This is a genomic window from Thiorhodococcus minor (assembly GCF_010820565.1).
GTDB classification, from domain to species: Bacteria; Pseudomonadota; Gammaproteobacteria; order Chromatiales; family Chromatiaceae; genus Thiorhodococcus; species Thiorhodococcus minor.
Window position 1 is genome coordinate 57,672 of the sequence record NZ_JAAIJQ010000004.1, and the last position, 57,671, is coordinate 115,342.

General features: G+C 65.4%; 44 protein-coding genes. 27 read left to right on the top strand and 17 right to left on the bottom strand.

The window, feature by feature from the left end; all coding sequences use genetic code 11:
- Positions 1 to 383: 383 nt before the first annotated feature.
- The 4 genes from G3446_RS02200 to G3446_RS02215 form a co-directional block, all read right to left on the bottom strand.
- A complete protein-coding gene (locus G3446_RS02200) occupies positions 384 to 1,121 on the bottom strand; it encodes an alpha/beta fold hydrolase (RefSeq protein WP_342450016.1) in 738 nt (245 codons plus the stop codon).
- The gene (folE2, locus tag G3446_RS02205; RefSeq protein WP_164450761.1) at positions 1,112 to 1,966 is read right to left on the bottom strand and encodes a GTP cyclohydrolase FolE2; all 855 of its coding nucleotides are present in this window, start codon (positions 1,964 to 1,966) and stop codon (positions 1,112 to 1,114) included. Before folE2 ends, G3446_RS02200 begins: the two co-directional genes overlap by 10 nt.
- A gap of 244 nt (positions 1,967 to 2,210) precedes the next feature.
- On the bottom strand, positions 2,211 to 3,104 hold the full coding sequence (gene ispA, locus G3446_RS02210) for a (2E,6E)-farnesyl diphosphate synthase (protein WP_164450762.1): 894 nt from the start codon (positions 3,102 to 3,104) through the stop codon (positions 2,211 to 2,213).
- The gene (locus G3446_RS02215; RefSeq protein WP_164450763.1) at positions 3,101 to 3,340 is read right to left on the bottom strand and encodes an exodeoxyribonuclease VII small subunit; all 240 of its coding nucleotides are present in this window, start codon (positions 3,338 to 3,340) and stop codon (positions 3,101 to 3,103) included. Before G3446_RS02215 ends, ispA begins: the two co-directional genes overlap by 4 nt.
- Before the next feature lie 122 nt (positions 3,341 to 3,462).
- On the opposite strand from G3446_RS02215, the gene parE reads away from it, so the two are divergent.
- Together parE and G3446_RS02225 are read left to right on the top strand one after the other, a co-directional pair.
- Complete coding sequence (gene parE, locus G3446_RS02220; RefSeq protein WP_164450764.1) at positions 3,463 to 5,349, top strand: DNA topoisomerase IV subunit B; 1,887 nt, start codon at positions 3,463 to 3,465, stop codon at positions 5,347 to 5,349.
- A gap of 68 nt (positions 5,350 to 5,417) precedes the next feature.
- Positions 5,418 to 6,536, top strand: a complete 1,119-nt coding sequence (locus G3446_RS02225) for an FIST signal transduction protein (protein WP_164450765.1) — start codon at positions 5,418 to 5,420, stop codon at positions 6,534 to 6,536.
- A 101-nt stretch (positions 6,537 to 6,637) separates the two neighbouring features.
- On the opposite strand, the gene G3446_RS02230 is transcribed toward G3446_RS02225, so the two are convergent.
- From G3446_RS02230 to G3446_RS02250, 5 genes are all read right to left on the bottom strand, one after another.
- A complete protein-coding gene (locus G3446_RS02230) occupies positions 6,638 to 10,255 on the bottom strand; it encodes an EAL domain-containing protein (RefSeq protein WP_164450766.1) in 3,618 nt (1,205 codons plus the stop codon).
- 197 nt (positions 10,256 to 10,452) lie between these two features.
- A complete protein-coding gene (locus G3446_RS02235) occupies positions 10,453 to 11,130 on the bottom strand; it encodes a YceH family protein (RefSeq protein WP_164450767.1) in 678 nt (225 codons plus the stop codon).
- 75 nt (positions 11,131 to 11,205) lie between these two features.
- The gene (locus G3446_RS02240; RefSeq protein ID WP_342450011.1) at positions 11,206 to 13,488 is read right to left on the bottom strand and encodes a tRNA(Met) cytidine acetyltransferase TmcA; all 2,283 of its coding nucleotides are present in this window, start codon (positions 13,486 to 13,488) and stop codon (positions 11,206 to 11,208) included.
- Positions 13,485 to 14,246 (bottom strand): protein-L-isoaspartate(D-aspartate) O-methyltransferase, encoded by a 762-nt coding sequence (locus G3446_RS02245; RefSeq protein WP_209262223.1) that lies wholly within the window; start codon positions 14,244 to 14,246, stop codon positions 13,485 to 13,487. The genes G3446_RS02240 and G3446_RS02245 overlap by 4 nt, the downstream gene beginning before the upstream one ends.
- Before the next feature lie 63 nt (positions 14,247 to 14,309).
- Positions 14,310 to 14,609 (bottom strand): hypothetical protein, encoded by a 300-nt coding sequence (locus G3446_RS02250; RefSeq protein WP_164450768.1) that lies wholly within the window; start codon positions 14,607 to 14,609, stop codon positions 14,310 to 14,312.
- 1,170 nt (positions 14,610 to 15,779) lie between these two features.
- Between G3446_RS02250 and G3446_RS02255 the strand changes: the two genes are divergently transcribed.
- Positions 15,780 to 15,962, top strand: a complete 183-nt coding sequence (locus G3446_RS02255) for a hypothetical protein (RefSeq protein ID WP_164450769.1) — start codon at positions 15,780 to 15,782, stop codon at positions 15,960 to 15,962.
- Between the two features lie 75 nt (positions 15,963 to 16,037).
- On the opposite strand, the gene nadA is transcribed toward G3446_RS02255, so the two are convergent.
- Positions 16,038 to 17,117: a quinolinate synthase NadA gene (gene nadA, locus G3446_RS02260; protein WP_164450770.1), complete on the bottom strand. Its 1,080-nt coding sequence runs from the start codon at positions 17,115 to 17,117 to the stop codon at positions 16,038 to 16,040.
- Positions 17,118 to 17,294: 177 nt separating this feature from the next.
- A complete protein-coding gene (locus G3446_RS02265; RefSeq protein WP_164450771.1) occupies positions 17,295 to 18,818 on the bottom strand; it encodes a dynamin family protein in 1,524 nt (507 codons plus the stop codon).
- Between the two features lie 523 nt (positions 18,819 to 19,341).
- On the opposite strand from G3446_RS02265, the gene G3446_RS02270 reads away from it, so the two are divergent.
- The 8 genes from G3446_RS02270 to G3446_RS02305 all read left to right on the top strand — a co-directional run bounded on the left by G3446_RS02270 (position 19,342) and on the right by G3446_RS02305 (position 30,962).
- Positions 19,342 to 20,484, top strand: a complete 1,143-nt coding sequence (locus G3446_RS02270; protein WP_164450772.1) for an efflux RND transporter periplasmic adaptor subunit — start codon at positions 19,342 to 19,344, stop codon at positions 20,482 to 20,484.
- A 69-nt stretch (positions 20,485 to 20,553) separates the two neighbouring features.
- Positions 20,554 to 24,486, top strand: a complete 3,933-nt coding sequence (locus tag G3446_RS02275; protein ID WP_164450773.1) for an efflux RND transporter permease subunit — start codon at positions 20,554 to 20,556, stop codon at positions 24,484 to 24,486.
- A 970-nt stretch (positions 24,487 to 25,456) separates the two neighbouring features.
- Positions 25,457 to 26,224 (top strand): hypothetical protein, encoded by a 768-nt coding sequence (locus G3446_RS02280; RefSeq protein ID WP_164450774.1) that lies wholly within the window; start codon positions 25,457 to 25,459, stop codon positions 26,222 to 26,224.
- A 149-nt stretch (positions 26,225 to 26,373) separates the two neighbouring features.
- Positions 26,374 to 27,006: a nucleotide-binding protein gene (locus tag G3446_RS02285; protein ID WP_164450775.1), complete on the top strand. Its 633-nt coding sequence runs from the start codon at positions 26,374 to 26,376 to the stop codon at positions 27,004 to 27,006.
- Positions 27,007 to 27,192: 186 nt separating this feature from the next.
- Complete coding sequence (locus G3446_RS02290) at positions 27,193 to 27,723, top strand: hypothetical protein (protein ID WP_164450776.1); 531 nt, start codon at positions 27,193 to 27,195, stop codon at positions 27,721 to 27,723.
- A 60-nt stretch (positions 27,724 to 27,783) separates the two neighbouring features.
- On the top strand, positions 27,784 to 28,707 hold the full coding sequence (locus tag G3446_RS02295) for a 5'-nucleotidase (RefSeq protein WP_164450777.1): 924 nt from the start codon (positions 27,784 to 27,786) through the stop codon (positions 28,705 to 28,707).
- Between the two features lie 252 nt (positions 28,708 to 28,959).
- Positions 28,960 to 29,580, top strand: coding sequence for a polysaccharide biosynthesis/export family protein (locus G3446_RS02300; RefSeq protein WP_245232249.1), 621 nt, complete (start codon positions 28,960 to 28,962; stop codon positions 29,578 to 29,580).
- 215 nt (positions 29,581 to 29,795) lie between these two features.
- Positions 29,796 to 30,962: a porin family protein gene (locus G3446_RS02305; RefSeq protein ID WP_164450778.1), complete on the top strand. Its 1,167-nt coding sequence runs from the start codon at positions 29,796 to 29,798 to the stop codon at positions 30,960 to 30,962.
- Positions 30,963 to 31,175: 213 nt separating this feature from the next.
- Here the strand turns inward: G3446_RS02305 and G3446_RS02310 are convergent, their stop codons facing one another.
- From G3446_RS02310 to epmB, 3 genes are all read right to left on the bottom strand, one after another.
- Positions 31,176 to 33,344, bottom strand: a complete 2,169-nt coding sequence (locus tag G3446_RS02310) for an AAA family ATPase (RefSeq protein ID WP_164450779.1) — start codon at positions 33,342 to 33,344, stop codon at positions 31,176 to 31,178.
- Positions 33,345 to 34,875: 1,531 nt separating this feature from the next.
- Positions 34,876 to 36,963, bottom strand: coding sequence for an EAL domain-containing protein (locus tag G3446_RS02315; RefSeq protein WP_164450780.1), 2,088 nt, complete (start codon positions 36,961 to 36,963; stop codon positions 34,876 to 34,878).
- Positions 36,964 to 37,059: 96 nt separating this feature from the next.
- Complete coding sequence (epmB, locus tag G3446_RS02320; protein ID WP_164450781.1) at positions 37,060 to 38,067, bottom strand: EF-P beta-lysylation protein EpmB; 1,008 nt, start codon at positions 38,065 to 38,067, stop codon at positions 37,060 to 37,062.
- 34 nt (positions 38,068 to 38,101) lie between these two features.
- On the opposite strand from epmB, the gene efp reads away from it, so the two are divergent.
- Both efp and epmA read left to right on the top strand, forming a co-directional pair.
- Positions 38,102 to 38,674: an elongation factor P gene (gene efp, locus G3446_RS02325; protein ID WP_164450782.1), complete on the top strand. Its 573-nt coding sequence runs from the start codon at positions 38,102 to 38,104 to the stop codon at positions 38,672 to 38,674.
- A complete protein-coding gene (epmA, locus tag G3446_RS02330; protein WP_342450012.1) occupies positions 38,671 to 39,726 on the top strand; it encodes an EF-P lysine aminoacylase EpmA in 1,056 nt (351 codons plus the stop codon). The genes efp and epmA overlap by 4 nt, the downstream gene beginning before the upstream one ends.
- 22 nt (positions 39,727 to 39,748) lie before the next feature.
- Here epmA and G3446_RS02335 read toward each other — a convergent pair whose 3' ends face one another.
- Positions 39,749 to 41,113: a DUF4139 domain-containing protein gene (locus G3446_RS02335; RefSeq protein ID WP_245232251.1), complete on the bottom strand. Its 1,365-nt coding sequence runs from the start codon at positions 41,111 to 41,113 to the stop codon at positions 39,749 to 39,751.
- A gap of 717 nt (positions 41,114 to 41,830) precedes the next feature.
- Positions 41,831 to 42,610, bottom strand: coding sequence for a DUF2189 domain-containing protein (locus G3446_RS02340; protein WP_164450785.1), 780 nt, complete (start codon positions 42,608 to 42,610; stop codon positions 41,831 to 41,833).
- A 315-nt stretch (positions 42,611 to 42,925) separates the two neighbouring features.
- Between G3446_RS02340 and G3446_RS02345 the strand changes: the two genes are divergently transcribed.
- The 10 genes from G3446_RS02345 (at position 42,926) to G3446_RS02390 (ending at position 54,089) form a co-directional block, all read left to right on the top strand.
- The gene (locus tag G3446_RS02345; RefSeq protein ID WP_164450786.1) at positions 42,926 to 43,576 is read left to right on the top strand and encodes a CDGSH iron-sulfur domain-containing protein; all 651 of its coding nucleotides are present in this window, start codon (positions 42,926 to 42,928) and stop codon (positions 43,574 to 43,576) included.
- A 346-nt stretch (positions 43,577 to 43,922) separates the two neighbouring features.
- Positions 43,923 to 44,909: an SPFH domain-containing protein gene (locus tag G3446_RS02350; protein WP_164450787.1), complete on the top strand. Its 987-nt coding sequence runs from the start codon at positions 43,923 to 43,925 to the stop codon at positions 44,907 to 44,909.
- An 18-nt stretch (positions 44,910 to 44,927) separates the two neighbouring features.
- Complete coding sequence (locus G3446_RS02355) at positions 44,928 to 45,824, top strand: SPFH domain-containing protein (RefSeq protein ID WP_164450788.1); 897 nt, start codon at positions 44,928 to 44,930, stop codon at positions 45,822 to 45,824.
- Positions 45,825 to 45,991: 167 nt separating this feature from the next.
- Positions 45,992 to 46,627 (top strand): HAD-IA family hydrolase, encoded by a 636-nt coding sequence (locus tag G3446_RS02360; protein ID WP_342450013.1) that lies wholly within the window; start codon positions 45,992 to 45,994, stop codon positions 46,625 to 46,627.
- Between the two features lie 135 nt (positions 46,628 to 46,762).
- Complete coding sequence (locus tag G3446_RS02365; protein ID WP_164450789.1) at positions 46,763 to 47,737, top strand: AAA family ATPase; 975 nt, start codon at positions 46,763 to 46,765, stop codon at positions 47,735 to 47,737.
- A 143-nt stretch (positions 47,738 to 47,880) separates the two neighbouring features.
- Complete coding sequence (locus G3446_RS02370) at positions 47,881 to 48,828, top strand: DUF58 domain-containing protein (protein WP_164450790.1); 948 nt, start codon at positions 47,881 to 47,883, stop codon at positions 48,826 to 48,828.
- Positions 48,825 to 49,316, top strand: coding sequence for a DUF4381 domain-containing protein (locus G3446_RS02375; protein ID WP_164450791.1), 492 nt, complete (start codon positions 48,825 to 48,827; stop codon positions 49,314 to 49,316). Before G3446_RS02370 ends, G3446_RS02375 begins: the two co-directional genes overlap by 4 nt.
- The gene (locus tag G3446_RS02380; protein ID WP_164450792.1) at positions 49,313 to 50,308 is read left to right on the top strand and encodes a VWA domain-containing protein; all 996 of its coding nucleotides are present in this window, start codon (positions 49,313 to 49,315) and stop codon (positions 50,306 to 50,308) included. The genes G3446_RS02375 and G3446_RS02380 overlap by 4 nt, the downstream gene beginning before the upstream one ends.
- 5 nt (positions 50,309 to 50,313) lie before the next feature.
- On the top strand, positions 50,314 to 52,257 hold the full coding sequence (locus G3446_RS02385; RefSeq protein ID WP_164450793.1) for a VWA domain-containing protein: 1,944 nt from the start codon (positions 50,314 to 50,316) through the stop codon (positions 52,255 to 52,257).
- A 35-nt stretch (positions 52,258 to 52,292) separates the two neighbouring features.
- A complete protein-coding gene (locus G3446_RS02390) occupies positions 52,293 to 54,089 on the top strand; it encodes a BatD family protein (RefSeq protein WP_245232252.1) in 1,797 nt (598 codons plus the stop codon).
- Positions 54,090 to 54,113: 24 nt separating this feature from the next.
- Here the strand turns inward: G3446_RS02390 and folK are convergent, their stop codons facing one another.
- The gene (folK, locus tag G3446_RS02395; RefSeq protein WP_164450794.1) at positions 54,114 to 54,623 is read right to left on the bottom strand and encodes a 2-amino-4-hydroxy-6-hydroxymethyldihydropteridine diphosphokinase; all 510 of its coding nucleotides are present in this window, start codon (positions 54,621 to 54,623) and stop codon (positions 54,114 to 54,116) included.
- A gap of 411 nt (positions 54,624 to 55,034) precedes the next feature.
- On the opposite strand from folK, the gene G3446_RS02400 reads away from it, so the two are divergent.
- The 4 genes from G3446_RS02400 to rpmF all read left to right on the top strand — a co-directional run bounded on the left by G3446_RS02400 (position 55,035) and on the right by rpmF (position 57,655).
- Positions 55,035 to 55,658, top strand: a complete 624-nt coding sequence (locus G3446_RS02400; protein WP_164450795.1) for a response regulator transcription factor — start codon at positions 55,035 to 55,037, stop codon at positions 55,656 to 55,658.
- A gap of 566 nt (positions 55,659 to 56,224) precedes the next feature.
- Positions 56,225 to 56,422 (top strand): hypothetical protein, encoded by a 198-nt coding sequence (locus G3446_RS02405; protein ID WP_164450796.1) that lies wholly within the window; start codon positions 56,225 to 56,227, stop codon positions 56,420 to 56,422.
- A gap of 381 nt (positions 56,423 to 56,803) precedes the next feature.
- Positions 56,804 to 57,340, top strand: a complete 537-nt coding sequence (locus G3446_RS02410; RefSeq protein ID WP_164450797.1) for a YceD family protein — start codon at positions 56,804 to 56,806, stop codon at positions 57,338 to 57,340.
- A 138-nt stretch (positions 57,341 to 57,478) separates the two neighbouring features.
- A complete protein-coding gene (rpmF, locus tag G3446_RS02415) occupies positions 57,479 to 57,655 on the top strand; it encodes a 50S ribosomal protein L32 (RefSeq protein ID WP_164450798.1) in 177 nt (58 codons plus the stop codon).
- The last annotated feature ends 16 nt before the right edge of the window (positions 57,656 to 57,671 follow it).

Sequence of the window (57,671 nt, forward strand, 5' to 3'; positions counted from 1 at the left end):
GCGCGCTGCGAGATCGTCTTCCAAGGGGCGGAGTCCGGACGCTGTCGGGTCCGAGTCGGACCAAGGGGGATAGGCCTCCAGTATAACCGGCATGTCCCCTGATCTGGTGACGCTACCAGGTCTGCCGCATCCCTGCCTTGGGCAGGTGCTCACATGGTCGACGTTGGCGTGAGATCCCGACCGTTCCTAAGATATTCTCGGCAAAATCAGAAATCTAGCCCGAGACGGGTCATCCTTTGTGCATGTCGAGCGATTGTGCATGTCACATGATTCTGCATGTCCCGCAATTCTGCATGTCGAGCAATGGCTTGGGAAGGCGCGGTGATGGGTGCGCCCGATCCGGGCGAAGCGGAAAGCCCGGCGTCAGGCGCAAGGGCGTCGCGCTAGCCGGCCAGGATCTGGGCCAGCTGCGCGGGACACTCGAGGAGCGGGTTGTGTCCGACCTCGGGGAGAACATGAAGCTCGGTCTCCGGCCGCAGCTCTACAACCTGGTGCGCGATCCCAAGAAACCTGGCGTCCGCGCCGCCAACCACCCAGCGCAGCTGCCCTGGGTAGGCGCGCAGCGCCGACCAGGTGCTCGGCATGGCGCCCAAACCAGTCGCTCTCAGGCTGGCGGCCAAGCCGGGCGCCCGTTGACTCAGCCGGCGCTGGCGTTGACGCAGCAGAGTCTCGGCCGGCAGCCGGGACTGGCTGGCGAAGAGCGGCTGGGCCTCCCAGGCCGCGACGAAGGCGGCGATTCCTTGTGCTTCCAGGAGGTGGATCCAGCGCGCGTCCTGCCGCAGCCGTGCAGCCCGCTCGGCCGGATCGCTCAGTCCTGGGTGTGCGGAAACGATGGTCGCGCGCCGGAAGCGCAGAGGCGCCCGGGCAAGCATGCCGAGCGCGATACGTCCCCCGAGCGAGTAGCCGGCAATCTCGGTGATGCTCTGCGGCAAAGCGGCCAGCAGGGAGTGGACGACGCACTCGAAATCGCCTTCCGGGGCGGCCGCATCGCCGTGTCCGGGCAGATCCATGGCGAGCCAGCCACCCGACGTCGGGCCGGGGAGACTGGAGCGCCAATCCTCCTTGTCGCCGGTGAAGCCATGCAGAAGCAGGCAGCCGGTCCGGCCTCGGCTCAGAGCGATGCCTCCGCGGTCTGCGCCTCCTGCTCCTTGTCACGCTCGATCAGGGCATAGGCCGAATGGTTGTGGATGGACTCGAAGTTCTCGGCCTCGACCACGTAGGCCAGGATGCGGTCGTCGGCGTTCAATCGTCTGGCGACATCCCGCACCATGTCCTCGACGAACTTGGGGTTGTCGTAGGCGCGCTCGGTGACGAACTTCTCGTCCGGCCGCTTGAGGAGTCCGAAGAGCTCGGACGAGGCCTCTTGCTCGACCATCTCGATGATCTCTTCGAGCCAGATGAACGCCTGCGCCCGCACCTGAACCGTGACGTGCGAGCGCTGATTGTGCGCTCCGTAGGAGGAGATCTCCTTGGAGCAGGGGCAGAGACTGGTGACCGGGATGACCACCTTGATCTCCAGCTTGGGCTCGCCGTGACGGATCTCGCCGACGAAGGTCACGTCGTAGTCGAGCAGGCTCCGGACACCGGACACGGGGGCCTTCTTGTTGATGAAGAAGGGAAAGCGCATCTCGATGTGGCCAGCCTCGGACTCCAGCCGCTCGGACATCTCCGCGAGCATCTCCTTGAACGAGGGGACGCTGATCTCACGCTCGTGATTGTTCAGGATCTGCACGAACCTGGACATATGCGTGCCCTTGAAGTCGTGCGGGAGATAGACGTACATGTTGAAGGCCGCGACCGTGTGCTGCTCCATGCCGCTGCGCTCGCGCACGCGCACGGGGTGGCGGATGTTCTTGATGCCCACCTTGTCGATAGCGATGCGGCGCGTGTCGGTGCTCCCTTGCACGTCGGCGATCTCGCCCTCCGCGGTCGGGACACTGCACCTGGTCTTGAGCGATTGCTCCATAAACGAATTCCTCAACGGATCTTTACTGCCTGCTTTCGCCAAAGAGGTTGGGTCTGGGGCCTACCAGGAAAAGCGGCGATGAGTGCGATGGAAGCATCTTTGGACGCGGGCTGGGCACTCGAGCTGGAGAATCGGCGGACCGCGAGGCGCCCACAGGGCGCCTCGCGGTCTCGATGTGCGCTCTGTGAGGCGACGTCCGTCCGAAGCGGGGCCTCAGGTCGGCGACCTTGCCGCCGACTGCCGGCTAATGCTTGCGCTCGAGCAAGGCGTTGGCGACCCAGCGCAGCGGGTCTGCGGCGCCGCCGAAGACTTCCAGGGCGGCATGGGCCTCGTCGGTCAGGCGCTTCGCCATCTCCTTGGCCTCGGTCAGCCCGACGATGGCGGGGTAGGTCGCCTTGTTGAGCTCCAGGTCGCGGCCGGCGGTCTTGCCGATCTCGCTGGTGTCGCCCTCGACGTCCAGGATGTCGTCCTTGATCTGGAAGGCTAGGCCGAGACACTTGGCGAAGTGATCGAGCCGCTCCGCGTGGTCCGGAACCACGTCACCCCGGGCCCTGATGCCCATCTGGACAGAGGCGCGGATGAGTGCGCCTGTCTTGTGGATGTGGATGTTCTCCAGCATGGCGACGTCTAGCGGCGTGCCCTCGGCCTCCAGGTCCATGGCCTGGCCGCCCACCATGCCGCGCGATCCGCTTGCGCGAGATAGGGTCTCCACCATGCGGATGCGCGACTCGGCCCTGAGCCCGGGCGCCTCGGCGAGGATCTGGAAGGCCAGCGTCTGCAGGGCGTCGCCGGCGAGAATGGCGGTGGCCTCGTCGAAGGCGCGGTGGCAGGTCGGGCGGCCGCGCCTGAGATCGTCGTCGTCCATGGCTGGCAGGTCGTCATGGATGAGTGAGTAGGCATGGATCAGCTCGACGGAGGCCGCCGGACGGTCGAGCGCGTCGTTCTCGACCCCCATGGCCTCGCCTGCGGCGTAGGCGAGCAGGGGGCGGATGCGCTTGCCGGAGGCGAGCACGGTGTAGCGCATGGCCTCGTGCAGGCGCGACGGCTGCACGCTGACGGGTGGCAAGATCTCGTCGAGCGTTGACTCGGTGCGCGCGAGACAACGCGTCCGAAAGGCGTCGAAATTGTTTTGGGTCATTGAGGGTCGAAGGGCTCAGGCTCGGCGTCTGGCCGGGCGTCGGTGAGGATGCGGACCCGCTGCTCCGCGCTGTCGAGCGCTTGCTGGCAGACGCGCGTCAGCCCAACGCCACGCTCGAAGGCCGCGAGCGAGGCTTCCAGGGGCATGTCGCCCTTCTCCAAGGCGTCGACGATGGCTTCCAGGTCGCCGAGGGCTTGCTCGAAGGATGGCTGTGGGGAATCGGCGGGCTCGTTCATAGGGTTTGAATCAGACTTTCCAAGTACGGTACCGTAGGTCGTTTGAGTGGTCAAACCGGCTCAGCGGCCGCGGCCACCCGCGCCTTTCGATCCTCCCGCAGCAAGGAAAACCCCCGACGGCAATGACCGGCAATTACGATGCTTCAGCGATCGAGGTCCTCATGGGTCTCGACCCTGTGCGCAAGCGCCCAGGGATGTATACGGACACCTCGCGTCCGAACCATCTGGCCCAAGAGGTCATCGACAACAGCGTCGACGAGGCCCTGGCGGGCCACGCCAGGCGCATCTCGGTGTCGCTGCTGCAGGACGGCTCGCTGGAAGTGACAGATGACGGCCGCGGTATGCCGGTCGACGTCCATCCGCAGGAGGGGCTTCCCGGGGTCGAGGTGATCCTGACCAAGCTTCACGCGGGCGGCAAGTTCAACTCGGACAATTACCGTTTTTCCGGCGGTCTGCACGGGGTCGGCGTCTCTGTGGTCAACGCGCTCTCCAAGCGTCTGGAAGTCTGGGTCAAGCGCGGCGGAGCCGAGTACGGCATGGCCTTCGAGGATGGGGCGAAGGTCTCCGATCTGGCCGAAGTCGGCAAGGTCGGTCGGGCCAGCAGAGGCACCCGGCTGCGCTTCTGGCCAGATCCCAAGTATTTCGACACGCCCAAGTTTGCCGTGCGGCCCTTGATGCACCTGCTCCGCGCCAAGGCGGTGCTGTGCCCGGGGCTCGAGGTCCGTTTCCGCGACGAGACCACGGGCGACGAGACCACCTGGTGCTATGAAGAAGGCCTCCGGGACTATCTGACGCAGTCGCTCAAGGGCGCCGAGATCCTGCCCGCCGAGCCCTTTGTCGGCGATATGGAGGGCAACAACGAGACCGCGAGCTGGGCGCTCGCCTGGCTGCCCGAGGGCGGCGAGCCCATCGCCGAGAGCTACGTCAATCTGATCCCGACCGTTCAGGGCGGTACCCATGTCAACGGTCTGCGCACCGGGCTGACCGAGGCGGTGCGCGAGTTCTGCGAGTTCCGCAATCTGCTGCCACGCGGTGTCAAGCTGGCGCCCGAGGACATCTGGGGGCGGTTGAGCTATATCCTCTCGGTCAAGATGCTCGATCCGCAGTTTTCGGGTCAGACCAAGGAGCGGCTGTCCTCGCGCGAGTGCGCGGCCTTCGTCTCCGGCGTGGTCAAAGACTCCTTCAGTCTCTGGCTCAATCAGCACGTCGAGGCGGGCGAGCGCATCGCCGAGCTGGCCATCGGCGCCGCTCAGGCGCGGCTGCGCGCGGGCCGCACGGTCACCCGCAAGAAGGTCTCCCAGGGGCCGGCACTGCCGGGCAAGCTGGCGGACTGCACGGCGACCGACCCCGAGCGCAGCGAGCTCTTCCTGGTCGAGGGCGATTCCGCCGGCGGCTCCGCCAAGCAGGCACGCGACCGTGAGTTCCAGGCGATCCTGCCCTTGCGCGGCAAGATCCTGAACACCTGGGAGGTCGATCCGGCCGAGGTGCTCGGCTCCCAGGAGGTGCACGACATCGCCGTCGCGATCGGGGTCGATCCGGGGGGCGAGGATCTCAGCCGGCTGCGCTTCGGCAAGGTCTGCATCCTGGCCGACGCCGACTCCGATGGCGCCCACATCGCGACGCTGCTGTGCGCGCTCTTCCTCAGGCATTTCCGCACCCTGGTCGCCCAGGGACACGTCTATGTCGCCATGCCGCCGCTTTATCGCATCGACGTCGGCAAACAGGTCTACTATGCGCTGGACGACGACGAGAAGCGCGGCATCCTGGACCGCATCGAGGCCGAGCGGATCAAGGGCAAGGTCAACGTCCAGCGCTTCAAGGGACTCGGCGAGATGAATCCCGCCCAGCTGCGTGAGACGACCATTCATCCGGATACGCGACGTCTGGTACAGCTCACGGTTGAACCTGACGATCAGAGCGATACCTTGTTGGATATGCTCTTGGCCAAACGGCGCGCTGCGGATCGCCGCAGCTGGCTGCAAGCGAAGGGCGATCTCGCCGAAGTCTAGCGCGCCGCGCCAGCCGAGCGGCCCGCCCCGCGCGCGGGCCGCCGCACCAGTCTCCGGAGTGAATCCCGATGCCCCAGTTCCGCTATGGTCATGCCGCTGGCGCCGATTGGCGCCAGGCGGCGATCGACTGTCTGACTCAGATCGGTCAGGTGCCGGAGCAGGCGAATCTCGGGATCCTCTACGCCACGGATGCCGTTGCTGACGATCTGGAGGACCTCTTGGGCCTGGTGCGTGCCTCGACCGGGATCGAGCACTGGGTCGGCGCCCAGGGCGGGGGCATCTGCGCGACAGGGGCCGAGTACTATGAGCAGCCCGCCGTTGCCCTGATGCTCGCGGAGCTCACGCCGGACGCCTTTCGCGTCTTCAGCGTCCCAGGTGGAGACATGGCCGAATTCGATGCGCTCAACGGCGCCTGGATCGCCGACCGGCAGCCCTTCATCGGGCTGGTGCATGGCGATCCGGCCCATGGGACGATCGAGGAGCTGGTGCGCGAGCTTGCGCGGAGCACGACGACGGGGTTTCTCGTCGGTGGCCTCGGAAGCCCTCAGGGGGGAGGCAAGAGCATCGCCGACCGCTGCAGCGCGGACCCGCTCTCGGGTGTTCTGCTCACCGACAGTGTCGCGGTCACGACCGCGCTGACGCAAGGCTGCTCGCCAATGGGGCCGACCCACGCCATCACGGATTGTCAGCGCAATATCCTGATCGAGATCGATGGCCACCCGGCGCTGGACGTCATGCGCGGAGACATCGGCGAGGAGCTGGCCTCGGACTTGTCTGAGCTAGGCGACAATGTCTTCGTGGGGCTGCCGATTCGCGGCTCGGACACGGGGGACTACATCGTGCGCAACCTCGTCGGCGTGGACCCGAATCACAGTCTCCTCGCCGTTGCCGAGCTGGTCGAGGCGGGGCAGCAGATCGTCTTCTGCCGTCGCGACGCCGGGACCGCGAAGGAGGATCTCGACCGCATGCTGACGGCGATCAAGCGGCGGCTCTCGGGTAGGCCGCGCGGCGGCATCTATGTGTCATGCCTGGGCCGAGGCGCCAACCTGTTCGGGCCGGGCTCGGCCGAGCTCAAGCAGATCCAAAGAAGGCTCGGTGACTTCCCGCTGATCGGCTTCTACGCGAACGGTGAGATCTCGCAAGACCGCATCTACGGCTACACGGGCGTGCTGACGCTCTTTCTCTGAGCGGCGCGGTCGAGGGCGCTCTGGCCCCACCGCAAAGCGCGGCAGGCTGCCACGGCGCCATTGTGCCTGCGCGCCCTGTCCGGGGGCTGAGTCGCGCTGGGCTAGCGGGCGAGCGCCGTGATCAGGTTGTAGCAGACCTCCGGATCCTCCGACATTTCGACGAAGCTCAGGGTGCGCACCTGCCAGGCCTTGAAGTCGAAGCCCTGATCCATGTGGCTCATGTTGCGGAACCCCATGCTCCAGTCGGCGAAGGCGCGTCGCGCGATGGGCCCTTCGTAGAGGGTGCGTATCGAGTGATGGCGCGGGTCTTTGGCGATGGTTTCGACGAGCGTCTGAACCTGCTGGCGGCTGCCTTCGAGCACTTGCAGAAATGAGCCGTTGAGATAGAGCAAGAAGCCAGTGATGCCCTGACTGCGGTTCTTGGCGCGCGAGCCTTGCAGCAAATCGCTGAGCGCCCGGTCGCTCATCGGCTCGCTGGCAACGCTGACATAGAGCAGGGTATAGAGCGCGTCGGCTGGCTCCGCGGCTTGGCTCGCGCTCTGCGTCGCGAGCAGTTGCTCGAGCTCGGCCGGAGGCATGGGGCGATAGAAGTGATAGCCCTGGACGTAGTTGCAGCCGAGGTCGCGCAAGTAGCGCAGCTGGCCCTCGGTCTCCACGCCTTCGGCGACGACCTTGAGCTGCATGGCGCGCGCCATGCTGGTGACGGCCGAGACGATGGCCTTGCTGTCTTGCTCGCGCTCGATGCCGTCGACAAACTCACGGTCGATCTTAAGCGTGCTGACCGGCATCCGCAGCAGCTGGGAAAGGGACGAATAGCCGGTGCCGAAGTCGTCGACGGCGACATGCATCCCGAGGTCCGCGAGCTGCTTCAGGATGTCAAGATTCCGGCTCACGTCGGTCATCAAAGAGGTTTCGGTCAGCTCGAGCAGGACGCGGCTGGGATCGGCGCCCGTCTCTTCGAGGATAGCGGCCACGCTCTGGACCAAGGTGTCGTCGTTGAGCTGTCGCGCGGACAGATTGACGCTGACATAGGGCGCGCGCTCGGCGAAGCGTGCGCGCCAGGCCGCCTCTGCGGCGCAGGCCTGCGCGAAGACCCATTTCCCGATCGGGACGATGGAGCCCGTCATCTCGGCGATGGGAATGAAGCGGGCCGGCGGGATCTCGCCCTCCGCGGGCAGCCAGCGCAGCAGCAGCTCCGCGCCCCGGACGATCTCGCTTTCGGTGCCGAGGATGGGCTGGAAACGCACCTGCAGCTCGCCGCGCTCGATGGCCTGTCTCAGCCCGTTGGTGATGTCCAGGCGCTCGCGTACCTGCTGGTGGATCTCTTCGCTGAAGAAGCGCCAGCCGTCCCGGCCGTGCTCCTTGGCCTTGTACATGGCCGCATCCGCGTTGCGCAGCAGGTCGTCCGCGCTGTGCGTGGTGCCATGGCCCATGGCCAGGCCGATGCTCGCCGTGGCGAAGAGCTGGTGCCCCTGCACCTCCAGGGGCGTGCGCAGCATCTCGTTGATGCGCTCGGCCAGTGCGGTGAGGGCGTTGGGCGACTCCACCCGATCGCAGAGGATGACGAGCTCGTCGCCGCCCAGGCGTCCGACGGTGTCACCGGGACGCACCTGGTCCAAGAGCTTCCAGGCGATCATCTTCAGCAGGTCGTCTCCCGTGGCATGGCCGTGCGCGTCGTTGACGAGCTTGAAGCCGTCCAGGTCGATGAAGAGCAGGGCGACGCCGTGACTCTGGCGCTTCGAGCGCAGCAGGGCACGGGTCAGCTGATCATGGATCAGCGTGCGGTTCGGCAGTCCGGTGAGCGAATCATGCGATGCGTGCCAGACCAGCTCGTGCTCGGCGAGCTTGCGATCCGTGATGTCGTTCAGCGTCGCGACCAGTAGCCACCTGCCATCGACCCGGATCTTGGAGATGGAAACCTCCGCGGGAAAGACGCTGCCGTCCTTGCGCAGCCCCGTGACCTCGCTGCGCAGGCCCATGGGGCGCTCCGTCATGGCGCCGCGGACGAAGCCAGCGACCTGGTGGGCGTGCTGCTCGCGGTACTGAGGCGGTACCAGCACGTGGACGCTGAGGCCGATCAGCTCCTCGCCGCCGTAGCCGAACAGCTCGCCGACGCGCCGGTTCGCCTTGATGACGATGCCCTCGGCGTCGGCCGCCAGGATGGCCACGTCCGCCATGTCCAAGACATGGCCGCATGCCTCGCCCTGTGGCACGAGACGGGCGCGGGTGTCCATGCAGGCCAGGGTGTATCCAGCGATCTCCCTGTCGCGATGCCGCAATGGCTCGGCCACGACGGCCAGGCGCTTCAGCGTCCCGTCGGCGCGGCGCGCGGTCAGGGTGCCCCGCCATTCCGGGGCGCGCGTCAGCGTCGGCGAAATCTCAGCGAGCCGGGCCTCGTCGTCCCACAGGGCAGTGACTGGGAGACCAATCAGCTCCTCGTCCTCCGGCAGCCCCCAAAGGGTGCGCAGGGTCGGATTGAAGAGCGCGATCTTGCCTTCGCTGTCGACACCCGCGATCGCGACGGAGAGACCTGGCTCGGTCGTGGGCTCTCCCCCGCTCGGGCCAATCTCCGCGCGCTCGAGCGGGGGCAGGCAATAGCGGTAGCGCTCCGGGATCACCGGCTGGCGCGCGCCGAAGTGCTTGAGCGTCTCGAAGCTGCCGTCGAAGCTGCAGCGGGCCAGATAGTCGTTCACCTGGGCGTGATGCGTCAGGGCGTCCATGCGCACCTTGCCCTGGGGACCCTCGACCTGGACCTGCTCCAGGCAGCGCACCAAGGCCGCTGGGTCCAGCGACTCGGCCGTGCCCGCCGCTTGTGCGAGGGCGTGGATCGCGAGGTAGGCGGCCTCGCCGTGGCTCGTGACCACGGTCTTGCCGGCGCCCGGGGCGGCTTGCGCCTCATTCAGCGCCGCGATCGCCCTCAGAAAGCGCGCGTTGGCGGCTGTCTCGACGCTCATGAAGTAGGCGCCGCTCGCGTAGAGACCCTCGCGGACCTCGGGCGGCAGCATGGCGGCAATGGCCTCGTCGAAGTTGCACATGACGACGGCGAAGTGCTGTTTGAGGCCGAGCTGGCAGAGCCGTTTGAGAAAGCGGATTTGGGTCTCGCCCTCGAAGAAGGGCATGACAATGTCCGCCCCCGAGCATTTCACACGCTCCAGGATCGGGTCCGTTCGCTCGATCTCGGTCCCGACGAGCTCCATACCAAGGACGTCGCCGCCTTGCTCGCGGAGCAGTCCCGCCGCCGTTTCCATGGTGGTGCGCTCCCACTCCTGGCCGCTGCCGACGAAGAACATCTTGGCCCCGACGACCTTCGCCAGGTGGCCGATCATGCGCTCGGTCTGCTGGTTGGGCAGGGCGCCGAAGGAGAAGAAGTAGCGCCCGTAAAGGCTACCCTCGTAGAAACTGCAGTTCAGATAGGGGCTCTCGCGCGGCTCGGCGACCTGTGTCGCCACGGCGGAGCGGGTGTTGGCGGGAAGGTTTGCGACCAGGGCCACGCAGCCGAGGTCGAGGAGGCGCCGGGCGGTCTGGATCGCCGTCTCCGGAAGTCCGCCGTCATCCGCGATGATGAGCTCGACAGGCTTGCCGAGGATGCCGCCCGCGGCATTGAGCTCGTCGCAAGCGATCTGGGTCGCCAAGGACATTTCCGGCCCATAGAGCCCTCCGAGCCCGGAGAGCGGAGGCATGACGCCGATGCGGATGGAGGTGCTGAAAGGCTGTGACATGGCAGGTCTATCCAAGGCAGGCGAGGGGAGAAGTCATGGCCCGTCGATCTCGCATTGGCGGTCTGGCGACGCCGCTAGGCGGTGGGCGTATCCGGCGAGCGGAAGCGCGCTCGGAGCGCGATCGCCGCGTTGGTAGCATCTGGGCTCGCCGACCGCAAGAGACCTCGGCGAAGTCTGGCCGCGTCACTTGATCGGGCTCAATCCTCGCGACGATCGGCGAGGCCGGTCAGCTCCCAGAGGCGGTCCAGCTCTTTCCTCAGCGCGGCGATCTCCGCTTCCAAGGTCTGGATACGCGCACTCGCATGGGGGCCGGACCTGGCGGCGTCGTCCGCGTGCGCTTCCAGCTCGCTCGGGTCGGGCGCGCCGCATAGGAGGTGCGCGAACCTCTGCTCACGCTTGCCGGCTAGGCGCGGCAGCTCCATCGCCAGGGCCCGCTCGCGCTCCATCAGGGCTTGAAGCGCCTCGTTGACCGCTTCCAAGCCCGGCAGATCGGCCATCCGCGCACAGTTGGTACGCAGCTCGCCTTGGGTTTGCGGCCCGCGCAGCATGAGTGCGCAGAGAATGGCCTGCTCTTCGCGGCTCAGGAAATAGGCCCCGACCATCTTGTGATCGTAGCGCTCGGTCCTCCCCGAGAAGCTGGCATGCACCAGCCCCTTGGTCTGCAGCTGCCCCACGGCATGTCCGACCTCGCCCGGCGAGAGGCTCATGACGGGGTGTCTAGCGCTCTTTTGGTTGCAGGCGCTGACCAGGCCATTGAGGGTGAGGGGATATTGATCCGGCGTCGTGCGCTGCTTCTCCATGAGACACCCGATGACGCGGGCCTGGACGGGCGTGAGCAAGGGCTCGAGGTTGGCGGTTTCCGGTTGGCTGGGCATCGGCTTGGCGGCTCTTGACGGTCAATACGGGGGGATCGGGACACGGTCGCTAGAGGACTGCTCCAGAGCACTCTTTTACACAGTCGATGCACCTGCGTCTAGCGCGCCTGCGGCGCGCTGGAGACCCCTTGCGGCCTCGCGCAGTCGTTTCAGCAGCTCGCCGCGGCCCGATGCCTGGAGCAGCTCGACCAGCTCGCCGACGGGACGCAGCTGGCGAGCCGCGGCAAGCAGCAGCCGGGCGCTCTCGAGGTCCAGCTCGCCGCGGGCGACGGCGGGGCCGAGATACCTTCGGGTCAGGTCCGCGAGCAGTGGCAGACTCGCCGTGAGGGAGCGGTCCCCGTCGACGAAGGCGCTCAGCTCACGGCTTTGCGCTTGGCTCAGTGCAATTCCCTCGGTCTGGCCGGCTGCGGGGAGCCGAATTGCGAGCGCGACCGCGACCCCTGGATCCAGCCCGCGCAGCGGCCCGGCCAGGAGGGTCCGCAGGGCCGACTCGAGCCGCGCTTGCGCGCGGCGGACCAAGTCTGCCCCGGTATCGCTGATGCCGAGGAGGGAGACGACCGCATGCTCGCCGCTGGCGGCGTTGCGGCTGCAGCCGATCTGTACGGGACGATGGCCGCAGCGGTCCCAGAACCGGATCAGTTCCGGTGTCCCGCCGAAGCTCGCGCCCAGGCAGTCCATGTCCTCGTTCCTGGCCTGCTGCTGGATGGCCTCTAGCAGCTGGCGCCCGAGGCCGCGGCCCTGTGCCGCCGGATGCACCGCGATACGGACGATGCGCAGATAGGCGTGCTCTGTAGCATCCGGGAGCCCGGCATGCGCCGAGAGCGTCTGTGGCAGGAGATGTCCGCGTGGGCGCCGGCTTCCGCGAAAGATGGCGTCGCGAAGCTCGGGCTCGGTGAAGCGGCCCTCGCGCGCCGCCAGCAGAGCCCCGACGACAAGGCCCTGGTGCCGCGCGACCAGGATCCGGATGTTGGGGCCGTCGAGCAGCATGCGCAGGTCCATGGGGCGGGTCTGATAGTGGGCCAGGATCAGCAGCCCAAAGACCTGTGCGAGCAGGGGCTCGTCGCGGGCTAGGCGGTCGCGGTCGAGGGCGATGCAGTCGCACGCCTGCGGCGCGGTCGCTGTCACGCGCGCGTCAGGCGCAGGTGCGGCGTCGAGCAGCAGCATCCTGAAGACGAGGTCTTCGAGCGGGTCGTCTCGACCCCAGCGGATCGGCTCCTCCAGCTCCAGGGTGCGCCAGTCCGGCGCGACGCGGTCGAGATGCTGGCGAAAGCGGATATCGAAACCTCGGCCCGTCCCTTCGTAGCCGTGGATCGTGGTCGCGAAGACGAGGCGGCCATAGTGTGCGACCAAGGTCTCCAGCAGGGGCGCGGGGATGCCGGCGGCCTCGTCGACCAGCAAGAGGTCCGCTGCGGGTACATCGGACGCGACATCGGCCGGGGCGAGGAAGGCGAGCCGCTGTCTCGGCTCGCCATGCCTCGCCAGCGCGCTGTCCAGGACGGCATGGGCGTGGCGGAAGACTGTCTCCACCGCGGCTCGGCTCGGGGCCGTGACCAGGATACGCCTGTCGCGCTCGAGCATGAGGCGCCCGGCCGCGATCCCCAGGGCGGCGCTCTTGCCGCGCCCACGGTGGGCCTTGATCACCAAGGGGCGGTGGGCACGGCCTCGGGCCGTCTTGATCACCGCCTCGACGGCTTCCGCCTGATCCCGAGTGCATGGCTGGGTCAAGCGGTTGGCGTGGCGCTCTGCGGGCCTCGGGGGCTCGGGGTCTGTCGGGGAGGGCTGGGCGTCTCGCGCCAGGACGGGCGTGTCGCTCAGCGCGCCGCCGGACTGATCGAGATGGAGCACGCGGGGATCCGCGCGCAGTACGCGCACTAGCCGCTCGATGAAACGTCCGCTCAGGTCAGGCGCCGAATGGGGCCAGACGGCAATGCGCTCGGCCTGCGGGTCGGGGAGACGAGGCCAGGGATCGAGCGGCGGCGTCATCAGAATCAGCACGCCGCCGCCGACGATGGCTCCGCTCGCGGCAGCGAATCCGTCCGGATCGAAGCCGCTCTGCGCATCATAGATCAGGAGGGGAATGTCTTGCCCCAGGAGTGCTGTGGCGGACCTGAGGGGGAGGCGATCCTTGCACTTGCCTGGCTGGTCGGTCAGCCACACTGGCTGTGGGTCGGGAAGTGCGCCGATCAGCGCGATGACGCTCGCCTGGATCCAGGCGGGTGACCCGCTGACCAGGATGCAGAGTCGATGGCCCAGCGGTCCGGCCTCGCGCAGCCGCCGCCTCAGGGCCTCGCCGATCTGCCGGGGGCTTGGAGACGACTGCGTCTCGGAGGCTGCAGTCGACTCGGCGTCTGACGTCACTGATCCATCGCGCCCGTGACAGGCACGAAGCGGACGGGCAGCAGATTCTCGCGGACGAGCTCTCCCTCGTCCGTCTTCGTGAAGAGGGCAAGCTGCTGGACCCTGCCGGGCTCCCCCATGGGGATCACTAGGCGGCCGCCCGTCGCCAGCTGATCCACGAGTGGCCGGGGAATGCGCGGCGCCGCCGCGGTGACGATGATGCCGTCGAAGGGGGCGGCTTCTGGCCAGCCTTGCCAGCCATCGCCTGAGCGCACATGGACATGCTCATAGCCCAGAGCTGCGAGCCTGGTAGCCGCCTGCTCGGCGAGCCGTGGGACGATCTCGACCGTATAGACCTCGACCCCCATGGCGGCGAGGACGGCGGCCTGATAGCCGGACCCGGTTCCCAGCTCGAACACCTTGTCGCCCGGCCCGACGTCGAGCAGCTGACTCATGATGGCGACGATGTAGGGCTGAGAGATCGTCTGTCCGCTGCCGATCGGAAGTGGCGAGTTGAGATAGGCCAGGCCTTGCCGGTCGGCTGGGATGAACCTGTGGCGCTCGACCTCCAGCAGCGCCGTTTCGACCGCTGGGCTCAGTTGGGCGAAGCCAAGCTCGCCGGCCGTGGCGCGGACCTCGGCCTGGATCTGGCTCACCAGGTGTCGGCGCTCCTCAGTCATCTCCGGATTCCAGGCCAATGCGCAGGTCGTCAGGACAGCGCCAAGCAGGGCGCCGAGCAGCCGTAGGACCTGCTTGGCGATGGGTGCGATCAGAGACATCGGGCCGATTCTCGCTCATTGAAGGAAGGCACCATGGGCGTTGAAGGACGCATCGCCGACGACCTACTTGAAGAGATCTTCCGCTGCTTGGCGCAGTGCTTCGGGGGCGGAGACCCCGGGGGCTTGGTCCGCGGTCGGGCTGCTTGGCTCGAACAGCTCGCAGAAGTTGGCCGCCGTCTTGTCGAGCACGCGCTCGACCATGGGCTCCATGCACTCCTGCGGGCGGCCGGGCGCGAAATGTCGGCAATTGCGACAGCATCGCGTCGGCCTGCCGCAGCCGATGCAATTGGTCTCGCGCCCGTAGTCTGGTATGCACAGCGCCTGCCCGCAGCTCCAGCAATGGCCTATGATCTCGTCAGACATCAGTTGTCTCCGCGGCGATGTCGAGCCCGAGGTGCTCGAAGCCCTGACTCTGATTGTTCAAGATTTGCTGGGATTTTCAAGCGGCACGCGGTCGAGCGGGAGAGCCGGCTCGCTAGGCCCATAGGCGATTTCTGTCAATTCCCATACCATCTGGCTTGTCTTGACGCCCGCCTTCTGTGTCGCCCCGCCAGTCACATCGCCCAGCGATGCTCCTGTCGGCGCTCCTTGAAGGCGGACCTCAATCCGGCGCCACCTGGCATAAGAACTTCCGGCAATCGCCTTGGCGCCGCTGGCGGGCAATCAGGCCTTGTGCGACGACGCGCATCGCGCCCGTCTCCTGCAAGGCGCTAGGATTCGATGCGGCCGCGTGGCTGCGCCGCTCATTCAGGTATCGGCCGGTTTCAGTGCAATGCACAGAGAGAAGATCTGATGCGCTGGATGCACGAATCCATGGCGAGGGGGATTTTCTCGCCGGACTAAGGAGATGTCCACATTCTACTTCCCGCCTTGTGGGCAGACGGTACCGACCGAATCGGGAAGTAGTTCCTGGACAGTCACTAAGGCGATTTCCGAGAATCTTCGTCACAAGCGCGATTCGATCACCCGCCGTCAGGCAGACATTGCGCCGCCCCTGCGCGACCGAGCCTGCTCCGACCGTCCCAGTCGCGGCGGGGCGGCGCTCCCACGGATCGAGCGGCTGACCCGATCCGACATGGCTCGGCCGAGCCATCAAGCCAGCCCGTCGACCTCTTCTCTGGTATGAGCGCTCCTGGAAATCGCCTAAGATGGGATCGTCGATCTGCGCCAGGCGCAGCTCAAGCAGACGCGGCCGGAGTGTCGCGTCTGCGCTCGTGATACCCGTCGGGTCGATCCCTCGCCGACGGGACTCGCGCAGGGCGACACCCTTCTCAGCCCGGGCCGTCCCGCTCCGGGTCGCTGCTCCGCCTCGAGTAGCGCCGTTGGCGCACTCGGGCTACGCACGACCCTACGACGAATGACTCTACGGCGTGTGTGACTGCGCTTTGCATATTGCCTTCACGACGAAGGACTCACGTCCTTCGTCATTACGGCAATACGCACGCGCACACGCCTACCCGGGACGTGCCGGCCTCGCGCTTTGCGGTTCCCTGGCCGGCAGCGATCGAGAAGGCGCGCCTCCTGGCGCGCCATATGATCGAGCCGGGCTTCACCAACGGCCGCTGGGCGGTCATGGTCGATAAGCCCATGGAAACCGCGTCGGCGCTGGTCTACAGCAAGGAAGCCGGTCAAAGGTACCCGATCGAGATCGTCTCCACGCTGGCTGCTGCCGCGAGCTTCCTGGGCAAGGACTTGAGCGGCCAGGGCCTGGCGTGAGCGAGCTCCGCCGCGCGCCTGCCCGCGTCAGTGCGCTGGCGGCACCCCGCCATGCGGGGCGAGCGACCGCGGCGGCTAGCGCGGCTTGGCGCCGATGCCGCGCTCGCGCGCGAAGTCGAGCATTCGCTGGATGGGCATGACGGCCCGCTCCCGCACCTCGGCGTCGATCTGGATCTCCTGATCCCAGGTCTGAAGGACCCGCTCCAGATTCTGTAGCGCGTTCATGGCCATCCAGGGGCAGTGCGCACAGCTCTCGCAGGTCGCGCCTTCGCCGGCCGTGGGCGCTGGAATCAGCTTCTTGCCCGGCGCGAGCTGATGCATCTTCCAGAAGATACCCGCGTCCGTGGCGACGATGAACTCCGGATTGGGCATCTCCGCGACCGCCTTGATGAGCTGTGTCGTCGAGCCGACCACATCGGCCTGGTCGACGACCTCGTCCGGCGACTCCGGATGGACCAGGACCGCGGCATCCGGATGGAGCTTGCGCACACGCTCCAGCGCGAATGACTTGAACTCTTCGTGGACGACGCAGGCGCCATCCCAGAGCAGCATGTCCGCGCCCGTCACGCGCTCGACATAGTGTCCGAGATGCTTGTCCGGGGCCCAGAGGATCTTCTTGCCCTCGGACGCCAGGTGCTCGACGACCGGAAGGGCGATGCTCGAGGTGACCACCCAGTCGGACCTCGCCTTCACCTGGGCGCTGGTATTGGCGTAGACGACGACGGTGTGATCCGGGTGGGCATCGCAGAACGCCCTGAAGGCGTCGGCGGGGCAGCCCTCGTCCAATGAGCAGGTCGCGCCGAGGTCGGGCATGAGGACGCGTTTCTCCGGATTGAGGATCTTCGCGGTCTCGCCCATGAAGCGCACGCCGCAGACCACAAGGGTTTCGGCATCGCTCTCGGTCCCGAACCGAGCCATCTCCAGCGAGTCGGCGACATAGCCGCCGGTCTCTTCCGCGAGCGCCTGCAGATCGGCATCCGTGTAATAGTGGGCGACTAAAACGGCGTTCTGCGCGGCAAGCAAGGCGCGAATCCGGTCCTTCAGCGCATCCTTTTCACCCGGGCTCAGCGTCGGCCACTGTGGATGGGGGGGCACCTTGACGCTTGGCGCCCGGGCGGTGGATTCATGCGGACCCGCATGGGTCGAGCTAGGCATGGTCGTGCTCCGAGTCGTCGTCAACCGATGGTCTCGCGTCAGGCTGTGCGTGACTGGGCTCCTCCTGCTCGCGAGGTCGAGCCAGGGTCTGCGATGGGCCTGGGCGAGCGCGTACCTCTGCAGTGAGAGGCGCGCATCCTGGTAATCATTATGGCCGCTCATGCGGCCGAGGAAGGATTAGCTCGTCTCGGGTGTCAGAACTGCTTCGGACTCCGAGGTCTCCGTCGAGCCCGACCGGCTCGCGGGATTCCCGATCCCATCGCTGATCCCCCGGGGATTGGTGAAGCGCTCGTTGAGCGTCTGGATATAGGTCTCGCAGCCCTGCAGCACCTCGTCGATCTCGGCGCGCGCCTGCCCGTTCCATCCGAACGGCCGACCGAGCAGTATGGTGCGCCAGAAGCGCGTGTTCTGCTGGAAGCAAGACAGCACATTGCCTGGCGGCTCGCTCTTGGCGATCTGCTTGCGCAGCCAGGGCATGACGCTGAGCGCGGCGATGCGGCGGATCCCGAAATGGATCCCGAGCACCAGCAGCACCAGCGCGCCCTCGAGACTAGGAATGCCCCAGGGGATGGATTGCACGATGTCGAGCCAACCGGCGTGATAGCTGAGCCCCTGCCACTGCCCGAGCTTGAAGCTCCCGGCGAGCAGGCCGATCGCCAAGGCACCGAAGATCAGGACGTCGGCGGTCAGGGTGCGGCGGCGCCAGCGCTGCATGGCCGTTTCGAGAAGCGGGATGGAGGTGCGATGGAAATCCGTGGCGCATTTGCGTAGCGAGGCGATGATGCGGTACGCGCGCTCCACCTCCACTTGCTCCATGCGCTTGTAGATCTCGGCAAGGTCCTCGTCACGCTTCTTTTCAAAGCGCTGACGGCGCTGCTCGTCCGAGATCTGGCTGGACGCCTCTGGACTGTAGATGGTGAAGAAGCGTCCAGCGGTCAATCCGGCCTCGCCCATGGCGCGGACCCAGGCCGCGACCACGTCCTCCGGGTTGTCCTCGCTGGCGGCCGTGTCGAGCTGGTTGAGGATGTAGAGGAACTTGCCGGAGTCGGAGCGATTGATGGTGTCCGAAACCAGGTGCTTGAGGGTGTCACGCATGGCTCCTGGCTCGGGATGCCGCGCATCGAAGAAGACCAGCACCAGGTCGGAGAGATCGATCATGTGATCCGTGATGCGCAGCACGGCCGTGCGCTGAGCGTCGGCGTCGAAGCCGGGGGAGTCGATGATGATCTTGCCGCGCAGTCGCTCGCTCTTGGAGGTCTTGAGCTGCAGATAGGCGTCGATGCGGCTGCCTTCGCCCCCCGCGACCTCTTCGATATCGTGCGACATGCGGAAGAAGGGAAAGCGTGGGTCGGAATCGAGCGAGACGCCCGGAAGGGTGCGGCTCGCTTCCTCGGGGCTGTAGACGATGACCGTGAAGCGGTCATCGACGGCCTGATTGCCGGTGCGCTGGAGCTTTCTGCCGAGATAGCTGTTGATGAAGGTCGACTTCCCGGCCGAGAAGGTTCCGAGCACCGAGATCAGCGGCCACCAGGGGATCTGGGTCGCGAACGACTGGTTGCGGTCCAGCAGCTCCATGCGATAGGCGACTTGGTCGACGGCGCGGAAGCTCTGCACGGCGCTGAGGAGCACCGGGTTCTCCTGCTCGAGGTGTGATTCCAAATCCTGGAGGCGCTGCTGGAGGGCGTCGGCCGTAGACGTCATGGGTCAGAATCCTCGGTTTGCGTAGCGGTCCGCGCGTTATCAGGAACGGACCCGTTCGGCGGGTTTTGCGGTCTCTGGGTCAGATGCATGCGCGCAGGCTCGCGTCTGAGCCCGGCGATCGGCGGACCGCGATGTTACAACGATCGCGCCGGCTAACGATAGTGAGTTGTCCCGTGAGCCAAAATTCCGGCCCGAATCTGGACACTGCGGGCAGGGCGCGAGCGCGGCTCGGCTTGAATGTCGAGCTTCGCTGAATGCATACTGCGCAACTGCGTCGCGCGTCCTCGAGGCAGGCTCGGCACGGGCCGTTTACCTTGCGTGCTCGGCAAGGCTGCGAGGGATGCGCCGACCACCCTCCCGAAACAATCGATTTGAGCGATATCGATTTGAACAATAAGGGCTGCCGCGGTTTCCAAGTCGCTGAGACGCCGCGAGCCTGAATCGTCGACCCGAGTGCGATCCACCTCTTCGGGCGACGCTCTCCATTGAATAGCGTTTGGTGTGTAGTCCGATGGGAACAAAGATGAAGAACGCTTCTGCTGCCTGCATGCTCGTCTTGGCCGCTGCCGCGCTCCCCGGGTTTGCGCTGGCCGTCCCTGGCGAGACCTTCGTCGTTCAGCAGGCGCAAGGGGCTCCGACGGTATCCCTTGGCGGTACCGTGGTTCCCTACAAGGAGGTGACACTGGCGGCGCAGCTTCCGGGTCGGGTGACCTACCTCGCGGGGCGCGAGGGTGACGCCTTCGACGAAGACGAGCTGCTGGTCGCCATCGGAGACGAGGAGCTGGTGGCCAAGCGCCGCGCCATCTTGGCGCAGATGGCTGCCGCCGATGCCCAGCTCCGCAATGCCGGTGTGCAGTACACGCGCGAGCTCTACTCGCCGCGCTCGCGCACCTCCCCGGGTGGCATGGGGCTGCCCAATCTCTTCGATCAAATGTTCACCCGGCCCGTCGAGAGCTTCATCGGCGATCGCGATCAGCGCGCCGAGCGCTCGGCAGATGTCTACGCCTCCGGCATTCAGATCCAGGAGGCCCAGAGCGCCATGCTGCGTCTGCAGGCCGAGCTGCAGGCGCTCGATTCCAAGATCCGCGACGCCCGCAGCATCGCGCCATTCGACGGGGTGATCGTGAAGAAGTTCATCGAGGTGGGCGACACCGTCCAGCCCGGCCAGCCGCTGCTCAACTATGCGGACGTCGAATACCTCCAGGTCGAGGTCGACGTGCCCGCACGCCTCAGGCCAGGGCTGCGCGAGGGACAGATGCTGCAAGCAGAGATCGATCCCTCGAACCGGCGTGTGCCCATCAGGGTCGCCCAAATCTTCCCGATGGCCGACCCGCAGCGCCACACGGTGACCATCAAATTCGACCTGCCTCAGGGCGTCTCGGAGCCTGGCATGTACGCCAAGGTCATGGTGCCGGACTTCAACGCGCCGGCGCGCTCCAGTCCGGTCATCCCGAAGAGCGCGGTGCGCTACAACGGGAGTCTGCCGGGCGTCTATGTCCTGGCCGAGAGCGGGCAGCCGCAGCTGCGGCTGATCCGCGTGGGTGAGGAGCTCAGCGGCGGCTTCATCAGCGTGCTGAGCGGGCTCAGGCCCGGGGAGCGGATTCTCGCCAATCCCGGCCCGCGGGTCTCCGCCGGCTGGGCGAAAGGGGCTTCCCCCGACCGCTAGCGCGCCTTGCCGGTGCAAAACGCGCCCATTGCGACGCTCTGGAGCAGGCCTGGAAAATCTGGATCGGATATGAGCCAAGATCTCCCCTCGAACGCTGAAAACAGCCCGACATCCTCCCTGAGCGAGGAGGGCCTCGGGATCGCCGGCCGCACGGCCAAGACCTTCATTCGCTCGCCGCTCTCGCCGCTGTTCTACTTCGCGATGCTGATGATGGGGCTGCTGGGCCTCTTTCTGACGCCGCGACAGGAGGACCCGCAGATCTCGGTGCCCATGATCGACATCATGGTGCAGTACCCAGGCGCCTCGGCGCAGCAGGTGACCAATCTCGCGGTCCAGCCGCTCGAGCGGATCATGAGCGAGATCCCAGGTATCAAGCATGTGTACTCGGCCTCGCAGCGCGGGCAGGGGCTGGTGACGATCGAGTTCGAGGTCGGCGAGGAGATGGGTCCCTCGCTGGTCAAGGTCAACGATAAGCTTGCCTCGAACATGGACAAGATCCCGCCCGGGGTCATGCCGCCGCTGGTCAAGAGCAAGGGGATCGACGACGTGCCCATCGTGACCCTCACGCTGTGGTCCAAGGATCTCGATGACGACGGGACGCCGGACGTCGACGACGCCCAGCTCAGGCTGCTGGCGCAGGACGTGCTGCAGGCGCTCAAGCAGGTCAAGAACACAGGCAATGCCTTCATCGTCGGCGGACGGCGCGAGCAGGTCACCATCGACGTCTCGCCCGAGCGGCTCGCTGGCTACCGCATCAGCCTGGATCAGGTCGCCCAGACGCTGAAGAGCGCCAATGCCGAGCAGACGGCCGGAGGCGTCGAAGTCAGTGGCGCGCGCTTCTCCGTGACGACGGGTGCCTTCCTGACAGGTGTCGAGGACATCAGTCGGCTGGTCGTCGGTACCTACAACGATGTGCCTGTCTACATGCACGACGTCGCTCGCGTCAGCCTGGGGCCTGAGGCCGATGCCTCGCAGATGGTCAGCTACTACACGGGGCCGGCCGCCGATGTCGAGGAGCGCGCCGATGGGCGGCCCGCGGTGACCATCGCGGTCGCCAAGAAGGAGCTGACCAACGGCGTGACGGTGGCGAGCGCCATCATCGCGCAGGTCGAGGAGCTGCGCGGGTCGCGTATCCCGAACAACGTCGAGGTCAGCATCACCCGCAACTACGGCAAGACGGCTGACGACAAGGTCGACGAGCTGATCTTCAAGCTCATCGTCGCGACCTTCTTCGTCTTCGTGCTGGTGCTGGTGGCCTTCCGCGCGCTCAAGCCGGCCCTGGTCGTCATGCTGGTCATCCCTGTGGTGCTCTTCATGACGGTCTTCGTCGCCTGGATCTGGGGCATGACGATCGACCGCGTGAGCCTCTTCGCTCTGATCTTCTCCATCGGTATCCTGGTCGACGACGCCATCGTGGTGGTGGAGAACATCTATCGCCGCTGGCTCGAAGAGGGGAGGACGGATGACGACACGGCGGTCGACGCCGTGCGCGAGGTCGGCAACCCGACCATCCTGGCCACCTTCACCGTCATCGCGGCGCTGCTGCCGATGGGCTTTGTCAGCGGGATGATGGGGCCCTACATGGAGCCGATCCCGAAGCTCGGCTCGGTGGCGATGTTCATCTCGCTGTTCGCGGCATTCGTCTTCACGCCCTATCTCGCCATCTCCAAGGTGCTGCGGCCGTCGATGCGCTATCTGACCGCCGCGGAGAAGCGCGAGCATCGCGGGGCGGAGCGCCTGGAGCGCTTCTTCCGGAGGATCCTCACGCCATTGATGGAGGATCCGCGCAAGCGGCGCCGCTTCCGTTTGGCGCTCTGGGGCACCTTCCTCTTCACCTGCTCCTTCTTCTACTTCCACTGGGTGGCGGTGAAGATGCTGCCGCTCGACAACAAGCCGGAGTTCTCGGTCGTCATCGATATGCCCGAGGGCACGGCCTTGCCGGTGACCGCCAATCTGTCCCACCGGATGGCGGAGCGCCTCAAGACGATCGACGAGGTCACGGCCGTTCAGCTCTATGCGGGCACGGCGCGGCCCTTCGACTTCAACGGCATGGTGCGCCACTACTACCTGCGCTCGGAGCCCTGGCAGGCGGAGCTGCAGGTTCAGCTCAAGGACAAGACGGAGCGGGCGCGCAGCAGCCATGAGATCGCCGTCGAGGCGCGCGGCCTTCTGACGCCGCTCGAGGACGCGGCCGGTGCCCGGATTGCCGTCGTCGAGATGCCTCCGGGGCCGCCCGTGCTGCAGTCCGTCGTGGCGGAGATCTATGGGCCGAATACCGAGGTGCGGCGGCAGTTCGCGCGCGATGTCACCGAGATCTTCGAGCAGGCCGAGAGCACGCGCGACGTGGACAACTATCTGCGCGACCCCTTCGACTATTGGCGTTTCAGCGTCGATACGGAGAAGGCCGTCCGACGTGGTATCTCGGTCGACACCATCAACCGCAATCTCTCGATGGCGCTCGGCGGGACCCCGCTCGGCGATATCAAGCAGCAGACTGGCCGGCAGAGCGGCCACGAGCCTATCCGAATCATGCTCCAGGTGCCGCTTGCCGAGCGCTCGCAGATCCAGCGCCTGGGCGATCTGCCCATTCAATCGACCTTCGGCTATACGGTTCCGCTCAGCGAGCTCGGCGAGTTTCAGCGCGCTCCGGAGGAAGACATCATCTTCCACAAGGATCTGCGCCCCGTGGAATACGTGGTGGCCGACGTGGGCGGGCGGCTCGCGGCGCCTGTCTACGCCATGTTCCAGATCCAAGACCTGATGGCGGATTACGTTGCCCCGGAGGGATCGCGGCCCGCCGAGGGCAGCGCCTTCAGCGACGCCTTCAACTGGCTAGGTCCTCCAGCGGACGATTCTCAGCCCGCCTGGGAGTGGGGTGGCGAGTGGACGGTGACTTACGAGACCTTCCGCGACATGGGCGCGGCCTTCATGGTCGCCCTGCTGCTGATCTACATCCTGGTGGTTTGGGAGTTCGGCAACTTCAGAATCCCCCTGATCATCATGGCCCCGATTCCCTTGACGCTCCTGGGGATCATTCCGGCGCACGCCTTCATGTTCGCATTCGGCATGGGGGGCGAGTTCACCGCGACCTCGATGATCGGCTGGATCGCGCTTGCCGGCATCATCGTGCGTAATTCGATCCTGCTGGTCGACTTCGCCATTCATGAGATCCAGAAGGGCGTTCCGGTTGCCGAATCCATGATCCGCGCGTGCAAGATTCGGACGCGTCCCATTCTCATTACCGCGCTTGCCTTGGTGGCTGGCTCCAGTGTCATCATCACGGACCCCATCTTCCAAGGGATGGCCATCTCGCTGCTGTCCGGGGTGCTGGTCTCGACCATGCTGACCCTGATCGTGATCCCGCTCGGCTGCGTGGCCGCGAAAGAGGATATGTGCAAGGTCGCCGCGGCCAGCATGCCTGCGGGTGGCGCTCTGCCTTGTCGCCTGGAGGTGGAGAGCGTTGGCGGGAAGCGGAAGCCTGAGACAAAGAAGAAGAGCAGCGGCATTGCATACCGCGCCTGGGGAATCCTGGTCGAGACCGTCGTTTTGTCCTTCTATGCCGTGCGCGGGATCTTTCTGCTGCTCTTCGATTACCTCAAGGGCCTGAAGAAGACCAAGAAGCCTGCCAAGTCCGGTCAGCGGCCCGCGGCCATGAGCGCAGTCCAGAGCGCGGCCGTCGCCGTGCCGCGCCCGCAACAGCAGCGCGCACCGGCAGAGGCCAAGGCCGCTACTCAGGGATCCGGAGATGACGACCAGCCAAGGCCGGCGTCGGCGCCCAGGACGGCACCCAAGAAGTCCGCGAGCAAGAAGACGGCGACGAAGAAAGCCGCGACCAAGAAGACAGCGACCAAGAAGAAGGCCGCGAGGTTGGGCGCTGGAACGGCAACTGGGACTTCTCGTGCGAAGACGACTCAGCAGCCAGTAGCCAAGAAGGCGGCGCGCAGGGGGATCCGTCTCAAGGATGTGGAGACGGGCTCTGATTCCGGGAGTGATGAGTCCTGAGCGCCTTATCCTCTAGGGGAGTGCGCCTTTGTTGGGTTGTCGTGTCGTCGGGTCGGCTTCTGCGGCATGAGGGCGATCCGATGCCCGGCCCGCAGGCTTGCCGGGCAGGCTCGCATCCGCAAAGGCACCGCGGCTGCGCCTTCGTCGGCATGGGGAGCGTGATTTTTCTGGTCTATGGCCTGCTGGGAACGGGCGTTTGCGCCGAATGGAGAGGCCAGCCTGGGTGGAGCCAGCCGACCGACAGGGAGCCTGCCTGGAGATCCCGACCGGATGAAGTCGCCCCGCATACCGCTGCGCCGTGGCGCGACGACCTGCGGGGGAGGGATTGGCAAGACGATGGCACCGATGCCTATTCGGCGCCAGTGGACGGGCGCTATTCCGGTGGGCGATCCGCTCGCCCTTCATCGCCCTACGAAGCCGGGTTTGAGCGACCAGCCCTGGCTGGGCAGCCGGATTGGCGCATTGCACCGGATGCAGACTACGCAGATGCCATCTGGTCGCCAGGAGGACGGGCGGCGCGAGATCCTGAGATCGAGCTGGATTTGGGCGGGCTGCCCACCTATGGTGCGGCAAGTCGCCCGCAGGCGGGCTCTGCCGATTTCCGCTTCCGCCGCGATCCGGCGCTGCCCTCGGTGAGGTCGCCTGACAGGCCATGGGGAGAGCAATATCGCTTTCGCCCGCTCGAGCGCGGGGAGGGGCGTCGCGGCGCTGGCTCCGAGACACATTGGAGACCCTGGAAAAGCGACTCAGGGGATCTCCCGCCGGAGGGCGATCGGGGGCGGAGCAGCCTCTTCGATTCCATGTCCGGGAGTGCTGGCTCGCCACCGGATCCCTATTCTCCATGGCGCCCCCGTTGATATTTTGTTTGACTTGGCACGGCGTTCACCCAGGCGCGCGGTCGGCGCGGCCGGGGCCGAAGGATCCACAGGAGTATTCATGACAATGAGACCACACGAGGGGAATCGGTAGCATGAGAATCCAGAAGCGACTGCAGTTGGCGGCGGTTTTGGGCGCGGCCTTGACGGTTTCGGCGCAGGCGGAGATCGCCGGGACTCAGTTTTCGGCAGACATGGTCAGCCGCGGGCCGGATGGCCAGTCGACGACCGGGAAGATGTATGTCGGCGATGACCGGATGCGTGTCGAGATGTCGCAGCAGGGTCGCGACATGGTGCGCATCACCGACCAGAAGAATGGAATGGAATGGATCCTCTTCCCGGAGCAGAAGGGCTACATGGAGCGTGAGATTCCCCAGGACGCGCGGAGCGACTCGCCGATGTCTCAGCTGTCGGCCGAGGCCAATCCGTGCGAAGGCGTCTCTGGTCTCGTTTGCCGTAAAGCCGGACAAGAGGAAGTCGCCGGCCGGCCGGCGATCAAGTGGGAGATGAAGGTCGAGCGCGATGGTCAGACCGCGACTGGCGCACAGTGGATCGACGTGGAGCGCGGCCTGCCGCTGAAGTATCAGATGCCGAACGGTCAATCCATGGAGCTCGAGATGCTGGGCTCCGAGACCATCGATGGCCGGCCGGTCGAGAAGTGGCAGATGACGACGACGGTTCCCAACAAGCAGCCGGTGCAGACCTTTCAGTGGTACGACCCCGAGCTGAAGCTGTCGGTGCGCGAGGAGTTTCCCGGCGGCTTCGTCCGCGAGCTGGACAACATTCGGGTCGGGGATCAGCCGGACGCACGCTTTCAGGTGCCCGAAGGCTACACGAAGATGGATCAGCCGCCGCAGCGCTGACGGATGACCTTCGGGGCCTGTCTCGGTCTCTTCGCCCGTCGGGAAGTGTTGATGGACTCCTGGCGTGCGGAGAGCCGTGTGCCGTTGCAGGTCCGCCGATTCGAGAGCTTTGGTGCCTTGGCTTCCGCGGCTTGTATGGATAGCGCAAGATGATCACGATCGTTGCCAGTCTCAAGGGCGGCTCGGGAAAGAGCACGCTGACCTTCAATTTGGCGGTCTGGCTCGCGATGGCGGAGGCCCGCGTCCTGCTGGTCGATGCGGATCCCCAGTGCACCTTGACCGATGTCGCCGCGGTGCGAAAGGAGGAGCGCTTCGATCCGATTCTCGAGGTGCGCGGGACCTCCGTGCTGAACGAAGGCCAGCTTCGCGATGCCGACGAGACCCTGGTGGACGTTGGCACCGCGGATATGGAGAGCCTGAGGCGGGCAATCGCGCTCTGTGATCGTGTCGTCGTGCCAGTGCCGCCCTCGCAGGCCGATATCTGGTCGACGCAGCGCTTCATCAAACTGATCTCGACGATCGAGCGGGACTCTCCGCCGGAGATCGTCGGTCTGATCAACCGTGGCGATACCCACCATGCGGTTCAGGAAACGAATGAGGCCGCGGCGGCCTTGGTCTCGCTTCCGGGGCTGAGATTCATCAAACCGAGACTGTCTCAGCGAACCGTGTTCAGACGCTCGTTCAGCGAAGGACTGGCCGTTTTCGAGCTGGAGCCCCGTGGCAAGGCGGCGCGCGAGCTCTTGTCCCTGACCGCGGCGCTCTACCCGCATCTTGTCGGTTAGCCGTTGGCGACGTTCGGCGGGATACCCGGCGGTCTCGAGCCCGTCGGGATGTCGAGAGATGTTACGTTTCCAACTGCCTTGCTCGACTTGACCATTCTGTTAAGCTCCCAAGCAGCATCAGTCGCTTGGTCGTTTCGTCCAGCTGTACTGACAAACGATTCCAAAGATTAAGACGCAGACACGATCATGCCGGACAACGAGAGTCTGAGCCCAGGGGGAGCGTCCCAGGGGCGTCCCGAGGACGATTCTTCGAGCATCGAGGGTGCGGATTCACAGGTCAATGCCTATGCCATCGATCGCCTCTCCCAGGCGTTCGAGACCAGCGCCAAGCGCTGGGAGCTGATCGTCTATCCGAGCCTGTTCGCCTTCATCATCCTGGCCGCCTATGGCTTCTACCTCGTTTTCAGTCTCGCCAAGGACGTCCACTATCTCGCGATCAGTGTCGACACCAACATGACCGTGATGGCGAGCAACATGCAGTCCATCTCGGACAACATGTCCCAGATGAGCTCCAACGTCAGGTCGCTGACCGTGAGCGTCGATTCCATGGCCCGCGACGTCAATGCCTTGGAGCCGATGCTGGCGAGCATGCAGCACATGGACCGCGCGATGCAGAGTATGACCCTGTCGACGTCCTCGATGCGGCAAGATATGGCGGTGATGAATCAAAGCATCAGCCGTCCCATGCACTTCATGAATTGGTTCATGCCTTGGTAGCCGATCGCTGCTTCCAGCTCGGAGCGGCCTCTGGCATGGCGCCGCAGCCTTGGCGATCTCATGTCCGCTGACCTCAAGGAAGCCTCTCAGGCGGCGGTTCGGCTCATCGTCGCCATCTCCTCCCGCGCCCTGTTCGATCTGACGGAATCCCATCGCATTTTCGAGGCGCAGGGCGTCCAGGCCTATCATGAGTACCAGGTCGCGCACGAGGCCGAGATCCTCGAGCCTGGCGTGGCCTTTCCTCTCGTGCGCAAGCTGATGAATCTGAACGATTCGCTCGGAGACAGAGGCCGAGTCGAGGTCATCCTGCTGTCTCGCAACAGCTCCGACACCGGGCTGCGGGTGCTGACCTCGGCGCATCACCACGGTCTGGATATCTCCCGAGCGGCCTTCACGGGTGGTGCGAGTCCTTATCGCTATGTCTCGGCGTTCGGCGCGCATCTCTTTCTGTCGGCGGACCCCGATGACGTCCGCTTGGCGCTTGCCGCCGGCTGTGCCGCGGCGACGGTGCTGCCGTCATCCGACGCCACGCCCGAGCACGACGACGACCAAGTCAGGATCGCTTTCGATGGCGATGCCGTGCTCTTTTCCGACGAGGCCGAGCGGCTCTATCGCGAGCAGGGGCTCGCCGTCTTCAATGAGCGTGAGTCCGCCGCCGCGCACGAGCCGTTGCGCGAAGGCCCCTTCAAGGGACTCTTGGTCGCCATCCATCAGCTCCAGACGCTCTTTCCCGCCGATGCCTCGCCACTGCGAACGGCATTGGTCACGGCGCGCGGGGCACCTTCGCACGAGCGTGTGATTCGAACGCTCAGGGCATGGGGCATCCGTATCGACGAGGCGCTGTTTCTCGGTGGGCTGAGCAAGGCGCGCTTTCTCGCCGCCTTCGACGCGGATATCTTCTTCGACGATCAGACCCACCACTGCGATGCGGCCCGCATGCATGTCGCCACGGGGCACGTCCCGCACGGCGTGGCGAATCTCTAGCGACAGATCCTGGAGGGACTTGCTCGCCGGCGCTGCTCATCGAAATGCTTCCGGCTGGCGTCTTGGATTCGCGATGGGCTTGGCGCGGGATCTGGAAAAGCGAATCCCCGGGTGTTGTAATTCCGAAAATTTGGACCTGGTAAATTGAGGTGAATGGAGATGTGCTCGGAGATCAAGCTTGGACGTCGAGTTCAGTCGCATTTTCTGAATCGCTTGAGCCTGCTCTCGGCTTTGGCGCTTCTCGCGTCGCTGATGATGGGCTGTGAGAATCTGAGTCTGATCGACACGCCCGATAGCGGTCAGGGTCAGGCCGGGGTCGTCGCGAATCCTGCTGCGCCCGTGACTCCCGCGCCCACGAGCACGATCGCGGATGATGGCCTGGCTCCCGAAAGCTACCGGCTGAGACCTGGTGACATCGTCGCTGTCTCCGTCTGGCAGGAGCCCGGCTTGGAGCAGCTCGTCCTCGTGCGTCCGGATGGCGGCATCTCTTTCCCCTTGGCGGGCGACTTGAATGCTGCCGGCTTGACGGTTCGGGATCTCTCTGCGGCGTTGAAAGAGCGGCTGAAGAAGTACATCTCCGATCCCGTCGTTACGGTTACCCTTCAAGAGATTCCTGGAAACCGGATCTACGTCATTGGCCGCGTCAACAAGCCCGGGGATTTTCCTTTGGTCACTCGCGGCGTGACGGTCATGCAGGCACTCGCAATGGCGGGCGGACTGACCCCCTTCGCCGATGAGAGCAAGATCAAGGTGCTGCGAAAGGTTGCCGGAACGGAGCGCTCCATCCCATTCGATTACAAGAAGGTCCGCAGGGGCCAGTCCCTGGAGCAGAATATCGCTCTCCAGGCCGGGGATGTCATCGTCGTGCCCTAGGGTGTGATCTCATGCCCTGCGCTGCTAGGAGAGCCAGTCGCGAAGGGCCGTTTCGTCTGTTGGTGACTTGGGAGCGAGATGGCTGAGAGGCCACAGGGATCTGCCTGCCGCGCAAGGCGCAGGCAGGGCGAGCGCCCGAGCCAGAGGAGATTCTCCGTTTGGTCATGGAAATGAATGCTGTCCGACCCGCCAAGAGAGGCCTTCGCCGAAGCGCCATGCTTGGCCTGCTGATCCCCCTGTCGACATGGGTCCATGCCGAGCAATGGTACGTCGAGCCGCGGGCCTCGCTGCAGGCCTTCTACGATGACAACGTGCGATTGAGCGTCGCGAGTCCGGTCAGCTCGTCGGGTGGGACTGCGACCGGCGAAGTCGAGGCCGGTCGACGATCCGAGATCTCCGACATCGGCCTGAGCGCGAAAGTCATTGCGCGCCGTTATGCGGATGCCTCCGATCTGGATGAAACGGACTCGGCCCTTGGCTTTACGAGCGCTTATCAGTGGGGGCTCAGTCGTTTCGGGCTGGATGCGAGCTTCGATTATGACTCGACGCTGACGAGTGAGATCGCGACCTCTGGCCTGGTCCAGGTGAACAAGAGACGCGAGCGTGTGCTGGTGAGTCCGTCCTGGACTTACAATCTGGGCTCGAGGGCACAAGCGAGGGCCGGGGCGAGCTATCAAGAAATCACTTACGAAGACGTGGAGCTGATTCCGCTATTCAACTACAGCTTCGCGACGGCGGATCTAACGCTCACCTACGGCTTGAGCGAGCGGGCGACGCTGTTCGGACGGGCTAGCTACGCGAAGTACGACGCTGACCAAGTCGATACCACATCGGACAGCGTCGGCGCAGAAGTTGGCGCCAGCTATGCTTTGTCAGAGACCCTGGCGCTCACGACCTATGCGGGCTTGCGCAATACCAAGGCCGAGACGCCAACCTTGCTCGGGACCGAGGAAACGGAGAACTCCGGACCACTTTTCCAGCTGGAGCTGAAGAAGACTTTCGATCGAGGCCAGCTTCGAGTCTCGGCGGACCGTTCGGTTGTCCCCAGCAGCAGCGGAACCCTGTTGGATACGACGGCCTTGGCGGCCTCGGTGGATTACGAGCTCGCTCCGCGGTGGAAATTCCTATTCAGTGCGAGAGGCTATCGGAATAGAACCCCTGATGGTGAGTCCTCGGGCTATGATCGAGACTATTTCTCATTCTCCCCGGGTATTCGACACAAACTGACCCGGTCCCTGTCGGTCGATTTGAGCTATCGCTATCGTTGGCAAGAGTACGACTCCAGGGACAAGGATGCGGTTTCGAATGCGGTCTTTCTCAGCCTGCGCTATTCGATGCCGCGTGATCCGCTGTCACGCTGGTCCGGGGTGAAGAGCCAGTAGGGGGCTCGCCTTCCGTGGCGTCCGGCGCTTTGAGCCTGACGCTAGCCGTCGGGCCGCGAAGGGCTCGGGAAGGGCGAGGGATTTCAGGGCGTCGTCGACGGGACTTGCTCATCCAGGGGGGCTGCAGATCGGCCAAGGACTTGCCTTCCCGCGCGCCCTTGACGCCACGCCGTTCTCGCTCGAATCGCGGATGCTTGGCTGAGTCGAGCTTGCTCAGGGTCCTTCCGTCAGCTCGATCTCGATGCGGCGGTTGATCCAGGGTCCTTGGATACGCTCCTCGGCCGGATCCACCTTGGGCTCCTCCTCGCCTCTTCCTTCGTAGGAGATGCGCGCCTCGGCAACGCCCTGACTCTCGATGAAGTCAGCAACCCGCCGCGCGCGCTTCTCGGAAAGCCTCATATTGGCGCGGCGGCTGCCCTTGGTGTCCGTGTGCGCCAGGACGCGCAGGCGAACGTCGTCATAGGTCTTCAAGAGCTCGGAGAATTCCGTCAGGGTCTCGACTGCGCTGCGGTCGAGCTCCGTGCTGCCGTCCTGGAAGCGGATCGATCGGGCGAAGTCCAGGGTGTAGGAGTCTTCGCCGTCGCGCTCGATTTGGTACGACAGGGCACCGAGCGCGCTGGCCAAGGTGCTCAGGCTGGGCTCGGGACGCGCCCTTGAGGGCTCCTGACCGGCGTCCGAGCCCTCAGGATCCGGCCGTGGCGAGTCGTCGCTGGCGACCTCGATGCCTGCGTCACCCGCGCTGTCTGGACTCGGGGAAGGCTCGAGGTCCGCGCTCGAGGTCTCCGCGGGCTCGTCAGAGGGATCCTCAGGGGGCTCCTCAGAAGTCGCGATCGGGGCGGTCGGAGTCGTCTGCGTGCGCTCGGTGGGCTGGGTGCTAGCCAGGGGAGGGGCGGTCTGCGCCGTCATGCCAGGGCCATCATCCGCGCTCTGTGGCTCCGGTCGTGGGTCGGGGAGTCCGAGCCCGGCCGTTGCAATGGCACGGACATCGTCACGATCTTGCGCCCTGTCCTGGGTCTCGAAGAGAGGAGCCGTCTCGCCACTCTCGGTTTCCGATCGACTTGGCGGCAGGCGGTCAGTTGCGGGGCTGGATGGAGCCGGCTGCTCGGAGGCGATAGCCGGCTCGGGAGGCCTGGGTGACTGAGATCCACGCTCGTACAGATACCAGCCAGCCAGCCCGAGGCCAAGGGCTACACCTGCGGCAATGGCGATCAGCTCTCTCGATCGGTGCAGCCGGGCATGCGACGGCTCGATCAATGCCGCCGGTGGCAGCTGATCATCTGGAGCGGCGGAGCTTGCGGCGGCGTCTTTCGCGGTTGGCGAATGCGTCGCCGAGCCGTCTTCCCGGGGCGGCTCATTGGCTTCGGCGACGAGCGTTGCCGACGCCGAGGGGGGCTCCTGTGAAATAGATGACGTGATCTCGATGCTGCGTGGCTCGGAAGCCGCCAATGACGTCTCCATGCCGGTCTCGGATGCCGCAGGAGGCGGCGCTGCCGCATCGAGCTGTTCGGCCGCGGCCTCGAGGTTGGCCGCGATCTCGGGATCCGGCCCGACGCGCTCGCTCCTGTTTACGGACAGGAGGAGATTCGAGGCATCGTTCCTGACGAAGTCGTCGATCGCCTCACCCGTGATCGGGTTGCGTCCGGCGCCATAGCTGAAGACGAGCGCGGTCTCGCAGATGAGGTTGATGATTCTGGGGATGCCGTTGCTGTAGTGGAAGACAGCGTGACAGGCATCCGGGGTGAAGATCGACTTGTGGCCGCCAGCGACCTTCAGCCGGTGCCGAATATAGTAGAAGGTCTCCTCGGCGTTGAGTCTACCGAGGTGGTAAGACGCGGAGATGCGCTGAACGAACTGCTCGAGATTCGGACTACGGAGCTGATCGCGCAGCTGCGGCTGGCCGAGCAGGAGGAGCTGAAGCACCAGATCCTTGTCCGCATTGATGTTTGACAGCAGCCGGATCTCCTCGAGCTTCTCTAGGCCGAGGTTCTGCGCCTCGTCGACGATGAGGAGGGTCTTCTTGCCCCGCCTATACTGGTCCAGCAAGAAATCGACGAGGGCCTGGTGCTGCCGTATCTTGTCGCCGGCCGGCGCGTCGAGCTCGAAGGCGACGCATACCCAATCCATGATCTGGCCGATCGATTCGTGGGTGTGGGAGATGAGCCCTACCGTGAAATGCTCGTCTAGCCGATCGAGCAAATAGCGCATGAGCGTCGTCTTGCCGGACCCGATCTCTCCGGAGAGAACGGTGAAGCCGCTCTGGTTGTGGAGACCATACTCGACCAGCGTGAGGGCTTCACGGTGTATCTTGCTGAGATAAAAGAAGCTCGGGTCTGGCAGTAGCGAAAACGGCTTTTCGTTCAGACCAAAGAAGGATTCGTACATCTCTTCAAGTTCCTAGCGCCGAAGGCTCGGGCATCCATCGCATCGTTTCAACACGGCCGGAGGGGACCGCATGGGACGCTCAGTTTAGCAAAACGCGCAAGCCGCGTTACGACTCTTTGGTCTGAGCGGTTGAAGAGCGGCCGCGTCAGGCTGGGAATGCAGATGGCGCGGATGGCGAAAGTGGGCTGACTGGTGGAGGTAAATGGCCGAGGTGCAATTCGGTAGCCTCTTCATTGGGCAGGCATCCTACTTTAGTTGGTTTCTTGTCTCGCGGATTCGCTCTCAGGTGAAGCAATCGCGGTCTTTGAGCCAAGAAAGAGGGAGCGTTAGCTATCAGCCTGGGGCTTGGTTTTGGAATTGCTGTCGGCCGCTCTATGGCTTATCCAACGGGGAAGCGCTGACCAGAGGTGGGCCTCGGCAGGTCTCTGATTTTATTCTGCTAATGGATGCTGGTGGCTGGAGGCTCGCTGCTCGGCTCATGATGAATCTATCTATCTATCTATCTATCTATCCATCTATCCATGAATGTGTTTGCCGCTCTTCTCGGGCCAAGCTCGCGGATCCTTCTTTTCGGATACCGAGCCCAGCTTTGAAAGGCATGCACCTCAATGTCCCAAAGGTATCCGTCGGTTTTTGAGCGGGCTGAGCCAGTGGGGCGGAAGGGCGAGCGCGAAGTCCATCGAGCTCCGCACCGGCCTTGGAGACTGCACTGCGCTTGTCCAGCCTAGAGTGGACGACTGGTAGAAGCGATGATCGAAGTCGTTTTTGAAAGAGCCGAGCCGGCCATAGGTCCGCGATTGATAGCGGATGATTCATAGCGGACGCTGCGGGATCGCTCAATGATTCGTCAGTGTCTGATCGTCATCGTTGCGAAGTACGCATCATCAATGATTGAGCGTCGATGCGTGGTGAGGAGGTTATTATGCGATTCTTGGTACAAGGCTATCCGTTGCTTCTGCTCGTCTCAATCTACAGCTGCGCGGCCTATGGCTCCTCGGCGCTCGCACGGCTCGACGAGCCCGCGACTTGTCTATCCGGGGTGATGCCAGAGCAGGGCCGGGAATGCCTTCCAATTCCTGCGTTGACGTCGGCGGAGCGGGCGGCCGCGCCACGGACGGAGGCCATTGCCTGGAGCGGTCTTGGGACGGACATGCCGACCCAAGGCAATGCGAGGCAATCGCAGGCGGGAGCGGTCATGGATGGTCGGGGCGCGAGGTCCGCGACGCGCAGACCGCCCAGTCGTCTTTCCTCGCGCTTGAATAAGCCCTCTGGGACGCTGCTCGAGAGCCGCCTCTATCGGCGCCCCAAGAAGAAGGTCGAGCGGCAGCAGCTTGACCGTCTGGATGCGATCTATCCTCCTCGCTGACGCGCTGTCGGCCTCTAGCCGCCAGCTCCTTGGGATCAGTCAGCTGGTCGGCTCAGGGTGTCCGCCCGAGCTCGCCCGATGGGGCGAAGGCTCCGATCGGCGAAAACCTCGTCAAAGGCGCAGCTGCAAGCTGACCGCTGACTGCGCTCTCTGAGATGACGCAGCCTAGGCTTGGACTTCTAGCGTGGGCGAGGGGCGTTGCAGGAAGTTGCCTTGCACATAGTCGACACCCGCTGTCCAGAGAACGGTCAGGGCACGGGCATCCTCGACGCCAGTGACGATGCTCTTGACGTTGAACTCGCGTGCAAGGGTCGCGAGCTGCAGCAGCCTCTGCTGCTTGTCGGGGTCGTCGGCGAGGTTCTGCGCGAACGCGGGCTTGAGGAGGACGAAGTCCAGCGACATGCCCTGCAGGAGTGTTTCGGGGCGCTCCGTGACACCGAAGCGATTGATCGCGACGCGACACTTGATCTTCTTGAGGGTCTCGACCAGCTTGCCGATGCTCGCCAAATTGCCGACGACCAGCTCTTCCTGGAATTGGAAGGTCAGCCAATTGCCGCGCACATCGAATTCCCGCAAACAATCACAAATCCAGAGCACGATGCTCGGATTTCGGAAGGTGTCTTCGGAGAGGTTGATGAAGAGGCTGAGGTTGTGGCCGGAGCGGCGTTGCTCCGCAATCACCTGAATGGCCGCGCGAATGGTCCATTTGTCGATCTCCTCGATCAACCCCTTGCGGATGGCGGCGCCAATGAAGTCCTTCGCTTCGAGGAGATTCTCTTCTTCGTCGAGCAGGCGGAGCAGGACGCTGTAGTTCTCCTGGTTGTCGCCCATCAGGCTGATGATGGGCTGATAGACGAGTCTGAGCTGATCGTTGCGCAGGGCGTACTCGATCTTCCTGGCGATGGTCTCGTCGTCTTCCGCGTTTTCCGCGTCCTCCTGCTTGGTCTTGGCCGCAAGTGACGTGGGTGCGCCCTGGCCAGGCTTGTTGTCATGGTCCGTGTAGCGATGGCCGATGCACAGCCGGTAGGCTGCGTTGAGGATGTCCTCGGCGGCCGCCGCCCGCTCGCTGACGACGAAGTAGCCGATCTCGCAGTCCTCCTCATTGCCGCCTTCGCGTGCTGCTCCGGTGGAGAGCCTGGCTTCGTTCTTGAGGTGCTCGGACAGGCCCTTGGCGTCGAGGTCGACCATGTCATTGCCGATGATGCCGAAGCTGTCGTCGCTCAATTGGGTGACGGTGCCGCGCTCGCCGACGATCGCGGAGAGTCGTTCGCCGAATTCAGCGAACAGCTCGAGGGCAAGGGTCAATCCCAGGTCGCGCTTCAGCTCGACGCTCTTGGCGACTTGAACGAAGAAGATCGCGAAGGGTGTCTTGACGAGCCGCTCTTCGTCGATACGGCTTTCGACCTCGTCGAGAAATGTCCGGACGCCGAAGCTGGCGTCTTGCTCCGCTGCCGGCTTCGGGCCGGCGGAGGCAACGGACTGGACTGGCTGGACGATGATGCGCAGGCAGGGCTCGCCCTCGAATTCTGCCTGGGCGGCGAGAATCCGTGCCTCGATCTCGCGCGCGTCTGCTTGGACGCAAGTGACATCAAGGGTGAGGGAGTCGGTCAGCTGGGACTGATCCGCGCGCTTGAGTAGATCGCGGATCTTCTTTTGGTCCGCCGAGGCGACGAGGTCGAGCAGCGGAACGGCGAGGATGTCGTCGGCGTCGGCATAGCCGAAGAGGCTCACATAGGCCGGATTTGCGTCGACGTGCATCCCGTCCTGCACGAATGCGACGCCGGCGCTCGTGACCTCGAGCAGGCTCAGCGTGCTTGCCTCGCAGTTCTGCAGCCGCGCCGATAGCCCGTTCGCCTCGCGGCGCTTCCACAGGTCCGCGCTCTCGCGCTTGACGACGATCCTGAGGTGCTCGTTGTCGTAACGGCGCACCAGGTCCCTGACCCCGAAGTGCCCAGCCTTGTCCGCGACGGCGCTCCAGCTTTCCGGCTCGACGATCAGGACCAGCGGAGTGTCGGTGGTGATCTGCTTGTAGCCGTCCAGAAATTCGTCGAGGTCGACGTCCCGGTCGTAGCCGCAGCACAGGATGAGGTCGCAGCTACGCTCCTTGATGGCGCTCTGCAGGCGCTCGGCGTTCGGAATGGAGACGCTCTGGCCCACCAAACCCTCTTCACGCAAGGTGCCGACCAGGCGCTCGGCCTCACTGGTCTCTGAGGTGACGATGAGAAGCGTAGGTTTGCGGCTTTGGGTGGGCATACTCTGCTCGATGTCCTTGGGACGGTCCCAGGTCCGTGATTATCGGTCTTTGGAGGCTAGACGGAAGAGCGATTCGCGCGTTTCGCGGAGCAAGTCTCAAGCAATCCGTGCTTTCGACTGCTCTCCTGGGATCTCCCGGACCAGTTCGGGAGCCAGGTAGCCGGAGACGCGGGCGCGGAGCTGATCAACGAGTATTGTGGCAATTTTATCACTCACCTGGAAATGCGCCGCGCCTTGAACGCGGTCGAGCTGGTGCAAGTAGTAAGGAAGCGCCTCGCACTCGAATAGACGCTCGCTCAATTGCTGGAGCGTGGCGACACTGTCGTTCACACCGCGCAGCAGCACGCTCTGGTTGAGTAGCCGCACCCCGTGGGCGGCCAGCTTGCGCAATGCCTGCTCGGCCGGGCCGCCCAGCTCGCTCGGGTGGTTGGCATGGATCACAAGGATGGCTGGCAAGCGCCCCTCTGTCAGCATACGGACGAGCGCCTCGGTCACCCGTGATGGCAGCATGATGGGGAGACGCGTATGGATGCGCAAGCGACGCAGATGCGGGATCGCGGCCAGTCGGTCGATCAGCTCGGCGAGCTGAGCATCGTCGAGCATCAGGGGATCGCCGCCGCTCAGGACGATCTCCTGCACGGAAGGCGCCAGACTTAGGCGGTCGATGGCGCGCGCGAGGCGCGGCTCCGCGGGACCGAGCGCCCGATAGGAGAAATGCCGACGGAAGCAATAGCGGCAATGCGCGGCGCAGGCGCCGTTGACCACCAGCAGCGCGCGCCCCGGGTATTTTTGCAGCAGTCCCGGCGACAGCTCCGCGTCGCTGTCGCATACCGGATCCAGACTGAAGCCTTGGGCCTGTTGGTGCTCGGCCCGCAAGGGGAGCACCTGACGCAAGAGCGGGTCCTGCGGATCGCCGGGACGCATCAGGTCGACGAAGGCCTGAGGCACCAAGAGTCCGAACTCCTGCGCCTCCGGATCGAGGTCCGGGATGTCCCGCGCGCTCAGTCCCAGGGTACGCAGCAGCGTCCGGGCATCGCGGTGTGCCCGCGCGAGCTCCCGCTTCCAGCCATCGCTCTGACAAGCCGTGCTGCTTCGCGTTACCATTGCGCGGTTTAGCTTGAGCGAAAATGAGGATGACATGGCTTCCTACAGCACCAATGAATTCAAGGGCGGACTCAAGATCATGCTCGACGGTGACCCATACACCATCGTCGAGAACGAGTTCGTCAAGCCTGGAAAAGGGCAGGCCTTCAACCGTGTGCGCGTGCGCAACCTGAAGACGGGCCGGGTCGTCGAAAAGACCTTCAAGTCCGGGGACAGTGTCGAGGCTGCGGACGTGCATGATACCGAGATGCAGTACCTCTACAACGATGGCGAGGAATGGCATTTCATGGATCCCGATAGCTTCGAGCAGATGATGGCCGATGCCAACGCGGTCGCCGAGGCCGCCAAGTGGATCAAGGAGCAGGATATCTGCAAGGTGACGCTGTGGAATGGCGTGCCCTTGTCGGTCGAGCCGCCCAACTTCGTCACCCTCGAGATCACCGAGACCGACCCCGGCCTGAAGGGCGATACCTCGGGCGGCGGCGGCAAGCCCGCAACCCTGGAGACGGGCGCCGTGGTGCGCGTCCCGCTCTTCGTGCAGACAGGTGAGCTGATCAAGGTCGACACGCGCTCAGGCGAATATGTCTCGCGGGCGAAAGACGCGTGAGCCGCGGTGTCGCTGACACCTTTGCCTTGACGTCGGATTCCGGTCGCGCTCCAGCTCGGGACCCGGCTCCAGGCTTGAGGCAGGATTGGCGCCCGGTCGCTCAGCGATCCACCCTCGAGGCTCGGGCCGCGATGCTCGCGCGCCTGCGCGCCTACTTCGACAGCTCGGGCGTTCTTGAGGTGGATACCCCCATCCTGTCGTCCGCCGCCGCGACCGATCCAGTCCTTGCCAGCCTCGCGACACGGATCTCCGGTGCCAGGGGCGACGGCGGCCTGCCATTCTACATGCAGACCTCGCCCGAGCTCGCCATGAAACGCCTGCTTGCCGCGGATGTGGGCTCGATCTATCAAATCTGCAAGGTCTTCCGAGGCCAGGAGCGGGGCCGTCTGCATCACCCGGAGTTCAGCCTCCTGGAGTGGTATCGGACTGGCTGGGACCACCATCGGCTCATGGACGAGGTCGCGGAGGTGGTGCGTGCGGCCCTGGATCGGCCGGAGATGCCTGCCGAGCGATTGACCTACCAGGAGCTCTTTCAACAGGCGCTGGGCGTCGACCCATGGCGGGCTAGTGCCGATGATCTGGCCGCGGCTGCGCTGCGGGCCGGTATCCCAGATGCAACGCGCCTGGAGCTCGACAAGAACGGCTGGCTCGACCTGCTCTTGACCCAGCGGCTGGAGTCGCGCCTGGGTCAGGACGGCATGACCTTCGTCTACGACTATCCGTCGACGCAAGCGGCACTGGCGCGCGTTCGCGACGGCCAATGTCCGGCCGCCGAGCGTTTCGAGCTGTATATCCGGGGAGTGGAGCTCGCGAACGGCTTTCACGAGCTCGCCGATCCAGCCGAGCAGCGCCAGCGCTTTCAGTCCGATCTGGAGCGCAGGCGCGCTCTGGGCTTGGAGCAGCCGCCAGTGGATAACCGCTTCCTTGCCGCCCTGGAAGCTGGCCTGCCGGATTGCTCAGGTGTCGCCCTAGGGATCGACCGCTTGCTGATGATCGCGGTCGGCGCCGATCACATCGACGCCGTCCTGTCGTTTCCCGTCGAGCGCGCTTGACGGGGGGCGGCGTCGCTGCCGCTCAATGGCGCACGCGCGTCGTCCAGCTGAGGGTGATTGCGCCGTTTGCCGGCACCTGCACCCGCCAAGACGCCAGATGGGCGGCGTCTTTGGTGTGGGGCTGGCTTGCCTTCACCATCTCCCAGTCGCCCGGGATGCGCTCTCGCACGGTGACGTCGACGGGCTCGTCCTTGGCGTTCTTGATCTCCATCTCGAAGCTGGCCTCGTAGAGGTAGTCGTAGGCACCTGAGCCGGCCAGCTTCTTGAAGCCCCGTTGCTTGCGTCTCGCGGTCACGTCGAAGCTCTCGCCGAGCTTGAGCGAGACCCGTTCGTTCTTGGGCGTATGGTCGATGGCATCTTCGCCAATGAATTGCGCGTTGCCGCGGCTGTCCTTGGTGTAGACGCGCACGGTTCCCTTCGGCAGGGGGATGCCGAGCGCACCCTCCTGATTGACGAATTTGAGGTATGAGGTGACGGCGACCGGCATCCAGCCGTCTCCCATGCTCGCTCGATAGGCGTGGGCCTGCCCCTGGGCGACCAGCTCCTTGGTCACCGCGACCGCGGGCGCGGATAGGAGGGCGACCTGCTTGGTTTGCTGATTCAGCACATCCGTCCGGTGTGGCAGTGAGTAGAGGTGGTACTCGGACAGCGACTCCTCTTCCGGCATGGGGGCGGCGGCCGCCATGACCATGCCGCGCTCCACGGCCGGCGGGAGCATGGGCGGTCGCACCTGGTTGACCTCCCCGGCGACGAGCTGGACTTGCGCATTGCGATAGGCGATGCCGCTGTTGTTTGTCAGTGTGATCCAGCCGTTCAGGTCCATGGATCGCTCGTCCGCCGCGAGATCCGCGACATAGTCGGCGCGCCAGGAAAGCCCGCCTGTGAGATAGGAGAGCTCCAGAGGTCCTTCGGCGTCCGAGCCAGAGCGCAGATGTAGGACCAGCGTGGGCTGATCGCGGAGGTCGTCCGGCACGTCCGGGAAGGACAGATGACCGACGATCTCGGTCTCGATGCGGTCGTCGTAGCGCAGCACGACACCCTTGTTCACGGCAAGGACGGTCGCTGCTTCCTTGGTCCGCTCGCCCGCTTCATTGGTGCGAATCACCTCGACGCGTCGCCCCAGATATTTTTTCAGCAGACTCTCGGGGGTCAGCAGGTCGAAGTCGAAGTTCTGCTCGATCAACGTCAGGCTCAGGGCATCGTCTGCCGTGTTGAGCAGGGCGGTCTCCGGGCGGATACCCACCGAGACATTGCGCCAGGCCAGCCGGTTGTCGCCGGCCGCGAGCCTGACGAGGCGCCTGTCCTTGATCAGCGCGAGATCCTCGTTGTAGATGGTCACGGCGAGCGCCTGCTGAGCGGAATCCTCGATGCGCTGCTCGTCCGTCATGGCGGCTCCCTTGGCTGGTGTGAATATGAGGGACAAGGCGGTGGCGGAGGCGAAAATGCTCGCCCGCACGCCGCGGCGCGCGCGTCTTGCTATAAGAGATGCTGTATGCATGGAAAACGACCTTCCTGGAGCAGGTGCTCGGTAGAGGACGCGCGCCAAAGGCGTGATCTTCAAGCCGGCCGATGGCATGCCGCGCCGATGCACGAACCATAGCGCATCGCGCCGCCGCCGTAGGAGCCCGCTTGCGGGCGACGGCGCCGATCGTCGACTGGCCCGGCCTTCTGCTGAGAGGGTGAACAAGCGTAGAGACTGTGAAGAAATTCTGCGTAGGTTGGGCTGAGGTACGAAGCCCAACATGGCGGCTAGCCTAACGCTTTGATCGTTGGGCCTCCTGCGTCGGCCCAACCTACACCAATCTGCGATCTTCGCGGTGCGCTTGGATTACTCTCACAGTCTCGTAGCTCAGTTCACCAACGCCGACGCGGGATTCGGTGGCTTCGCGCTCGCTCGTGCATCCTACCGGTCCAACTGACGGTCAAGGCCCGGGCGGCGACGCGCTAGGCACCCTGGGACGACACCTCGACATCGCCACCCGATAGACCGGGTGAAGCTCTCGGCGAGCCATCGCTTGGTCTCGCCGGCGTCAGTGGAAGACCCTATCGGTCGGTGAGCTGCGGTGTCGCGAGATCGGGACTCGGGACGCCGCGAGCGACGCGGTCAGTCCAGCACCCGCTTGTAGCTTTCCCAGGTGGCATAGCCGAGAAGCGGGAAGATGACGATCATCCCAACGAAAAAGGTCAGGATCCCGATCCCGCTGAAGGCGACGATGATGGCGGCCCAGAGGATCATGGCCGGCCAATTCCGCGTAAAGGCGCGGACGCTGGCTTGGATGGCCGTGATGGGGCCGGCATCCCGATCCAGGATCAGCGGGATGGCCATGGCGCTGGTGACGAAGACCGCCGCGGCGAGGATGAAGCCGATTCCGATGAAGAAGGCGGTGACGACCGGATCGAAGCCTGTGCCGCCCAGGACGGATTGATAACTTTGGATGCTCGGCGCGAAGGCGCTGAACTGGACCGCGAACAGCAGCGCTGACAGCCGCACCCAGGCCGCCGCGATGAGGCCGAGGAAGAGGGCGAAGAGGCTGAGGTTGGTTCGGCGCTCCCAGATGAGCCCGAGACTCTCGCGGATGCTCACCGCCGAATCGGACCCGCTTTGACGGGCCGCCACATAGAGACCCGCGGCCAAGAAGGGGCCCGCGAGCATGAGGCCCGTCAGGAAGGCGACCGTGAACCAAGGCAAGGACCAGGTCAATAAGACGGTGAGCCAGCAAGCCAAGGCGAAGACGACTCCGTACAGCAGGCTATGGGCCGGGTGTCTCGCGAAGGTCTTGGCGCCTTGTCCGATCCAGTCCAGTGGCTCGGCGAGCTCGACCTTGCGAATCGCGGGTAGGTCTGATCCCTGTGACTGGTGGTCGTGGATGGCATGGGCTCCCATGGCGATTCCTCCGGTGGATGGTATCTAGGGCCAGCGTTATCGGCCGGGTTTTCCCCGCTCTGCGTCTGGATGCTGAAGGCCAAGGGCCTCGGCTGCGACGCGCGTCGACCTTCTCATGCTGCCGACTACATCCTAGGGCTTAGGTCGGATATTCCGAGATTTCAACCCTTGTCTGACTTGGGTGAAGCCCCATGCTGCTTAGCAGCGGGTACAGCCTGAGCAGAGGATGGAGCGTGCTTGAGGCACCGACTCTCCTTAGCCAACGCCTCTGCAGCTCGCGGTCGCCTCAGCCTAATCCATTGGAGAATTCGAGCCATGAGTGATGCGCCGGTCAAGAAGTTCGAGGGTAAAGACATCGATATCAGCTTCGACTCACGCCTTTGTATCGGCGTGGGCGAATGCGGCAAGTCGGCCGGCGAGCTCTTCGTCGGCGGGCGCGACCCTTGGTGCGCCCCTGACGTGGTCGACAAGGCCGAAGCCCGCGAGATCGTCGAGCGGTGCCCGAGCGGGGCGCTGACCTACGAGGACAAGAGCGGGGAGCCCGAGGCGGCGCCCGCGGCGAACGAAATCCTGGTGGCCTACAACGGTCCCTACTATCTGCACGGCGAGCTGGAGATCGAAGGTGCGCCGAAAGACATGCCCGGCGTTCGCCATCGCGCGGCGCTGTGCCGCTGTGGCGCTTCCAAGAATAAGCCGTTCTGCGATAACAGCCACGTGCAGGCGCAGTTCCAGGACGCCGGCGCGGTTGGAGAGCCAGGGCCAGGCCTTGCGGGAAAGGATGGCCTGCTGAGCGTGCGTGTCATCCCGGACGGACCCTTGAAGCTGCAGGGAAATGTGACCATTGCGACCGGCTCCGGCCGGAAGGCTTGGCAGGGAACGGGGACGGCCCTCTGTCGCTGCGGGGCGTCCAAGAACAAGCCGTTTTGCGACGGGAGCCATCGCGAGGCGGGGTTCAAGAGCGACTGACCTCGTCGGGAAGTCGAACCGCAAAGACGCAAAGGACGCGAAGAACAAGGATCTGTGGATGCGAGTCGATCGTCCGCTGGCCGAGCACGGTCGATTGCGCGGCACATCTTGACCCTTTGTGCGCTTTGTGGTGCGACAGCCCTGCTCGGGATTGACGACCGGCTGACGACTCGCAACCCAGCCCGCCGTGCGTTGCCAAAACGGCGCCGTCTGTCCGAAACCCTGTGGTCCCGACCTGGCCTGCTTCGCCGCGCGCGAGGCCGTCATCATGCTGTGACCAGGTCTCAAGAACGCCGACTTACCACTGGCGTATGCTTGTCGCCCCCTGAGCCTCTAGGAGACCCTCATGACGTCACTGACCGCATTCATGCTCGGTCTGTTCGTGTTCATCGTCTACAAGGTATTCGTCCGCGCCTTCTACACCGTAAAGCCGGATGAGCGCGCCATCATCACGTCCTTCGGACGCGCCCAGCGCCTGGGCAAGCTGATGGTGGAGGACGGCTCGCTCAACGAGGAGGAGCATCGGCGCTATCGCTTCCCACGGCTGCGCACCATCGGCCCGGGCGGCCCCTACTTCAAATGGCCCTGGCAGGAGGTCCACAAGGTCCGTGTCGTCACCCAGTCCGTCGATCTGACCTGGGATCCGACCAAGTCCCAAAACACGGTCGAGGCCGTGACCAAGGACAATCTGACGACGGGGGTGGGAGGCCAGATCCGGTTCCGCGTCTCGGAAAACAACCTCTACGCCTACTTCTTCGGCGTCGATAGCCCGCTCGAGCATGTGATGGGTTATTTCATCTCGGTGCTGCGCGAGCGCATCGCCAACTTCGTGGACCCCAAGGGCGAGAGCCTGGTCGGCGACACCGAGCTGCCGCAGAGTGGCGCCCAGTCCGAGCTGTCGGAAGGGGTTTCCATCAACGACCTGCGCAAGAATCTGCCCCTGCTGAACGACTACATGGAGCAGCAGTGCCGCTCGACCGGGGCGCGCTATGGCATCGAGCTGGACGCCGCGCTCATCACCCAGATCGACCCGCCGCCCGAGGTGGACCGGGCGCTCTCCGCGATCAATACCACGCGCAATCAGGTCGCCGCGGATATCAGCACGGCCCGCGCGGACGCCGAGCAGCAGATCACCATGAGCAAGCGGGCGGTCGACATCGCGCGCAACAACGCCCAGGCCGAGGTCGCCCCGCTCAAGGAGCTGGCGGACACCCTGACCAGGATCAAGGCCTCCGGCGGGCCGAATGCGCTGCGGACCTACATCCGCAACCTGCGCGTACCTCTGCTCGGCCAGGCCAAGCGCATCGTTCAGGCCAGTGGCCCCAGCCAGTGACCTAGGGAGGATAGCGACATGACATTCGGACTCGACATGGCCATCGGCCCAATCATCGGCTTCGTCATCGGGCTGCTCTACATCCCCCTGCTGCTGGGCATCGCGCGGGCCCTCGGGCTCTACGCCATCGTGCGCGAGCGCGAGGCCCAGGTCTTCACCCTCTTCGGCAAGGTCATCGGGACACTCGAAGAGCCTGGGATCCGCTTCCCCATCGGCTACTTCGGCGTCAAGGCGCTGCTGGTGCCCTTCTTCGGCAAGCTCTACCGAGTGCCGACCACCCTGCGTCAGCACTATCTGCGCGACCAGATGGTGAACTCGGAGGAAGGTACGCCCATGGGCGTGGGGATCTGGTACGAGATGCAGGTCAGCGACCCGGTCTCCTATCTCTTCAGCAACGCCAACCCCGAGGGCTCGCTGCAGGCGAATGTGGCCAGCTCGACCATCTCCACGCTCAGCAACTTGGAAATGGACAAGATGCTGGAGGATCGCCACCAGCTCAGCCGGCGGGTGCGGGCGGCCGTCTCGCCCCTGTCCGAGCACTGGGGCTATCAGCTCGGCTCCGTCTACATCCGCAAGGTCGCCTTCACGGATCGGCAGATGGTCGACAACATCACCGACAAGGTGGTCAAGCGTCTGGTCCAGGTGACCAGCGCCATGAAGCAGGATGGTGAGAACCGCGTCGGTCTCATCAAGAGTGAGACGGCCTACAAAGTCTCGCAGAAGATGGCCGAGGCCGCCGCGGCCAGACCCGCGATCGTCGGTGAGGCGCTCAACAACATCGCTCAGCAGGACACCGAGGTCCTGGATGCGGTGATGGAGGTCATGGAGACGGAGCAGCTCATCAATTCGGGCGCCGAGGTCGACGTCCTGCCCCGCGATTCGGAGCTCTTGGTTCAGCTTGGAAACGCCGGCTGAGGTAAGCTTGCGTCCCCGTCGGCCGACCCAGGCCGTCGGGGCGTGACGACAGCGAGCCCTCAGTGGCGCTTGTGGAGCCCTGAAGCGGACGCGAGGTGCAGCTCTCGGTCCCCCTTGCAATGAGCTCCGCGCGCCTTTCAATTCAAGTCGCTTCTTGAAAATCCTCAGTGCCAGCTTGTTGTTGCTTCGATTTCGACGGAACGCTCGTCAAGAGCATGGATGTCGCCTTCAGCGCCTTCGAGCGCGTCGGCCCAGAGATGGGCTGCAAGCCGCTCACGCGCGACGCGCTCCTGGCCATGCGTGGAATGCACGTTCGGGAGGTCATTCGCGAGATGGGGATCCCCTTCTACCGCGTCCCTCGTCTCGCCAAGCGGATGCGTCAAGCGATGCGCGCAGACCTCATGGAGACCCCTCCGGTCGATGGTGTCATTGAAGCCTTGGAGGTACTTGTGGCCCGCGGGCATCGCGTCGGCATCCTCTCATCCAACGCGCGCGACAGCGTCTTGGAGTACGCCGAGCGGCACGGCTTGAAGGGGCTCGACTTCGTCGTCGGCGGGGCGGCCTTGCTCAAGAAGGAGTCGGCCTTGCGCCGTCTGCTGCGGCGCGAGCGCCTGGCTGCGGGCGACGTCGTCTATGTTGGCGACGAGGTGCGCGATGTCGAGGCAGCCCGCGCCGTCGGCGTCGCCGCGGTCGCCGTCGGCTGGGGCTACAACTCGCCGGAGGGGCTGGCGCGGGCCGCCCCCGACCATCTTCTGAATCACCCTCGCGAATTGCTCGCCTTAACAAGTTTTAACGGGTCTTAGCTCGAAAAACCTGTAAGGCTATAGGGCAAGTTGAGAGCACGCGGCAGGCCAAAGACCATCGCCGCAGCCGGCCGTGCCGCTTTGCGTCCTCGGTCGGCGGGGATGCTCGAGAGGCAGGCCGCAGGTAGGAGAGCTATGCAGGAGACGCTGGATCCGAAGCACGAATTCGCTGGGCTGCGCGAGCAGATCGGTCGGTCCATCCTGGGGCAGCAGATGCTCATCGATCGGTTGCTGATCGCGCTGCTCGCGGACGGGCATCTACTGGTCGAGGGCGCTCCCGGTCTCGCTAAGACGACGGCGATCAAGCACTTGGCGCAGGGTTTGGAGGGCGATTTCCATCGCGTCCAGTTCACCCCGGACCTCTTGCCGGCGGATTTGACGGGGACCGAGATCTATCGTCCGCATGATGGCAGCTTCCGTTTCGATCGCGGGCCCATCTTCCACAATCTCCTGCTCGCGGACGAGGTCAACCGGGCGCCCGCCAAGGTGCAGTCGGCGCTGCTGGAGGCCATGGGCGAGCGACAGGTGACTGTTGGCCGCGAGACCTATCAGCTGCCCGCGCTCTTCCTGGTGATGGCGACCCAAAACCCGATCGAGCAGGAGGGGACCTATCCGCTCCCAGAGGCGCAGCTCGACCGCTTCCTGATGCATGTGCGCGTCGACTATCCGGACCTCGAGACCGAGCGCGCCATTCTCCGGCTCAATCGCGACGAGGCGCGGGAAGAGCGCTCGGGGGCGCGCGGGGTCGTCGTCAGCCAGGCCCATGTCTTCGCCGCCCGGCGGGCGATCTTGGAGCTCTATATGGCACCAGAGGTCGAGGACTATCTGGTCCACCTGGTGATGGCGACGCGCAAGCCGGGGGCTTATGCGCTCGAGCTGGAGGGCTGGCTGAGATTCGGCGCGAGTCCGCGCGCCACCATCGCGCTGGACCGCTGCGCGCGGGCGCTCGCCTGGCTCAATGGGCGGGACTTCGTCTCACCCGAGGACGTACAGGCGATCGCGCCCGATGTCCTGCGCCACCGCGTGCTGCTCTCCTATGAGTCCGAGGCGGAAGGCCGCCAGGCGGACGATTTCATCCGGGCGCTCTTGACGCGCGTCCCCGCGCCCTAGGCCGCCGGGGCGCTGAGATGCGCATCAGGCAAAGGAGCTGGGATGGTCCGTTTAGCCGCTAGCCGGAGTCGGGCGCCTGATCGAGTTGGGCGCTGGGCAAGCCTGAGGCTCGGCTGGCCGATCCTAGTTGAACATCAGACGGCATGATTGACCAAGGCAGCAAGGAGTCATCGGGCTTGCGCCCGACCCTGAAGGAGCTGGTCGCGCTGCGCGGGCAGGCGCGGCGCTTGGACCTCGCCCCGCGCGGGCGCGTGCTGGCGACCCGCAGTGGCGGGCATCTGTCCAGATTCCGCGGCCGCGGGATGGAATTCGACGAGTCGCGCGTCTACCAGCCGGGAGACGATCCGCGCAACATGGACTGGCGCGTCACCGCCCGGGCCGGGACGCCGCATGTGAAGCTGTTTCGCGAGGAGCGTGAGCGCCCGCTCTGGCTCCTCGTCGACCAGGGGCCGTCGATGCGCTTCGGAACCCGGGTGGCCTTCAAGTCGGCGATCGCAGCCCAGGCCGCAGCCCTGCTGGGCTGGGCTGCGGTCGACCGCGGCGACCGGGTGGGCGGGCTGGTCTTCGACGAGCGGGCGCATCTGGAGCGCAGGCCCGCGGCGCGCGGCGCCGGACTCTTGCCCCTGCTCGACCGGCTGGCTGCGGCTCCCGGCGAAGGCAATGGCGGCTACGCCGCGCTGACCGAGGCCGGGGAGCGTCTCGCCCGCCTGGTCAGGCCGGGGAGCCTGGTCGCCGTCGTCAGCGACTTCTTCGATCTCGAGGCGGGGCGCGGCAGCTGGCTGACGCAGCTGGGTGATCGCGGCGAGCTGCTGCTCATCTTCGTGCGTGATCCCATCGAGTCGCAGGCGCCTCCGCCCGGACGCTATCCGGTGGCCAGCGCGGGGCGTCGCGGCATCCTTGATCTGACCGCCAAGAGCGCGCGCGAGGCCTACCGCCAGCAGTTCGAAGCGCGCTCCGCACTGCTCGAGCGCCTGGCGCGTGGCAATGGATTTCACCTGTTGACGCTCGCGACGACGGATGCCGTCGGGCCGGCCTTGGCGCTCGGACTGGGCGCGCGCACCGCGGCGCGGGCTCGGGGGATTGCACCATGACACCGGATCCCTTGGCCGATCTGCGGGCTTGGCACCTGCCGGAGCCCGTGTCCTGGTGGCCGCCGGCCCCCGGCTGGTGGATCCTGCTTGGCCTCGTTATGCTCGCCAGCCTGGCCGTCGCGCTCTGGCTCCGGCGCAGACACAGGCGAGGACGCGCATGGCGTGCCGCCAAGCAAGAGCTCGCCGCGCTGCGGGCCGCCTACGCATCCGAGGGCGATGCGCGACACTACGCCATGGGGCTCTCCCGCCTGCTGCGTCGCCTGGCGCTCCTGCGCTTCCCGCGCGAGCGCGTCGCTGGGCTGAGCGGCGCCGATTGGCTGGAGTTTCTCGACGCCACGGGTGGCGCGGGCGACTTCGCGAAGGGCCCTGGCCGGACCTTGCTCCTGGCCTACCGGCCGGCGTCGGCAGGAGGCTCCGGCGAGGACGTCGTCGCGCTCGAGCGTGTGGCGGAGAGATGGATGGCTGCGAACGAAGGAGGTCGGCCATGATCACCTTGGAATGGCCCTGGGTGCTGGCCGCGCTTCCGCTTCCCGTCGCGGCGCGCTTGCTGCCGCGGGCCGCTCGTGACATCGGTGCGGCGCTGCGCTTTCCGATCTACGCCAAGCTGCAAAGCTTGCCCCAGGCAGGCCAGCGACGGGTCAGCTGGTGGCGGCTGTCGGTGGCGGCGCTCGCCTGGATGCTGCTGGTGCTGGCTGCAGCGCGCCCGCAGTGGGTCGGGGACCCCATTGGTCTGCCGGTGGCTGGCCGTGACCTCATGCTGGCGGTCGACATCTCGCAGAGCATGGAGCAGGCCGACTATGAGGTGAGGGGACAGGCGGTCTCGCGGCTCGCGGCCGTGCAGACAGTCGCGGCCGATTTCATTCGGCGGCGCGAGCAGGATCGGCTGGGGCTGATCCTCTTCGGCAGCCGCGCCTACCTCCAAACGCCGATGACCTTCGACGCGCAGACGGTCGCGGCCATGCTGCGCGATTCGGTGGTGGGACTGGCTGGGCGCCAGACGGCGATCGGCGACGCCATCGGCTTGGCCGTGAAGCGCCTGCGCGACCAGCCGGAGGGGCAGCGCGTGCTCGTCCTGCTGACGGACGGCGCCAGCACGGCCGGGGTCCTGGATCCGATCGAGGCGGCCGAGCTGGCCGCCAAGGCAGGGATTCGCATCTACACCATCGGCATCGGGGGCGGCGATGTCGGCATTCGCACCCCGCTCGGGATTCGGCTGCTGAGGCAGGGGAGCGATTTCGATCCGGCGACCCTGAAGGAGATCGCCAAGGCCACCGGCGGGCGCTTCTTCGCGGCGTCCAACCGCGAGGAGCTGGAATCCGTCTACGCCGAGCTCGACCGGCTGGAGCCGAACGAGCGCGAGGAGCGTACCTACCGACCGCAGCGGGCGCTCTTCGTGTGGCCGGCGGGGCTGGCGCTGGTGTTGACCGTCGCCCTGGCACTCGGCGGCCTCGGGCTGCGGCCGGACCGAGTGGAGCTGTGAGCCTCATGATCCCAAGCGAGCTGCATTTCCTGAGACCCTACTGGCTCCTCGCCTTGGTCCCGCTGGGGATCCTGCTCGGGCTGCATTGGCGCGCTCGCGCCGGTGCCGCGATCTGGAGCAAGCTGGTGGATCCGCATCTGCTTCCGCATCTGCTGGCCGGCGGCGAGTCGCGTCCGAGGCGGTTGCCGCTGCTCCTGGCGGGTCTCGGCTGGACCTTGTTGACACTCGCCTTGGCGGGGCCGACCTGGGAGCGACTGCCGCAGCCGGTGTTCGGCACGCTGGCACAGCGCGCCATCCTGCTCGACCTGTCGCCGAGCATGCGGGCGACGGATGTGAAGCCGTCGCGGCTGTCGCGGGCCAGGTTCGAGATTCTCGATCTCTTGCACGCCGCCGACGAGGGCGAGGTCGCGCTCCTGGCCTTCGGACCCGAGCCATTCGTCGTCTCACCGCTGAGCGGAGATGCCAACACGGTCGCCGCGCAGGTGCCACAGCTGACGACCGACCTCATTCCCGTCCCCGGGCCGAGGCGCACGGACTTGGTCTTGAAGCAGGCGGCGGAGATGCTGGAGCAGGCGAGGGCCGTGCATGCGGATGTGATCCTGGTCACCGATGGCGCCGGCGATCTTGCGGGTGCGCTCGAGCAGGCCCGCCGGCTGAAGGGCCGCGGGCATCGGCTCTTCGTGCTCGGCGTGGGGACTGCCGAGGGCGCGCCGGTTCCGAGCCTGGATGGTGGATTCGTCCAGGATGCGGACGGCGGCATCCAAGTCGCGCGCCTGCAGCGAAAGGCGCTCCAGGAGCTGGCCAAGGCGGGCGGGGGCCGATACCTGGATGCGGCGGTCGGCGATCGGGACACCAAGCGACTGATCCAGGCGACGCCGCGGCTCGACGGGGCGATGGAAGAACAGACAGTGACCGCCGAACAGTGGCGCGAGGAGGGGCCTTGGCTGCTCCTGCTGCTCCTGCCCATCGCGGCCTTGGCCTTCCGGCGTGGCTGGCTGCTCCCGGCGATCTTGGCGATCGCCATCTTGCCGGCAGACCCGAGCTATGCCTTCGACTGGACGGACCTGTGGCTTACCCCGGATCAACAGGCGTCGCGGCAGCTTCAGTCCGGTGATGCCGCGGGCGCCGCGGACCGCTTCGCGGACCCCGCCTGGCGGGCCGCGGCGAGCTATCGCGCCGGCGATTATGCCGAGGCGCTCGAGCGCGTCTCTGGGCTGGAGGGCGCCGAAGCGGATTTCAATCGAGGCAACGCCCTGGCTCGCCTAGGACGCTTGGAAGATGCCGTCAGCGCTTACGAGGATGCCCTCGAGCGCCAGCCCGATCATGCCGATGCCAAGCACAATCTCGAGCTGGTGAAGAATCTGTTGCAGCAACAGCAACAGCAACAGCAACAGCAACAGCAACAGCAACAGCAACAGCAGCAACAGCAGCAATCGCAGCAAGACGATGAGCAGCAAGAGAATGGATCGGGCCAATCGTCGTCCGGGGACGCATCCGACGGAGAGCAGGCGGGCGGGGAGAAGGACCAGGGTGAAGGTGCCGAATCTGCCGACCGATCGAGTCAGGACGCTTCCCCAGCGTCGGACGGCAAGGACTCCAAGGCAGGGCAGGGGCGCTCGGCGTCCGGCGAGCCTTCGACACCGCCCGAGCCCGGGTCCGAGGATTTCGGGCGGGAGGCACTGGCGCCAGAGCCGCCTCCAGGCGAGGTCGGCTCATCGGCGGAGGCGTCAGAGCGGCAATCGGCCGCGGGCCTGCAGGGCCTCACCGAGGAGGAGCTGGCGGATGGCCAGGCGTTGCAGGCTGGCGGGCTGGAATCGCTGTCACCCGAGGAGCGCGAGCAGCGCCAAGCGATCGAGGCTCAGCTCAGACGTGTCCCGGATGATCCGGCCGGTTTGATCCGTCAGCGTTTTCTGCTCCAACACTTGCGTCGCGAGGGACGTCTACCGTGATCTTCAAGGTGACCATTCGAGGTGCGATCTGTTGCTTGCTGCTTGCAGTCCTGGTCAGCACCGCCTGGGCGGCGGATCTACAGATGCAGGTCGACCGCAAGCGCATCGGCATGGATGACATTCTCGGCGCGCGGCTCGTCGCCGAGGGCGATACTCAGGGCGAGCCCGATTTCAATCCCCTGCGGAAGGACTTCGACATCCTCAGCCAGGGCCAGAGCCAGGTGACGAGCATCGTCAATGGCAAGATCTCGCAAAGCCGCCAGTGGACGCTCCAGCTCGCGCCGCTGCGCGAGGGCAAGCTCGAGATTCCGCCTATCTCTGTAGGCCAGGACCAAAGTCAGGCCGTTGCGGTCGAGGTGGCCGCCGATGACCAATCCGCTTCCGGCGACGCCCCTAAGCCGCTGTTTCTCAAGGCAGAGGTCGGCGCGATCAACCCCTATGTCCAGCAGGTCGTCGACTATCGCGTCAAGCTGTACTTCCGCCAGGAGCCGCAGCGGGCGGTGCTCTCGGAGCCCCGGGCCGAGGGGGCGACGATCGAGCAGTACGGCGAGGATCGGGGCTACGACGAGTATGTGGACGGGCAGCTCTACCGTGTGATCGAGCGCCGCTTCCAGGTCGTCCCGCAGCGCAGTGGTCCGCTGCGTATCCAGGGGCCGAGGCTCGAGGCTATGATCCCGGATCCGAATCGGGCGCGGCGCGATCCCTTCGCCGACTTGGACGAGGCCTTCGGCGGCCGGCTCTTCCAGAGCTTCCCTCAGATTCCTGGCGTCACCCACCCGGGGCGCCGTGTCGTCGAGCGCGCCCAGGATGTCGAGATCGAGGTGCGCGCGCAGCCGCCAGGGTCAGGGACGCCCTGGCTTCCGGCGACCTCGGTCCAGCTTTCGGACGAGTGGTCGCCGAGCCCACCGACCTTTCGGGTCGGTGAGCCAGTCACCCGGACCTTGACGCTCACCGCGAAGGGAGCCACCGCCGCGCAGCTTCCCGACTTGGATCTCGGCAACATCCAAGGTGCCCAGGTCTATCCGGACCAGCCCAAGAGCGAGGACATGATGGCCGGCCCGGAGCCGGCCGCCGTCAAGACCTTCAAGGTGGCGCTGGTCCCGACACGCGCCGGCCCCCTGACCCTGCCCGAGATCCGCCTGCCCTGGTGGGACACGGCCGCCGACACGCAGCGTGTCGTGGTGGCCCCCGCCCGCACCGTTCAGGTTGCGTCGGCACCTGGCGGCGTCCAGTCGCCGTACTCGCCGGCCGCGCCGCCGCCTCAGGCCGTGCCCGCGGAGCCCCCAGAGCCCGCAGACGCGCCCGCGGCGCGGCCCGCCGAGCCCGAGGCGGCCGGCGTACCAGCCGATCGGCAGACCAGCGCCGGCTGGTGGCCCTGGCTGGCGCTCGCGCTCGGCGTCGGCTGGCTGCTGACGCTCGGCTGGTGGCTGTGGGAACGGCGTGGGCGCCGTGCAGTCGCAGGCGAGCGGCCACGGGTCGAGCCGCGCCTGGCGGAGCGGGACTCTGGGGCCTTGCGCGCGACCCTCCAGAGTCTGAAGCAGGCCTGCCTGGCAAACGAGCCCCGCGCCGCGCGTGGCGCCTTGATCGACTGGGCCCGCCAGCGCTGGCCGGAAGATCCCCCAGCCGGACTCGAAGGCATCGCGGCGCGGCTCGGCCATGAGGCGATCGCCGATTGCCTGCGTGAGATCGATCGCGTCATCTATGCGCCGCCCGGAACCGGCTGGGACGGCGCGGCCGCCTGGGCCGAGCTGGAGCCGATGCTCAAGGCGGCCGGACGGCCGGGCAGGACGCCGGAAGACCAGGCGATACCCGACCTCTACCCGCAGGTCTAGGCGAGGCGCCGGTCGGTCGATCCTCTAGGCGGTTGGCGCGCCCGGCTTCTTCGACAAGATCTGGCGATAGCGGATCTCGTCGGTCAGTGCGCTGAGGGGGCGGTCAGATCCAGGGTGAAGGGTGCCCGGGGCAATCTCGACGAGGGGGAGCAGCATGAAGTCGCGGTGCGTCAGGGCTGGGTGAGGGATCCGCAGGTCGGGCTCGTCGAGGATGAGATCGCCGAACAACAGGATATCCAGATCGATCGTCCTAGGCCCATTCGCCATGGCGCGCTTGCGCATCAGTCGCGCCTCGATGGCCTGCGTGGCCTCGAGAAGGGATCTTGCCGAAAGGGTCGTCTCGACCTCGACGACCAGATTGACGAAGTCGGCCTGCTCCTCGATTCCCCAAGGGCTGGTCGTGTACCAAGACGATTGGCGGCGCAGCTCGGTTTCCCGAACGTCCGCGATCAGCGTGATGGCCCGGGCGACGTTGCGCTCGGCATCGATATTGGATCCGATCGCGATGTAGGACCAGGTTGGCGGCTCGCTCATTCTGCTCCGGACGTTCGATCCTGGTAGGGGCCGTCGGCTCCCAGCCTTCAGCGGCCATTCTCTCGTGATCGGCCATGAGCCGTCGTATGGGGCTTTCCTAGCCCCACTCTGTGGGTGAGGGCGGCAGGGCATCGACAGGCGCGGCGAAACAATTGGTGGAAGCCGGCTGCTGGCGGCTGACCGCTGCTGCACCCGGCTGATCCTCGGGCTCGGCGATCCCTTGGGATGCTTTGGCGTACCGACGATCGGCTTGCTCGCCATCGGCTTGCCCAGGCTTCGCCAAAGCCGATATATTCTCAGTTGAAGTCCCTTGAGGACAAGGACTTATCTCGCGCGGTGCTATGGGCTGCGTAGGACTGAGCGCGCGTGGTGGCCGGCGCGCTCGTAGCGACAGATCGGGGAGGCTGATCGATGGCTGAGGTTCAGACGGTGTTTCTAGTCGACGACGATCAAGGGATGCGGGATTCGTTGACCCTGATCCTGGAGCTGGCCGGTTATCGTGTCAGGAGCTATGCATCCCCGATGGAGTTCCTGGATGACTACTCATCGGCAGATCGTGGGTGCTTGCTGCTCGATCAGCGGATGCCCGAGATGAGTGGTCTCGATCTGCAAGGCGTCTTGCTCGAGCGCGGATGCTTGCTCCCGATCATCTTTCTCTCGGCCTTCGGCGACGTGCCGACCACCGTGCGGGCCATTCAAGGCGGCGCCATCGACTTCCTCGAGAAGCCGGCGACGACGGAAGTGCTCTTGCAGCGCATCCAGACCGCCTTGGCGGAGGACCAGCGGCGTCGCGAGGAGGCGGCGACCGAGCAGAGTATCTTGGAGCGGTTCCGTCAGTTGACGCCGCGCGAGCATGAGGTGCTGACGCTCACGACCCAGGGCTTGACCAACAAGGACATCGCGCGCGAGCTCGGGATCAGTCCGCGTACGGTGGAAAACCATCGGGCGCGCATGATGGAGAAGATGGGGGCATCGAACCTCGCGGAGCTTTGCCGTATGTCGACCGTGTGTCAGGCGAACGGCTCGACCCGCTGAGCGGGGCTTCCTCTCCGGTCTCGCCTTGTCCGGGCTGCGTTTCGCCGCCGGTTTCGAGTTTCGGCCGCTCGGGGCTCAGGGGTGCCGAATCCAGGCGTGGTCTCGCCAGAGCGCTGCCTAGCGCGCTCTCCACAGCTCTTTTCGGCCCATCAAGAGCAGTCAGCGGCGAGTCTCCAGCCGCCGTCTCGCCGCGCCGTTGACCTCAGAAAGAGCAATCAGCCGCCAGCGATCAGCTTCCAGCTTCCAGCTGCCGGTCGCCGAAGGCGCCTCGACAGGCTCGGGCGCGTCCTCAGGCACCTGTCCGCAACAAGCCGCGACGCTTGGGCGGAGGGCTCCATAAGCGACCACGAATTGAGTGGTCCTACGGATATTGTCTGGAAGAGGTCTCGTCTATTATTCCCCGCAGCTCGCATGGGGATCATCCCTATCGCTCCATCTGACGGCCTCGCGCCGAATCGATCTCAGGCTGTCGCGCAACAAGACGGGTCTCACCGATCAAGCTGTTTCGCTGCGTCTCGGAAGTGCTCGAGCCGCTCCCTCAAATCCACTGATTAGGACGGTTGCCCATGATTCACACCAAGACCAAGATCAAGGCTTCCGACAGCTCGATCGTTCCCGGCATCTCGCCGGGTGTGGCTTCCCTGGTGAAACAAGAAGCATCCAGGTGGCGCGAGGCAGCCTCGGCCAACCAATGGGCCGTCCTAAGCTTGCCTGGAGAACAGGGGCGCGGCTCCGGCCGGCCGCTGGGCGGCGCCGGCTCTTGATGCACGAGGTCAGGCGTCGGATGGGCGGGCGCTAGGGTGCCGGCCTCGAGCAGGCCAGAGCACTCCAGGTTTGCTAACTGAATAAAGAGAAGAAGACGAGGAGGAGCATCGGTAGAAGAGACTCTCCGACGCTGAATTCACAAGAAACTGCGCGCCAGGCGCTCGTCGCTCAGGCTTACCGCACAGCGGTCCGGGGCTACTTGAGACCTGGGGGATGAGGTAGACGGCCGCATCCTGCTGTCAGAGCTTAGCAGCCACTTTGATACTTCCCCTGCCATAATATCGCCCCCGACTCCGGCGATTCGATGGCGGGGGTTTCTTTTTTGGAGATCCATGATCTGATTGACGAAAGCGCGCACGCTGGAGTAATGTTGCGCGCTTATGTCGCTCACTCTACCTGATCAGGTCGATCCTTGGCGTGCGGCCAAGGCGGGTGTGTGCCTGAGCGGTACGCTGGCGCTGCGGTCGCTCGCGCGGCTGGCGGCGAGCATCGCGGCGGAGGCCGCCGACGTCGTCAGCTACGAGCTCGGCTTCCAGCGTGACGCCGAGGGTCGCTCGGTGGTCCGTGGACGCTTGCGCACTGAGCTGCGTTTGCGCTGCGAGCGCTGCCTAGGCGAAGTGGCCGTGCCCGTCGACACGCGTCTGAGTCTGGTCTTGATGCCTGGCGAGCATGGCGTCGCGGAGCTCCCGCCCGACCTCGATCCTTGGATCGTCGACGAGGATAGCCTGCGCCCGGTCGACCTCATCGAGGAAGAGCTGCTCTTGGCCATTCCAGTGGTGCCGCGGCACGAGCCGGGAGCCTGTGAGCCTCCATCGGTCGCTGACGAGGGTCGGCATCCCCAAGACGAGGGAGCGCATGACGACCGCGTCAATCCGTTCGCCGTGCTCGCCGAGCTGAAGGGGCAGGGCGGCGACTGACGCCTGATGGCTGGTATTAGTTAGACGGCGTGCCTCAGCCTGTGCGGCTTGCCGAAGCGAAAAGACACGTAATCTTGTTCTGTTCTGCTGGCGCTCTCACCACGGCTTGGTGCGAGACCTGAGTGATTGGAGACAACAATGGCTGTTCAACAAAATCGGAAGACCCCATCGAAGCGCGGTATGCGTCGCTCGCATGACGCCCTGACCAAGCCTACGCTGTCGGTGGACCCGACGAGCGGCGAAACCCACCGTCGGCATCACGTGACCGCGGATGGCTTCTATCGCGGCCGCAAGGTTGTGGATAGATCCGAGTGAAGGCGTCCGGTCGGTC

Coding starts and splice junctions, on each gene's coding strand:
- G3446_RS02315 (WP_164450780.1), bottom strand. CDS start 36,963: ATGCCCACCCAAAGCCGCAAACCTACGCTTCTCATCGTCACCTCAGAG.
- G3446_RS02230 (WP_164450766.1), bottom strand. CDS start 10,255: ATGTCACAGCCTTTCAGCACCTCCATCCGCATCGGCGTCATGCCTCCG.
- G3446_RS02275 (WP_164450773.1), top strand. CDS start 20,554: ATGAGCCAAGATCTCCCCTCGAACGCTGAAAACAGCCCGACATCCTCC.
- G3446_RS02355 (WP_164450788.1), top strand. CDS start 44,928: ATGACATTCGGACTCGACATGGCCATCGGCCCAATCATCGGCTTCGTC.
- G3446_RS02280 (WP_164450774.1), top strand. CDS start 25,457: ATGAGAATCCAGAAGCGACTGCAGTTGGCGGCGGTTTTGGGCGCGGCC.
- G3446_RS02345 (WP_164450786.1), top strand. CDS start 42,926: ATGAGTGATGCGCCGGTCAAGAAGTTCGAGGGTAAAGACATCGATATC.
- G3446_RS02385 (WP_164450793.1), top strand. CDS start 50,314: ATGATCCCAAGCGAGCTGCATTTCCTGAGACCCTACTGGCTCCTCGCC.
- ispA (WP_164450762.1), bottom strand. CDS start 3,104: ATGACCCAAAACAATTTCGACGCCTTTCGGACGCGTTGTCTCGCGCGC.
- G3446_RS02250 (WP_164450768.1), bottom strand. CDS start 14,609: ATGTCTGACGAGATCATAGGCCATTGCTGGAGCTGCGGGCAGGCGCTG.
- G3446_RS02340 (WP_164450785.1), bottom strand. CDS start 42,610: ATGGGAGCCCATGCCATCCACGACCACCAGTCACAGGGATCAGACCTA.
- G3446_RS02300 (WP_245232249.1), top strand. CDS start 28,960: ATGATGGGCTGTGAGAATCTGAGTCTGATCGACACGCCCGATAGCGGT.
- G3446_RS02215 (WP_164450763.1), bottom strand. CDS start 3,340: ATGAACGAGCCCGCCGATTCCCCACAGCCATCCTTCGAGCAAGCCCTC.
- G3446_RS02365 (WP_164450789.1), top strand. CDS start 46,763: ATGCAGGAGACGCTGGATCCGAAGCACGAATTCGCTGGGCTGCGCGAG.
- G3446_RS02370 (WP_164450790.1), top strand. CDS start 47,881: ATGATTGACCAAGGCAGCAAGGAGTCATCGGGCTTGCGCCCGACCCTG.
- folE2 (WP_164450761.1), bottom strand. CDS start 1,966: ATGGAGCAATCGCTCAAGACCAGGTGCAGTGTCCCGACCGCGGAGGGC.
- G3446_RS02270 (WP_164450772.1), top strand. CDS start 19,342: ATGAAGAACGCTTCTGCTGCCTGCATGCTCGTCTTGGCCGCTGCCGCG.
- parE (WP_164450764.1), top strand. CDS start 3,463: ATGACCGGCAATTACGATGCTTCAGCGATCGAGGTCCTCATGGGTCTC.
- G3446_RS02375 (WP_164450791.1), top strand. CDS start 48,825: ATGACACCGGATCCCTTGGCCGATCTGCGGGCTTGGCACCTGCCGGAG.
- G3446_RS02400 (WP_164450795.1), top strand. CDS start 55,035: ATGGCTGAGGTTCAGACGGTGTTTCTAGTCGACGACGATCAAGGGATG.
- G3446_RS02305 (WP_164450778.1), top strand. CDS start 29,796: ATGCTTGGCCTGCTGATCCCCCTGTCGACATGGGTCCATGCCGAGCAA.
- G3446_RS02255 (WP_164450769.1), top strand. CDS start 15,780: ATGATCGAGCCGGGCTTCACCAACGGCCGCTGGGCGGTCATGGTCGAT.
- G3446_RS02350 (WP_164450787.1), top strand. CDS start 43,923: ATGACGTCACTGACCGCATTCATGCTCGGTCTGTTCGTGTTCATCGTC.
- G3446_RS02335 (WP_245232251.1), bottom strand. CDS start 41,113: ATGACGGACGAGCAGCGCATCGAGGATTCCGCTCAGCAGGCGCTCGCC.
- G3446_RS02285 (WP_164450775.1), top strand. CDS start 26,374: ATGATCACGATCGTTGCCAGTCTCAAGGGCGGCTCGGGAAAGAGCACG.
- G3446_RS02310 (WP_164450779.1), bottom strand. CDS start 33,344: ATGTACGAATCCTTCTTTGGTCTGAACGAAAAGCCGTTTTCGCTACTG.
- G3446_RS02265 (WP_164450771.1), bottom strand. CDS start 18,818: ATGACGTCTACGGCCGACGCCCTCCAGCAGCGCCTCCAGGATTTGGAA.
- efp (WP_164450782.1), top strand. CDS start 38,102: ATGGCTTCCTACAGCACCAATGAATTCAAGGGCGGACTCAAGATCATG.
- G3446_RS02290 (WP_164450776.1), top strand. CDS start 27,193: ATGCCGGACAACGAGAGTCTGAGCCCAGGGGGAGCGTCCCAGGGGCGT.
- G3446_RS02380 (WP_164450792.1), top strand. CDS start 49,313: ATGATCACCTTGGAATGGCCCTGGGTGCTGGCCGCGCTTCCGCTTCCC.
- rpmF (WP_164450798.1), top strand. CDS start 57,479: ATGGCTGTTCAACAAAATCGGAAGACCCCATCGAAGCGCGGTATGCGT.
- folK (WP_164450794.1), bottom strand. CDS start 54,623: ATGAGCGAGCCGCCAACCTGGTCCTACATCGCGATCGGATCCAATATC.
- G3446_RS02235 (WP_164450767.1), bottom strand. CDS start 11,130: ATGCCCAGCCAACCGGAAACCGCCAACCTCGAGCCCTTGCTCACGCCC.
- G3446_RS02410 (WP_164450797.1), top strand. CDS start 56,804: ATGTCGCTCACTCTACCTGATCAGGTCGATCCTTGGCGTGCGGCCAAG.
- G3446_RS02245 (WP_209262223.1), bottom strand. CDS start 14,246: ATGTCTCTGATCGCACCCATCGCCAAGCAGGTCCTACGGCTGCTCGGC.
- nadA (WP_164450770.1), bottom strand. CDS start 17,117: ATGCCTAGCTCGACCCATGCGGGTCCGCATGAATCCACCGCCCGGGCG.
- G3446_RS02225 (WP_164450765.1), top strand. CDS start 5,418: ATGCCCCAGTTCCGCTATGGTCATGCCGCTGGCGCCGATTGGCGCCAG.
- epmB (WP_164450781.1), bottom strand. CDS start 38,067: ATGGTAACGCGAAGCAGCACGGCTTGTCAGAGCGATGGCTGGAAGCGG.
- G3446_RS02295 (WP_164450777.1), top strand. CDS start 27,784: ATGTCCGCTGACCTCAAGGAAGCCTCTCAGGCGGCGGTTCGGCTCATC.
- G3446_RS02405 (WP_164450796.1), top strand. CDS start 56,225: ATGATTCACACCAAGACCAAGATCAAGGCTTCCGACAGCTCGATCGTT.